General features: G+C 55.7%; 48 protein-coding genes (2 of these 48 cut by a window edge). 21 read left to right on the top strand and 27 right to left on the bottom strand.

The window, feature by feature from the left end:
• On the bottom strand, positions 1-502 hold the 5' portion of the coding sequence (gene nadC / locus V6942_RS14570; protein ID WP_106925440.1) for a carboxylating nicotinate-nucleotide diphosphorylase. It extends 392 nt beyond the left edge of the window; only the first 502 of its 894 coding nucleotides appear in the window; its start codon is at positions 500-502; the stop codon falls past the left edge of the window.
• Positions 503-589: 87 nt separating this feature from the next.
• Between nadC and ampD the strand changes: the two genes are divergently transcribed.
• Positions 590-1,153, top strand: a complete 564-nt coding sequence (gene ampD, locus V6942_RS14565) for a 1,6-anhydro-N-acetylmuramyl-L-alanine amidase AmpD (RefSeq protein WP_106925442.1) — start codon at positions 590-592, stop codon at positions 1,151-1,153.
• Positions 1,150-2,004 carry a beta-lactamase regulator AmpE gene (gene ampE, locus V6942_RS14560; RefSeq protein WP_106925444.1) on the top strand — a complete coding sequence of 285 codons (855 nt, stop codon included), beginning with the start codon at positions 1,150-1,152 and terminating at the stop codon, positions 2,002-2,004. Before ampD ends, ampE begins: the two co-directional genes overlap by 4 nt.
• Before the next feature lie 74 nt (positions 2,005-2,078).
• Here ampE and V6942_RS14555 read toward each other — a convergent pair whose 3' ends face one another.
• From V6942_RS14555 to aroP, 3 genes are all read right to left on the bottom strand, one after another.
• Positions 2,079-3,029, bottom strand: coding sequence for a family 43 glycosylhydrolase (locus tag V6942_RS14555; RefSeq protein ID WP_106925446.1), 951 nt, complete (start codon positions 3,027-3,029; stop codon positions 2,079-2,081).
• Positions 3,029-4,438: an MFS transporter gene (locus V6942_RS14550; protein WP_333501398.1), complete on the bottom strand. Its 1,410-nt coding sequence runs from the start codon at positions 4,436-4,438 to the stop codon at positions 3,029-3,031. The genes V6942_RS14555 and V6942_RS14550 overlap by 1 nt, the downstream gene beginning before the upstream one ends.
• 166 nt (positions 4,439-4,604) lie before the next feature.
• A complete protein-coding gene (aroP, locus tag V6942_RS14545; protein ID WP_106925450.1) occupies positions 4,605-5,975 on the bottom strand; it encodes an aromatic amino acid transporter AroP in 1,371 nt (456 codons plus the stop codon).
• Between the two features lie 537 nt (positions 5,976-6,512).
• Between aroP and pdhR the strand changes: the two genes are divergently transcribed.
• The 4 genes from pdhR (at position 6,513) to lpdA (ending at position 13,634) form a co-directional block, all read left to right on the top strand.
• Entirely contained in the window at positions 6,513-7,277 is a 765-nt protein-coding gene (gene pdhR, locus V6942_RS14540; RefSeq protein WP_106925452.1) for a pyruvate dehydrogenase complex transcriptional repressor PdhR, read from the top strand.
• Positions 7,278-7,432: 155 nt separating this feature from the next.
• Positions 7,433-10,096, top strand: coding sequence for a pyruvate dehydrogenase (acetyl-transferring), homodimeric type (aceE, locus tag V6942_RS14535; RefSeq protein ID WP_106925454.1), 2,664 nt, complete (start codon positions 7,433-7,435; stop codon positions 10,094-10,096).
• Positions 10,097-10,110: 14 nt separating this feature from the next.
• Positions 10,111-12,003: a pyruvate dehydrogenase complex dihydrolipoyllysine-residue acetyltransferase gene (gene aceF / locus V6942_RS14530; RefSeq protein WP_106925456.1), complete on the top strand. Its 1,893-nt coding sequence runs from the start codon at positions 10,111-10,113 to the stop codon at positions 12,001-12,003.
• Positions 12,004-12,209: 206 nt separating this feature from the next.
• The gene (lpdA, locus tag V6942_RS14525) at positions 12,210-13,634 is read left to right on the top strand and encodes a dihydrolipoyl dehydrogenase (protein WP_106925639.1); all 1,425 of its coding nucleotides are present in this window, start codon (positions 12,210-12,212) and stop codon (positions 13,632-13,634) included.
• A 49-nt stretch (positions 13,635-13,683) separates the two neighbouring features.
• Here lpdA and V6942_RS14520 read toward each other — a convergent pair whose 3' ends face one another.
• The gene (locus tag V6942_RS14520) at positions 13,684-14,490 is read right to left on the bottom strand and encodes a DUF2950 family protein (protein WP_106925458.1); all 807 of its coding nucleotides are present in this window, start codon (positions 14,488-14,490) and stop codon (positions 13,684-13,686) included.
• Positions 14,491-14,501: 11 nt separating this feature from the next.
• Positions 14,502-16,004 carry a DUF3300 domain-containing protein gene (locus tag V6942_RS14515; protein ID WP_333501397.1) on the bottom strand — a complete coding sequence of 501 codons (1,503 nt, stop codon included), beginning with the start codon at positions 16,002-16,004 and terminating at the stop codon, positions 14,502-14,504.
• Positions 16,005-16,442: 438 nt separating this feature from the next.
• On the opposite strand from V6942_RS14515, the gene acnB reads away from it, so the two are divergent.
• The 3 genes from acnB (at position 16,443) to yacL (ending at position 20,193) form a co-directional block, all read left to right on the top strand.
• The gene (gene acnB / locus V6942_RS14510) at positions 16,443-19,040 is read left to right on the top strand and encodes a bifunctional aconitate hydratase 2/2-methylisocitrate dehydratase (RefSeq protein ID WP_106925462.1); all 2,598 of its coding nucleotides are present in this window, start codon (positions 16,443-16,445) and stop codon (positions 19,038-19,040) included.
• 184 nt (positions 19,041-19,224) lie between these two features.
• On the top strand, positions 19,225-19,650 hold the full coding sequence (locus tag V6942_RS14505; protein ID WP_333501396.1) for a heme-binding protein: 426 nt from the start codon (positions 19,225-19,227) through the stop codon (positions 19,648-19,650).
• Positions 19,651-19,830: 180 nt separating this feature from the next.
• The gene (gene yacL, locus V6942_RS14500) at positions 19,831-20,193 is read left to right on the top strand and encodes a protein YacL (RefSeq protein ID WP_064547505.1); all 363 of its coding nucleotides are present in this window, start codon (positions 19,831-19,833) and stop codon (positions 20,191-20,193) included.
• Positions 20,194-20,285: 92 nt separating this feature from the next.
• Here yacL and V6942_RS14495 read toward each other — a convergent pair whose 3' ends face one another.
• Positions 20,286-20,633 carry a YacC family pilotin-like protein gene (locus V6942_RS14495; RefSeq protein WP_062772020.1) on the bottom strand — a complete coding sequence of 116 codons (348 nt, stop codon included), beginning with the start codon at positions 20,631-20,633 and terminating at the stop codon, positions 20,286-20,288.
• A gap of 144 nt (positions 20,634-20,777) precedes the next feature.
• On the opposite strand from V6942_RS14495, the gene cueO reads away from it, so the two are divergent.
• On the top strand, positions 20,778-22,346 hold the full coding sequence (gene cueO, locus V6942_RS14490; protein ID WP_106925466.1) for a multicopper oxidase CueO: 1,569 nt from the start codon (positions 20,778-20,780) through the stop codon (positions 22,344-22,346).
• Between the two features lie 127 nt (positions 22,347-22,473).
• Complete coding sequence (locus V6942_RS14485) at positions 22,474-22,998, top strand: hypothetical protein (protein ID WP_106925641.1); 525 nt, start codon at positions 22,474-22,476, stop codon at positions 22,996-22,998.
• Positions 22,999-23,181: 183 nt separating this feature from the next.
• On the opposite strand, the gene V6942_RS14480 is transcribed toward V6942_RS14485, so the two are convergent.
• The gene (locus V6942_RS14480; protein ID WP_182966267.1) at positions 23,182-25,572 is read right to left on the bottom strand and encodes a glucose/quinate/shikimate family membrane-bound PQQ-dependent dehydrogenase; all 2,391 of its coding nucleotides are present in this window, start codon (positions 25,570-25,572) and stop codon (positions 23,182-23,184) included.
• A gap of 203 nt (positions 25,573-25,775) precedes the next feature.
• Between V6942_RS14480 and hpt the strand changes: the two genes are divergently transcribed.
• Positions 25,776-26,312 carry a hypoxanthine phosphoribosyltransferase gene (hpt, locus tag V6942_RS14475; protein ID WP_182928386.1) on the top strand — a complete coding sequence of 179 codons (537 nt, stop codon included), beginning with the start codon at positions 25,776-25,778 and terminating at the stop codon, positions 26,310-26,312.
• A 145-nt stretch (positions 26,313-26,457) separates the two neighbouring features.
• Here the strand turns inward: hpt and can are convergent, their stop codons facing one another.
• Positions 26,458-27,120, bottom strand: a complete 663-nt coding sequence (can, locus tag V6942_RS14470; protein WP_106925477.1) for a carbonate dehydratase — start codon at positions 27,118-27,120, stop codon at positions 26,458-26,460.
• A gap of 227 nt (positions 27,121-27,347) precedes the next feature.
• Between can and V6942_RS14465 the strand changes: the two genes are divergently transcribed.
• The 4 genes from V6942_RS14465 to V6942_RS14450 all read left to right on the top strand — a co-directional run bounded on the left by V6942_RS14465 (position 27,348) and on the right by V6942_RS14450 (position 30,885).
• The gene (locus V6942_RS14465) at positions 27,348-28,274 is read left to right on the top strand and encodes an ABC transporter ATP-binding protein (RefSeq protein ID WP_333501395.1); all 927 of its coding nucleotides are present in this window, start codon (positions 27,348-27,350) and stop codon (positions 28,272-28,274) included.
• Positions 28,271-29,041 carry an ABC transporter permease gene (locus V6942_RS14460; protein WP_106925481.1) on the top strand — a complete coding sequence of 257 codons (771 nt, stop codon included), beginning with the start codon at positions 28,271-28,273 and terminating at the stop codon, positions 29,039-29,041. Before V6942_RS14465 ends, V6942_RS14460 begins: the two co-directional genes overlap by 4 nt.
• A gap of 110 nt (positions 29,042-29,151) precedes the next feature.
• Positions 29,152-29,592: a PTS sugar transporter subunit IIA gene (locus V6942_RS14455; RefSeq protein WP_333501394.1), complete on the top strand. Its 441-nt coding sequence runs from the start codon at positions 29,152-29,154 to the stop codon at positions 29,590-29,592.
• 63 nt (positions 29,593-29,655) lie between these two features.
• Positions 29,656-30,885 (top strand): polysaccharide deacetylase family protein, encoded by a 1,230-nt coding sequence (locus V6942_RS14450; protein ID WP_106925485.1) that lies wholly within the window; start codon positions 29,656-29,658, stop codon positions 30,883-30,885.
• Between the two features lie 35 nt (positions 30,886-30,920).
• Here the strand turns inward: V6942_RS14450 and panD are convergent, their stop codons facing one another.
• Positions 30,921-31,301 (bottom strand): aspartate 1-decarboxylase, encoded by a 381-nt coding sequence (gene panD / locus V6942_RS14445; protein ID WP_035891933.1) that lies wholly within the window; start codon positions 31,299-31,301, stop codon positions 30,921-30,923.
• Between the two features lie 267 nt (positions 31,302-31,568).
• Between panD and V6942_RS14440 the strand changes: the two genes are divergently transcribed.
• Complete coding sequence (locus V6942_RS14440; RefSeq protein ID WP_333501393.1) at positions 31,569-32,486, top strand: Rpn family recombination-promoting nuclease/putative transposase; 918 nt, start codon at positions 31,569-31,571, stop codon at positions 32,484-32,486.
• A 26-nt stretch (positions 32,487-32,512) separates the two neighbouring features.
• Here V6942_RS14440 and panC read toward each other — a convergent pair whose 3' ends face one another.
• The 17 genes from panC to thpR all read right to left on the bottom strand — a co-directional run bounded on the left by panC (position 32,513) and on the right by thpR (position 49,461).
• Complete coding sequence (gene panC, locus V6942_RS14435) at positions 32,513-33,364, bottom strand: pantoate--beta-alanine ligase (RefSeq protein ID WP_106925489.1); 852 nt, start codon at positions 33,362-33,364, stop codon at positions 32,513-32,515.
• Between the two features lie 168 nt (positions 33,365-33,532).
• The gene (gene panB / locus V6942_RS14430; RefSeq protein ID WP_333501409.1) at positions 33,533-34,324 is read right to left on the bottom strand and encodes a 3-methyl-2-oxobutanoate hydroxymethyltransferase; all 792 of its coding nucleotides are present in this window, start codon (positions 34,322-34,324) and stop codon (positions 33,533-33,535) included.
• Between the two features lie 116 nt (positions 34,325-34,440).
• A complete protein-coding gene (locus tag V6942_RS14425; RefSeq protein ID WP_333501392.1) occupies positions 34,441-35,679 on the bottom strand; it encodes a fimbrial protein in 1,239 nt (412 codons plus the stop codon).
• A 219-nt stretch (positions 35,680-35,898) separates the two neighbouring features.
• On the bottom strand, positions 35,899-37,176 hold the full coding sequence (locus tag V6942_RS14420; RefSeq protein ID WP_333501391.1) for a fimbrial protein: 1,278 nt from the start codon (positions 37,174-37,176) through the stop codon (positions 35,899-35,901).
• 34 nt (positions 37,177-37,210) lie between these two features.
• Positions 37,211-37,786, bottom strand: a complete 576-nt coding sequence (locus V6942_RS14415; RefSeq protein ID WP_182929450.1) for a fimbrial-like protein — start codon at positions 37,784-37,786, stop codon at positions 37,211-37,213.
• A gap of 6 nt (positions 37,787-37,792) precedes the next feature.
• Positions 37,793-38,383 (bottom strand): fimbrial protein, encoded by a 591-nt coding sequence (locus tag V6942_RS14410; protein ID WP_333501390.1) that lies wholly within the window; start codon positions 38,381-38,383, stop codon positions 37,793-37,795.
• A 15-nt stretch (positions 38,384-38,398) separates the two neighbouring features.
• A complete protein-coding gene (locus tag V6942_RS14405) occupies positions 38,399-38,971 on the bottom strand; it encodes a fimbrial protein (protein ID WP_182966183.1) in 573 nt (190 codons plus the stop codon).
• Positions 38,972-38,987: 16 nt separating this feature from the next.
• The gene (locus V6942_RS14400; RefSeq protein WP_333501389.1) at positions 38,988-41,588 is read right to left on the bottom strand and encodes an outer membrane usher protein; all 2,601 of its coding nucleotides are present in this window, start codon (positions 41,586-41,588) and stop codon (positions 38,988-38,990) included.
• A gap of 29 nt (positions 41,589-41,617) precedes the next feature.
• Positions 41,618-42,361 (bottom strand): fimbrial chaperone, encoded by a 744-nt coding sequence (locus tag V6942_RS14395; protein ID WP_182929446.1) that lies wholly within the window; start codon positions 42,359-42,361, stop codon positions 41,618-41,620.
• Positions 42,362-42,441: 80 nt separating this feature from the next.
• A complete protein-coding gene (locus V6942_RS14390) occupies positions 42,442-43,029 on the bottom strand; it encodes a fimbrial protein (RefSeq protein WP_182929445.1) in 588 nt (195 codons plus the stop codon).
• Positions 43,030-43,482: 453 nt separating this feature from the next.
• Entirely contained in the window at positions 43,483-44,073 is a 591-nt protein-coding gene (locus tag V6942_RS14385) for a fimbrial protein (protein ID WP_182929444.1), read from the bottom strand.
• Positions 44,074-44,685: 612 nt separating this feature from the next.
• Positions 44,686-45,165, bottom strand: coding sequence for a 2-amino-4-hydroxy-6-hydroxymethyldihydropteridine diphosphokinase (gene folK / locus V6942_RS14380; RefSeq protein WP_182929443.1), 480 nt, complete (start codon positions 45,163-45,165; stop codon positions 44,686-44,688).
• Positions 45,162-46,559, bottom strand: coding sequence for a polynucleotide adenylyltransferase PcnB (pcnB, locus tag V6942_RS14375; RefSeq protein WP_106925643.1), 1,398 nt, complete (start codon positions 46,557-46,559; stop codon positions 45,162-45,164). Before pcnB ends, folK begins: the two co-directional genes overlap by 4 nt.
• A 55-nt stretch (positions 46,560-46,614) precedes the next feature.
• Positions 46,615-47,511 carry a tRNA glutamyl-Q(34) synthetase GluQRS gene (gene gluQRS / locus V6942_RS14370; protein WP_106925513.1) on the bottom strand — a complete coding sequence of 299 codons (897 nt, stop codon included), beginning with the start codon at positions 47,509-47,511 and terminating at the stop codon, positions 46,615-46,617.
• A 68-nt stretch (positions 47,512-47,579) separates the two neighbouring features.
• Positions 47,580-48,035, bottom strand: coding sequence for an RNA polymerase-binding protein DksA (gene dksA / locus V6942_RS14365; protein WP_001155227.1), 456 nt, complete (start codon positions 48,033-48,035; stop codon positions 47,580-47,582).
• Positions 48,036-48,191: 156 nt separating this feature from the next.
• The gene (gene sfsA / locus V6942_RS14360) at positions 48,192-48,917 is read right to left on the bottom strand and encodes a DNA/RNA nuclease SfsA (protein WP_106925515.1); all 726 of its coding nucleotides are present in this window, start codon (positions 48,915-48,917) and stop codon (positions 48,192-48,194) included.
• A gap of 13 nt (positions 48,918-48,930) precedes the next feature.
• Positions 48,931-49,461 (bottom strand): RNA 2',3'-cyclic phosphodiesterase, encoded by a 531-nt coding sequence (gene thpR, locus V6942_RS14355; protein ID WP_182966174.1) that lies wholly within the window; start codon positions 49,459-49,461, stop codon positions 48,931-48,933.
• A 73-nt stretch (positions 49,462-49,534) separates the two neighbouring features.
• Between thpR and hrpB the strand changes: the two genes are divergently transcribed.
• From hrpB to fhuC, 4 genes are all read left to right on the top strand, one after another.
• On the top strand, positions 49,535-51,967 hold the full coding sequence (hrpB, locus tag V6942_RS14350) for an ATP-dependent helicase HrpB (RefSeq protein WP_182966172.1): 2,433 nt from the start codon (positions 49,535-49,537) through the stop codon (positions 51,965-51,967).
• A 168-nt stretch (positions 51,968-52,135) separates the two neighbouring features.
• On the top strand, positions 52,136-54,667 hold the full coding sequence (gene mrcB / locus V6942_RS14345) for a bifunctional glycosyl transferase/transpeptidase (protein ID WP_106925521.1): 2,532 nt from the start codon (positions 52,136-52,138) through the stop codon (positions 54,665-54,667).
• A gap of 241 nt (positions 54,668-54,908) precedes the next feature.
• Positions 54,909-57,113, top strand: coding sequence for a ferrichrome porin FhuA (gene fhuA / locus V6942_RS14340; RefSeq protein ID WP_333501388.1), 2,205 nt, complete (start codon positions 54,909-54,911; stop codon positions 57,111-57,113).
• Between the two features lie 48 nt (positions 57,114-57,161).
• Positions 57,162-57,671, top strand: the 5' portion of a protein-coding gene (gene fhuC, locus V6942_RS14335; protein ID WP_333501387.1) for a Fe3+-hydroxamate ABC transporter ATP-binding protein FhuC. The gene runs 288 nt beyond the window's last position; 510 of the gene's 798 nt are visible here — the first part of the coding sequence; the start codon lies at positions 57,162-57,164; its stop codon lies off the right edge, out of view.

Below are 57,671 nucleotides of genomic sequence, written 5' to 3'. Positions count from 1 at the left end.
GTACGGCATATTTTAATGCAGTGCGCAGGCCTGGCAGCGTTTTGCGCGTGTCCAGCAGCTGCGTATGGGTGCCTTCCAGCAGGTTGACGTATTTACGCACTTCGCTGGCGACGCCGGAGAGCGTTTGAACAAAGTTCAGCGCGGTGCGTTCGCCGGTTAACAGCACGCGCGACGGGCCGTTAATTTCGAACAGCGGCTGATTGGCGACCACGGTGTCGCCGTCGGCCACGTGCCAGGTGAGCGTGACGTCATCACCGGCCAATTGGATGAAGACCTCTTCTACCCAGCGCTTGCCGCAGAATACGCCGTCTTCACGGGTAATGACTACGGCGTGCGAGTGGCTGTTTTCCGGCAGGAGTTGTGCGGTAATATCGTTATGCGCGTCAACTTCACCTCCCAGATCTTCGCGCAGCGCGTGGGCCACGGCGTTGGGAATATCGAGGTTGATACGTTCTAACAGCGCGTCACGTCGGTGGTCTGGGTTGTAGCGGCGAGGCGGCATGATAAAGCTCCAAATTGGTAACGATGCGAAAGATTGAAACATGCTACTCTGAACCGAGTAGCATAACCATACGTAAGGAGATCCTGAATGCAGTTAGATAAGGGCTGGCTGGTGGGCGTTCGGCACGTGCCTTCTCCCCATCACGACAGTCGTCCAGAGGATGAGGTCCCCTCGCTGCTGGTTGTGCATAATATTAGCTTACCGCCGGGCCAATTTGGCGGCCCCTGGATAGACGCCCTGTTTACCGGTACGCTCGATCCTGATGCCGATCCGTTCTTTGCGGAAATTGCCCATCTGCGGGTTTCAGCCCACTGTCTTATTCGTCGCGACGGCGAGATTGTTCAGTACGTTGCCTTTGATAAGCGCGCCTGGCACGCTGGCGTTTCGAGCTATCGTGGTCGCGAGCGCTGTAATGATTTCTCTATCGGTATTGAGCTGGAAGGCACCGATACGTTGGCCTATACCGACGCGCAGTATCTGCAGCTGGCGGCTTTGACCCAGCTGTTAATCACCGAGTATCCTGCCATTGCCGACAACATGACCGGCCACTGTGATATCGCGCCCGTGCGCAAAACCGATCCCGGCCCGGCTTTTGATTGGGATCGTTTTCGCGCGCAGGTCACCCCTTCGTCGAATAAGGAGATGACATGACGTTGTTTACCACGCTTCTGGTGTTGTTTGCGGAGCGCTTGTTTAAGCTCGGCGAGCACTGGCAGCTTGACCACAGACTGGAGGCCCTGTTCCGCCGGGTGAAACATTACTCACTGGCCGCAACGCTGGCGATGACCGTCGTGGCGATGGCGTTGGTGGCGCTGATTCAGCGTGCGCTGGAAGGGCTGCTGTTTAACGTACCGACGCTGATTTTCTGGATTTTGCTGGGGCTGCTGTGCATCGGCGCGGGGCGCGTTCGTCTGCACTATCACGCCTATCTGAAGGCGGCGTCGCGCGATGATACCCACGCGCGTGATGCGATGGCCTGCGAGCTGACGATGATTCACGGCGTGCCTCCTGGCTGTAACGAGCGGGAGTTCCTGCGGGAATTACAGAATGCGCTGCTATGGATTAACTACCGTTTCTACCTCGCGCCGCTGTTCTGGTTTGTGGTGGGCGGCAGTTGGGGGCCGGTGGCGTTAATGGGCTATGCGTTCCTGCGCTCATGGCAGTCCTGGCTGGCGCGCTATCAAACGCCGCACCAGCGTTTACAGTCGGGCATCGATGCCATACTTCACGTGGTGGACTGGGTGCCAGTGCGCCTGGTTGGCGTCGTGTATGCGCTGATTGGTCACGGAGAGAAAGCGCTGCCAGCGTGGTTTGCCTCGTTGGGCGACCGCCATTCATCGCAGTATCAGGTGTTAACCACCCTGGCACAGTATTCGCTGGCGCGCGAGCCGCACGTGGATAAAGTGGCAACGCCGAAAGCGGCGGTTTCGATGGCCAAGAAAACGTCGTACGCGGTCGTCGTGGTAATGGCGCTGCTGACCATTTATGGGACGTTAGTGTAGCGTTGTGCCGGATGGCGCTTATCCGGCCTGCATTACGGTAGGCCCGGTAAGCGTAGCGCCACCGGGCAAGAGGTTTACTGCGAATCTGCCGGCGGGATGCCGAAATCAGGCATCCCGTCGTCCTTCCAGCGCACCGTCTTCAGGCGGGTATGTCGATTCGGGTCATACAGCGGGTCGCCCTCAATCTCCGTGTAGTTTCTTGCGTGATACACCAACACATCTTCCCCTTCAGGCGTCTGTGTAAAGCTGTTGTGCCCCGGCCCATACTGGCGATTTTCGTCGCTGGTGGTAAACACCGGCGTGGGCGATTTATGCCAGTTTGCCGCATGGGTCATATCAGCATCTTTATCAATCCACAGCAGTCCCATGCAGTAGTTTTCATCGGTCGCGCTGGCGGAGTAGCTGATAAACAGACGGTCGCCGTGAGTGACGACGGCAGGCCCTTCGTTCACCAGAAAACCGCGGCATTCCCAGTCGAACGCCGGTTGGCTGAGCATCACCGGTTCACCTTTTAGCGTCCACGGGTTTTCCAGCTCGGCAAGATACAGGTTCGAATTACCGGCAATGTCCGGCGATTTTTGCGCCCACAGATACCACTGTTTGCCCTGATGCTCAAAGGTGGTGGCGTCGAGGCAAAAGGTATCGAACGGCGTTTTGACCTGACCTTTCTCCACCCATTTGCCGTTCAGCGGATCGGCGTCGCTGCACTCCAGCGCGAACATGCGATGCTGGAACATCCCCTGGCTATCGAGCGCCTGGGTGTGGGCGGCGGCGAAGTAGATATACCAACGACCGTTAATGTGGTGCAGCTCCGGAGCCCAGATAAGCTGGCTCATCGGGCCGGTTTCGGGTTTGCGCCAGACCACCACCGGCTGGGCGGTACGCAGGCCATCGAGGTCAGCGGCGCGGCGGATTTCCAGCCGATCATATTCCGGCACGGAGGCGATAAAATAGTACTCTCCCTGGTGGCGCAGAATAAACGGGTCTGCGCGCTGCTCAATAAAGGGGTTGGGCCAGTTCTTCATCAGGCTTTCCTTACGTGTTCAGTCGTTTTCAGTTCTTGCTGGTACTCATTCAGCTCGCGATAGTTAGCGCGGCGCTTTTCCAGGTCTTCCTGGATTTGTTTCATCAACTGGCGGTCAACCTTGAGCAGACGCACCACTCCGGCGGTAATCAGGTAGCCGATGCCGGGAATGACGGTGAACAGCAGCATAATACCGTTAATCGTGGTGTCGCTTTGCGCTTTCGCGCCCGCGTCGTAGCCGTACCAGGAGAGCAGGAAACCGACCATTGCGCCCGCGACCGCCAGGCCAACCTTCAGGAAGAACAGGTTGCCGGAGAAGCTGATGCCGGTGATGCGTTTGCCGGTTTTCCATTCACCGTAGTCGTCTACGTCGGCCATCAGCGACCAGTGCAGCGGCGAGGGAATCTGGTGCAGGACGTTGAGCAGGAAATAGAGCACCGCGATCAGTACGGTGGCATGCGGGTCGAAGAAGTAAAAGGCGATGGAGAACACGGCCAGGACAATGTTGGTCCAGAAGAAGACCTGCAGTTTACACCAGCGGTCGGTTAGCACTTTTGCCAGCATGCTGCCAAACATCATGCCGACGACGCCAAGGCTGATAAACAGCGTTGCAAAGTGGGTGCTTTCTCCCATAACCCAGGTGACGTAGTACATGGTGGCGGCCATACGGATAAAGCCGGGGCAGACGTTACACAGCGTCAGCAGCAGAATGCGCACCCACTGGTCGTTTTTCAACACGTCTTTTAAATCTTGTTTCAGTTCATCGTTAGTCTGCACAGCCGGGCGTACGCGTTCGCGTACGGTGGAGAAGCAGAACAGAAACATGCACATCCCGATAAAGGCCAGCACGGTCATCGCCAGCTGATAGCCTTTGGCTTTGTCACCGCCGCCGAACCAGTCAACCATTGGCAGCAGCGTCAGCGACAGCAGCAGCGTGGCGATGCCAACCAGCACGAAGCGATAGGACTGGCAGGCAACGCGCTCCTGCGGGTCGTTCGTGATAACGCTGCCCAGCGAGCAGTAGGGAATGTTGATGGCGGTATAGGTGATCGACAGCAGGAAATAGGTAACAAACGCATAGATAACTTTGCTGCTGTAGCTCCATTCCGGCGTGGTGAACATCAGCACGCTGAAGAGGGCGTAGGGGAAGGCAATCCACAGCAACCATGGACGAAAACGGCCATACTTGCTGCGGGTACGGTCGGCCAGTGCGCCCATAATCGGGTCGGTCACGGCGTCGATAACGCGAACAGAGAGCAGCAGTACGCCAACCAACGCCGGCGCAAGGCCGAAAATATCGGTATAAAAATAGTTAACGAACAGCATGATAGCGCCGAAGATGATGTTGCATCCTGCATCGCCCATGCCATAGCCAATCTTCTCTTTCACTGACAGTTTACTTGAGTTCATCGCCAGACCTCTCCCGAATAATATGGAGGAGATTATTGGCAGCTAAACGGCGAAATGCGTAGCAGGATAACGTTAATCATATGGATAAAATTGCTGCGAAAAGGAAACTGTGAGGCAGGTAACATAGAGGTAAACGCCCCCTCAGGAGGTGAGGGGGCGGGGAGTATTACAGCGCTTTAACGGTTTTGGCGCCTTTCTGCTTAAACAGGTAGCCAATGCCGAGGATCAGAATCCATACCGGAATCAGCCACACGGAAATGGCCATACCCGGGGTCATCACCATAATCACCAGCACTGCGGCCATGAAGACCAGGCAGATCCAGTTGCCCAGCGGGTAGAACAGCGCCGGGAAGCGCGTGGTCACGCCCTGTTGCTGTTTTGCCTTGCGGAACTTCATGTGTGCCAGGCTAATCATCGCCCAGTTGATCACCAGCGCCGAGACCACCAGCGCCATCAGCAGTCCGAATGCGGACTCTGGGGCCAGGTAGTTGATCAGCACGCACAGCGCGGTGACGACGGCGGAAACCAGAATGGTGTTCACCGGTACGCCGCGTTTATCCACGCTCAGCAGCGCTTTCGGGGCGTTACCCTGCTGCGCCAGGCCGAAAAGCATACGGCTGTTGCAGTATACGCAGCTGTTGTACACGGAGAGTGCAGCGGTCAGCACCACGATGTTCAGGGCATTTGCCACCAGCGAGTCACCCAGCTCATGGAAGATAAGCACGAACGGGCTGACATCTGCGGTGACGCGGGTCCACGGCATCAGCGAGAGCAGTACCGCCAGCGAGCCCACATAGAAAATCAGAATACGGTAGATAACCTGATTGGTGGCTTTCGGGATGCTCTGTTCCGGGTTATCCGCTTCTGCTGCGGTGATACCCACCAGCTCAAGGCCACCGAAGGAGAACATGATGATCGCCATCATCATCACCAGCCCCATCCAGCCGTGCGGCAGGAAGCCGCCCTGTTCCCACAGGTTGCGAACGGTCGCCTGCGGGCCTGCGGTGCCGCTGAACAGCAGCCATGCGCCGAACAGGATCATCGCGATAACGGCCACCACTTTGATAATGGCAAACCAGAACTCCATCTCACCAAACACTTTCACGTTGGTCAGGTTGATGGCGTTGATAGCAATGAAGAAGACGGCCGCCGATGCCCAGGTTGGGATCTCTGGCCACCAGAACTGGATGTATTTACCGACGGCGGTCAGTTCCGCCATGGCAACCAGAACGTACAGCACCCAGTAGTTCCAGCCTGATGCGAAGCCGGCGAAGTTGCCCCAGTACTTATAGGCAAAGTGGCTGAAGGAGCCTGCTACCGGCTCTTCCACCACCATTTCGCCAAGCTGGCGCATGATCATAAAGGCAATAAAACCGGCGATAGCGTAGCCGAGAATAATACCGGGACCGGCAGATTGAATAACGGAGGCGCTGCCAAGAAACAGGCCAGTGCCGATAGCGCCGCCCAGAGCGATCAGCTGTATATGGCGGTTCTTAAGGCCGCGCTTAAGCTGTGCGCCTTGCTGTTGACCTTCCATTGTGAAACCTCGTGTGTGGTTATTATTGTGACGCTGTTGTGCGTATGTACTTAAGAAATTCCGTTTTCTGTATTGTTTTATTTACGAAATGCTTTTCTTAAAAAGAGGTAAGGCTCTTTCGTCATGAGCAGAATAGTGGTAAGTGCGGCGGAATGCACCTGCTTTGTGAAGGGATGATGACGAATTGGATAAAAAGACAACAGCAGTCACGAGGCGCCAAAAAATGAAAAATTCGCAATTACTGAATTTATATTCATTTTATTGAATTTAAATTCAGTAATTGATTAATTGAAACGGTTCAGTTTGCTTAATTTTGTTTGGTTTTAGTTAATTATACTTCTTTATAGGTAAAGTTGTTTTTTGTGCAAAGTTACATTTCTGAAACATCATTTCTGTAATGTTGTTAAAAAGTGCCGGGTTTACTGATTTCAATCAAAACCTGTATGGACATAAGGTGAATACTTTGTTACTTTAGCGCTACGAACTTGAAATTGGTAAGACCAATTGACTCCGGGCTAATGGCAGAGACAGGGAACAATGGCCTACAGCAAAATCCGCCAACCAAAACTATCCGATGTGATTGAGCAGCAGTTGGAGTTTTTGATCCTCGAGGGGACCTTACGCCCCGGCGAAAAACTTCCACCTGAACGCGAGCTGGCAAAACAGTTCGACGTTTCCCGCCCTTCGCTGCGTGAGGCGATTCAACGCCTCGAAGCCAAAGGGTTACTGCTTCGTCGTCAGGGCGGCGGGACTTTTGTTCAGAGCAGCCTATGGCAGAGCTTCAGCGATCCGCTGGTTGAGCTACTGTCCGACCACCCTGAATCCCAATTTGATCTGCTAGAGACCCGTCACGCGCTGGAAGGTATCGCGGCTTATTACGCGGCACTGCGCAGCACTGATGAAGATCGCGTACGCATTCGCGAGCTGCATCAGGCCATTGAGCGGGCTCAGCAGTCGGGCGACCTTGACGCTGAATCAGACGCCGTCGTCCAGTATCAAATTGCGGTCACCGAAGCTGCCCACAACGTGGTGCTGCTTCACCTGCTACGGTGTATGGAGCCGATGCTGGCGCAAAATGTTCGCCAGAACTTTGAACTGCTGTACGCCCGCCGGGAGATGCTCCCGCTGGTCAGCAATCATCGTACAGGCATTTTCGAAGCGATTATGGCCGGCGAGCCCGAACAGGCGCGCGAAGCGTCACACCGCCACCTGGCCTTCATCGAAGAGATTTTGCTGGATCGCAGCCGTGAACAGAGCCGCCGTGAGCGCTCGTTACGCCGCCTCCAGCAGCGAAAGGAATAAGCTTTTTTCTGGCAGTCGTTTGACCAGAAAATGTAGAAATGCGCCTTTAGCGCGCGGCAACTAAACGCAGAACCTGTCTTATTGCGTTTTCCCACGAAAGCGCAATGGGACAGGTTCCAGACAAATCAACGTACTAGATAGATAAGGAATAACCCATGTCAGAACGTTTACACAATGACGTGGATCCGATCGAAACTCGCGACTGGCTACAGGCGATCGAATCGGTCATCCGTGAAGAAGGTGTTGAGCGCGCTCAGTATCTGATCGACCAACTGCTCTCTGAAGCCCGCAAAGGCGGCGTTCAGGTTGCGGCGGGTGCAGGAGCTAGCGGTTACGTCAACACTATTGCCGTTGAAGATGAACCGGAATACCCGGGCAATCTGGAGCTGGAACGTCGTATTCGTTCTGCTATCCGTTGGAACGCCATCATGACCGTGCTGCGTGCGTCTAAAAAAGACCTCGAGCTGGGCGGCCACATGGCTTCCTTCCAGTCTTCTGCGACCTTCTACGAAGTCTGCTTCAACCACTTCTTCCGTGCGCGCAACGAGCAGGATGGCGGCGACCTGGTGTACTTCCAGGGCCACATCTCTCCGGGCGTCTACGCACGTGCTTTCCTGGAAGGTCGTCTGACCGAAGAGCAGATGGACAACTTCCGTCAGGAAGTACACGGTAAAGGTCTGTCTTCTTATCCGCACCCGAAACTGATGCCAACCTTCTGGCAGTTCCCGACCGTTTCTATGGGTCTGGGTCCTATCGGTGCTATCTACCAGGCGAAATTCCTGAAATATCTGGAACACCGTGGCCTGAAAGACACTTCCAAACAAACCGTTTATGCCTTCCTGGGCGACGGCGAGATGGATGAGCCGGAATCCAAAGGTGCGATCACCATCGCGACCCGTGAAAAACTGGACAACCTGGTCTTCGTTATCAACTGTAACCTGCAGCGCCTTGACGGCCCGGTTACCGGTAATGGCAAGATCATTAACGAACTGGAAGGCATCTTCGCGGGCGCTGGCTGGAACGTTATCAAGGTTATCTGGGGCGGTCGTTGGGATGAGCTGCTGCGTAAAGATACCAGCGGTAAACTGATCCAGCTGATGAACGAAACCGTTGACGGCGACTACCAGACCTTCAAATCCAAAGACGGCGCTTACGTACGTGAGCACTTCTTCGGTAAATATCCGGAAACCGCAGCGCTGGTTGCCGACTGGACTGACGAGCAGATCTGGGCCCTGAACCGCGGTGGTCACGATCCGAAGAAAGTCTTCGCTGCACTGAAAAAAGCGCAGGAAACCAAAGGCAAAGCAACCGTAATCCTCGCCCATACCATCAAAGGTTACGGCATGGGTGACACCGCTGAAGGTAAAAACATCGCTCACCAGGTTAAGAAAATGAACATGGACGGCGTGCGCTACATCCGCGACCGTTTCAACGTTCCTGTGACCGACGAGCAGGTTGAAAAACTGTCTTACATTACCTTCCCGGAAGGTTCTGAAGAACACACCTATCTGCACGCTCAGCGTCAGAAACTGCACGGCTACCTGCCGAGCCGTCAGCCGAACTTCGATGAGAAGTTAGAGCTGCCGACGCTGGAAGATTTCGGCCCGCTGCTGGAAGAGCAGAACAAAGAGATCTCCACCACTATCGCGTTCGTCCGTGCGCTGAACGTGATGCTGAAGAACAAGTCCATCAAAGACCGCCTCGTGCCGATCATCGCCGATGAAGCGCGTACCTTTGGTATGGAAGGCCTGTTCCGTCAGATTGGTATCTACAGCCCGAACGGCCAGCAGTACACCCCGCAGGACCGTGAGCAGGTTGCCTACTACAAAGAAGACGAGAAAGGCCAGATTCTGCAGGAAGGTATCAACGAACTGGGTGCTGGCGCATCCTGGCTGGCGGCTGCGACCTCTTACAGCACCAACAACCTGCCGATGATTCCGTTCTACATCTACTACTCCATGTTCGGGTTCCAGCGTATCGGTGACCTGTGCTGGCAGGCAGGCGACCAGCAGGCTCGCGGCTTCCTGGTAGGCGGTACTTCCGGTCGTACGACGCTGAACGGTGAAGGTCTGCAGCACGAAGATGGTCACAGCCATATTCAGTCTCTGACTATCCCGAACTGTATCTCTTACGATCCATCTTACGCGTACGAAGTGGCGGTCATCATGCACGATGGTCTGGAGCGCATGTACGGTGAGAAACAAGAGAACGTTTACTACTACATCACCACGCTGAACGAAAACTACCACATGCCGGCAATGCCAGCAGGTGCCGAGGAAGGTATCCGTAAAGGTATCTACAAACTCGAAACCCTCGAAGGTAGCAAAGGTAAAGTTCAGCTGCTGGGCTCCGGTTCTATCCTGCGTCACGTACGTGAAGCAGCGCAGATCCTGGCGAAAGACTATGGCGTCGGCTCCGACGTGTACAGCGTGACCTCCTTCACTGAACTGGCACGTGATGGTCAGGATTGTGAACGCTGGAACATGCTGCACCCGCTGGAAACGCCGCGCGTTCCGTACATCGCTCAGGTAATGAACGACGCGCCGGCTGTTGCCTCTACTGACTATATGAAACTGTTTGCTGAGCAGGTTCGTACTTATGTACCGGCTGACGATTACCGCGTACTGGGTACCGACGGCTTCGGTCGCTCTGACAGCCGTGAAAACCTGCGTCACCACTTCGAAGTTGATGCTTCCTACGTGGTTGTAGCGGCACTGGGCGAACTGGCTAAACGTGGCGAAATCGATAAGAAAGTGGTTGCTGACGCAATCACCAAATTCAACATCGATGCAGAAAAAGTTAACCCGCGTCTGGCGTAAGAGGTAAAAGAACAATGGCTATCGAAATCAATGTACCGGACATCGGGGCTGATGAAGTTGAAATCACCGAGATCCTGGTCAAAGTAGGCGACAAAGTTGAAGCTGAACAGTCGCTGATCACCGTAGAAGGCGACAAAGCCTCTATGGAAGTTCCGTCTCCTCAGGCTGGTATCGTTAAAGAGATCAAAGTCTCTGTTGGCGACAAAACTGAGACCGGCAAACTGATCATGATTTTCGATTCCGCCGACGGTGCAGCAGCTGCTGCACCTGCCAAGGCAGAAGAGAAGAAAGAAGCGGCTCCGGCAGCAGCACCTGCTGCTGCAGCGGCAAAAGACGTTCACGTGCCTGATATCGGCGGCGACGAAGTTGAAGTGACCGAGATCATGGTCAAAGTCGGCGATACCGTAGCGGCTGAACAGTCTCTGATCACCGTTGAAGGTGACAAAGCGTCCATGGAAGTCCCGGCACCGTTCGCGGGCGTAGTGAAAGAGATCAAAATCAACACCGGCGACAAAGTGTCCACCGGCTCCCTGATTATGGTCTTCGAAGTGGCGGGCGCAGCGCCTGCTGCTGCACCGGCTCAGGCTGCCGCTCCGGCAGCAGCAGCGGCTCCGGCGGCTTCTGGCTCGAAAGACGTTAACGTACCGGACATCGGCGGTGACGAAGTTGAAGTGACCGAAGTGATGGTGAAAGTAGGCGATAAAATTGCCGCTGAGCAGTCACTGATCACCGTAGAAGGCGACAAAGCCTCTATGGAAGTTCCGGCACCGTTCGCAGGTACCGTGAAAGAAATCAAAATCAGCACCGGCGACAAAGTCAAAACCGGTTCTCTGATTATGGTCTTCGAAGTGGAAGGCGCAGCACCTGCTGCTCCAGCTGCCGCGGCGGCTCCAGCTCCTGCTGCTGCACCGGCTCAGGCTGCTAAACCTGCTGCCGCACCGGCTGCGAAGGCTGAAGGTAAAACCGAGTTCGCTGAGAACGACGCTTACGTTCACGCCACTCCGCTGATTCGTCGCCTGGCGCGCGAATTCGGTGTGAACCTGGCGAAAGTGAAAGGTTCTGGCCGTAAAGGTCGTATCCTGCGTGAAGACGTTCAGGCTTACGTGAAAGACGCTATCAAGCGTGCTGAAGCGGCTCCGGCTGCAGCCGCTGGCGGCGGTATCCCGGGCATGCTGCCTTGGCCGAAAGTGGACTTCAGCAAGTTTGGTGAAATCGAAGAAGTGGAACTGGGCCGTATCCAGAAAATCTCGGGTGCTAACCTGAGCCGTAACTGGGTGATGATCCCGCACGTTACTCACTTCGATAAGACCGATATCACCGATCTGGAAGCGTTCCGTAAACAGCAGAACGCCGAAGCTGAAAAACGTAAACTGGACGTGAAATTCACCCCAGTGGTCTTCATCATGAAAGCCGTTGCCGCCGCTCTGGAACAGATGCCGCGCTTCAACAGCTCTCTGTCTGAAGATGGTCAGCGCCTGACCCTGAAGAAATACATCAACATCGGTGTGGCGGTTGATACGCCAAATGGTCTGGTTGTTCCGGTCTTCAAAGACGTGAACAAGAAGAGCATTACCGAGCTGTCTCGTGAACTGACCGTGATCTCCAAGAAAGCGCGTGATGGCAAGCTGACCGCTGGCGAAATGCAGGGCGGTTGCTTCACCATCTCCAGCATCGGTGGCCTGGGTACGACCCACTTCGCGCCGATTGTTAACGCGCCGGAAGTGGCGATCCTCGGTGTCTCCAAGTCCTCTATGGAGCCAGTGTGGAACGGTAAAGAGTTTATGCCGCGTCTGATGATGCCAATTTCTCTTTCCTTCGACCACCGCGTAATCGACGGTGCGGATGGTGCGCGCTTTATCACCATCATCAACAACATGCTGTCTGACATTCGCCGTCTGGTGATGTAATAAAAAAGCCGGCCTGACGGCCGGCTTTTTTCTGGTAACCTCGGAGTGGTTAGGGGTTATCAGCAACAAAGGACAAAATCGTTTGCCGTTTGTTGTTTAAAAATTGTTAACAATTTTGTAAAATACACGCGGATAGAACGTCCCGGTGGATGATGGGCGTAATAACTATAACGTCAGACCGCCGGATACAAATGATAGAGGTCATGATGAGTACTGAAATTAAAACTCAGGTCGTGGTACTTGGGGCAGGTCCTGCGGGCTACTCTGCTGCATTCCGTTGCGCTGATTTAGGTCTGGAAACCGTAATTGTAGAACGTTACAGCACCCTCGGTGGTGTTTGTCTGAACGTTGGCTGTATCCCTTCTAAAGCACTGCTGCACGTTGCAAAAGTTATCGAAGAAGCCAAATCGCTGGCTGAACACGGTATCGTCTTCGGCGAGCCGAAAACCGATATCGACAAAATTCGTACCTGGAAAGAGAAAGTTATCACTCAGCTGACCGGTGGTCTGGCGGGTATGGCCAAAGGCCGTAAAGTGAAAGTGGTAAACGGTCTGGGTAAATTCACCGGGGCAAACACCCTGGAAGTGGAAGGCGAGAACGGTAAAACCGTCATCAACTTCGACAACGCTATCATCGCGGCGGGTTCCCGTCCGATTGAACTGCCATTCATTCCACATGAAGACCCACGCGTTTGGGACTCCACAGACGCACTGGAACTGAAAGAAGTGCCAAAACGCCTGCTGGTTATGGGCGGTGGCATCATCGGTCTGGAAATGGGTACCGTGTACCATGCGCTGGGTTCAGAGATTGACGTGGTTGAAATGTTCGACCAGGTTATCCCGGCTGCCGACAAAGACATCGTTAAAGTCTTCACCAAACGTATCAGCAAGAAATTCAACCTGATGCTGGAAACCAAAGTGACCGCCGTTGAAGCAAAAGAAGACGGTATCTACGTTTCCATGGAAGGCAAAAAAGCACCTTCAGAAGCACAGCGTTATGACGCCGTGCTGGTGGCTATCGGTCGCGTACCAAACGGTAAAAACCTCGACGCGGGCAAAGCTGGCGTAGAAGTTGACGAGCGTGGCTTCATCCACGTCGACAAACAGCTGCGTACCAACGTACCGCATATCTTTGCTATCGGCGATATCGTCGGTCAGCCGATGCTGGCGCACAAAGGTGTTCACGAAGGTCACGTTGCTGCTGAAGTTATCGCCGGCCAGAAACACTACTTCGATCCGAAAGTGATTCCATCCATTGCGTATACCGATCCAGAAGTTGCTTGGGTAGGTCTGACGGAGAAAGAAGCGAAAGAGAAAGGCATCAGCTATGAAACCGCCACCTTCCCGTGGGCTGCTTCTGGCCGTGCTATCGCTTCCGACTGCGCAGACGGTATGACCAAACTGATTTTCGACAAAGAATCTCACCGTGTTATCGGTGGTGCGATTGTCGGTACCAACGGCGGCGAGCTGCTGGGCGAAATCGGTCTGGCGATCGAAATGGGTTGTGACGCTGAAGATATCGCGCTGACCATCCACGCTCACCCGACTCTGCACGAGTCTGTTGGCCTGGCAGCAGAAATCTTTGAAGGTAGCATCACCGACCTGCCAAACCCGAAAGCGAAGAAGAAGTAATTTTCTCCGGGTGACCGGAATGAGACAAGCGGCCCAAGGGCCGCTTTTTTTATTCTGCTACCGCCTGCCAGCCGACGCTGGAGTCCGGCGAGAACTGGGTAATGGCCTGCGCTTTTTGCGCTGTCTCCGCGCCTAAGTTGGCTTCATAAACTCGGTCGGTCTTATCGACCATAAAGCTCATGACGCCCGTTTGTCCCCACTCAACCGGCCAGGCCAGCAGGGCGACTTCGCCCTTATCACCGTCGGCGATAATGCGGTAATGGTAGCCGTGATAGCCTTCACCCGGCATCGCGGGGCTGAAGTTTGGCCCCAGCGGACTCGGGTTCTCTCCCGGCTTGATGGGCCAGTAGAGGCCATCTTTTTTCCCATCGCTGCTGATAATTTTCTGCGCCCAGGCGTGGTTCAGCTGATAGTAATCTTCCTGGGCATCGACATAGGCGTGCATCGCTGCAATGGCCGAAAGCTCGTTGCGGCCAATGGCGCGGGTCAGGATCTCATCCTCACCGGCGGCGATGTTAAACGCCCAGCCGGTGTCGCCTTTTTCCATGGGGATGGGCAGCCGCCAGCCGTCGTTGCCGACGTCCAGCCAGGCGGTGCTGTTTTGCATGACAATCCGGTGGCCGAGCTGCCAGTCGCGCAGAAAGCGGGCGACGGCGTCCTGGTCTATGCCGTCGGGCGGTAAAAACTGCTGCCAGTTATCGCCAAAAAGGCGATTCAGGGCGCTGTCGTCTTTGCTGGAGACCGCTTCAACCAGCGCGCTGGCGGCTTGATCCGGGTTGGAAAACGTCTGCTGTGCCCATGCCATCAGCGGCGACATCGCCAGCGCCAGCAGCGCTATCTGTATCTGCTTTTTCATCTTGTTATCCTTTAGCGTCGACGGAACTCATGGTGCTCAGCAAGGCCACTGCTATGCTGCTCGCCGCCGAGGCCGGAAGCGCGACGGCTCTCCAGCCCGCGTAACTGCTGCGATTGCCAGGAAGGGGCCCGACTCTCATTGCCGCTGAATGCGTTGCTGTGCGTGGCATCACGACGCGCTTGCAGCGTTTGCCGCTGCGTATCGCTCAGTTGCGGATGCGATGACGGGATGCGCTGCGCGTTCCCGCGCGGTGGCGAATTCCGCGTTGCAGTGTGGCTGGCCGGGGTGTCATAGCCACGGAAATTACTGCGCTGTACGGTATGGTTAAGCTGCTGCGATGCGGCGCGACGTTGGGCATCTCGAGCGCCGGTGGCGTCCGGTACGTTGCTGCTGCTATGAGTACGCTGATTGAGCTGCTGTATCGCCGCCTGACGCTGCGTATCGCGATCGGGTGCCGCGTGCTGGGTGGCGCTGAGGCCGCCGGCAACGTTGGTCTGATGGAACTGATTGGCTACCGTATTATTCGGATAAGGTGTATTACCGCGGTAGGCCGGATTATGCTGCCAGTTGCGGGTTTCACCGCTCAGGTTGTTTCCCGTTATTTTATTGAAATTATTTACATTAATATTAATGTTATCGCCATTATGTTGGTAGCCGCCGTGATCGTAATGATCGTCATCGCGGTGGCGATCGTCATCATCCCAGTCAATATTGCTGAAAATCGCGTAGGTGGTTGCCACGCCAAGGCTGTAACCAAAACCGCGCACAAAGCTGTCGGCAAACTGCTCCCCCGGGGGCGGTGGCAGATACACCGGTGGGGCGGCGGTATAAGGCCAACTGCTGCCGTAAACCACCGTCGGGTTATAGTTTGGCACGTACACGACCTGCGGATTGGCTGGCTCAATCTTAATCACCGTTGGCGCGCTGCTGGCGGCGTGCGTCGTTCCCGAGGCTGAAGGGGTTGGACGTTTACTGGCGGTCACCGTTTGCTGCGGCGTCGACTTCAGCGAACCGGTTTGCTGTGCCATCTGGCGGAGCTGTTGCACCGCATCTATCACATCCTGCGGTTGCGCCAGGAAAGCGTTACCGAGGTTGGTGACCCACTGGGGATCTTCACCCATCATGCCCGTCAGCTGCGGGAAGGCGACCAGCGACTTGACGCTCACGTCCCAGGGTTGCCCGGAAACGGCTTTTACCGCAGCATCGCCCTGCTGGCCGGGATGATCTTTTGACCATTGTACCGCCTGGGACACGCTGTCAGGGTAGGTGGCGGCCATCAGCACCTGTGAGAGCAGCGGGTCAGGGTAGAGCGCGATGGGCGCTACCCACTGGGTGATTTGCGCGGCGGTGTAGGTGGGTGCCGTAGTGGCCGGCGATGCCGTAGCAACGACCGGTGCAGGTGTGGCTTCCGGCGCGGCGGGCTCGCGGCTTTTGACATACAGCGTACCGGCGGCCGCCAGCAGCCCGGCGCTGCACACCAGCGCAATATAGTGGGGCTTAAAAGGCAAGTTCATGGTGAGTCTCCAGGGAACGACGCAGTCCGGGTGAGGGAGCGAATATGCCGCGAGTATAATGAGACTGCTGTTTGTTTTTTGATTAAAGTAGGGATTTCTGCCAATGCGGGGAAATTGTGACAGGAGCTTACACCTGTGCACATTTATGGCCTGAAGTGGTTGTCACGTATAAGTAATATTTTAATAACAAAATATCTAACACGGCTGCTAACAGATGGTTTTTTCCCATTCAAATGCGTGATTTTCTGCTCTCTTATATCAACATTAACGATTCAGCAAATATTTAATGTTGCTTTTTTGTAAACGGATTAACAGTCCCCGGAAATCCTGCTATGCTGGCCCTCGCGGTACCGGGCTTTTACCCTACAAACTGCTGTCTCACAGGAGCGTGAAGAGATCGCCGACCGCATATGACAATGAGAGCGAGGAGATACCGTCGTGCTAAAAGAATACCGTGAGCACGTAGCTGAGCGTGCAGCCATTGGGATTGTTGCCAAACCCTTAGATGCAACCCAAATGGCCGGGCTGGTTGAGCTGCTGAAGAACCCGCCTGCTGGCGAAGAAGAATTCCTGTTAGACCTGTTAATTAATCGCGTGCCGCCGGGCGTTGACGAAGCCGCCTACGTAAAAGCGGGTTTCCTCGCCGCCGTTGCGAAAGGCGAAGCCACTTCCCCGCTGGTTACCCCAGAAAAAGCCATCGAACTGCTCGGCACCATGCAGGGCGGCTACAACATTCACCCGCTGATTGATGCGCTTGACGATGCTAAGCTGGCCCCGATTGCCGCTAAAGCGCTGTCGCACACGCTGCTGATGTTCGACAACTTCTATGACGTTGAAGAAAAAGCCAAAGCGGGCAACGTCTATGCTAAACAGGTTATTCAGTCCTGGGCCGATGCCGAGTGGTTCCTGAACCGCCCAGCGCTGGCTGAAAAAATCACCGTGACCGTCTTTAAAGTGACGGGTGAAACCAACACCGATGATCTGTCTCCGGCACCTGACGCATGGTCTCGTCCGGATATCCCACTGCACGCGCTGGCGATGCTGAAAAACGCCCGCGAAGGCATTAACCCGGATCAGCCGGGCGCAGTGGGGCCGATCAAACAGATCGAAGAGTTGCAGAAGAAGGGTTTCCCGCTGGCGTATGTGGGTGACGTTGTCGGTACCGGTTCTTCACGTAAATCCGCCACCAACTCCGTGCTGTGGTTCATGGGCGACGACATTCCGCACGTGCCGAACAAGCGCGGCGGCGGCCTGTGCCTCGGTGGCAAAATTGCACCTATCTTCTTCAACACCATGGAAGATGCGGGCGCGCTGCCAATTGAAGTCGACGTTTCCAACCTGAACATGGGCGATGTCATTGACGTTTACCCGTTTAAAGGCGAAGTGCGTAACCACGAAACCGGCGAACTGCTGGCAAGCTTTGAGCTGAAAACTGACGTGCTGATCGATGAAGTACGTGCCGGTGGCCGTATCCCGCTGATCATCGGCCGTGGCCTGACCACCAAAGCGCGCGAAGCGCTGGGTCTGCCGCACAGCGACGTCTTCCGTCAGGCGAAAGACGTGGCAGAAAGCAGCCGTGGTTTCTCTCTGGCACAGAAAATGGTTGGTCGCGCCTGTGGCGTGAAAGGTATTCGTCCGGGCGCGTACTGCGAACCGAAGATGACCTCCGTAGGTTCTCAGGATACCACCGGCCCAATGACTCGCGACGAACTGAAAGACCTGGCGTGCCTGGGCTTCTCTTCTGACCTGGTGATGCAGTCCTTCTGTCACACTGCCGCCTATCCTAAGCCGGTTGACGTGACCACGCACCACACGCTGCCTGACTTCATCATGAACCGTGGCGGTGTCTCGCTGCGTCCGGGCGACGGCGTTATCCACTCCTGGCTGAACCGTATGCTGCTGCCAGATACCGTGGGTACCGGCGGTGACTCCCATACCCGTTTCCCAATCGGTATCTCCTTCCCGGCGGGCTCTGGCCTGGTCGCGTTTGCTGCGGCCACCGGCGTCATGCCGCTGGATATGCCGGAATCCGTGCTGGTACGCTTCAAAGGCAAAATGCAGCCGGGTATCACACTGCGTGACCTGGTTCATGCGATCCCGCTGTATGCGATTCGCCAGGGCCTGCTGACCGTTGAGAAGAAAGGTAAGAAAAACATCTTCTCTGGCCGCATCCTGGAAATCGAAGGTCTGCCGGATCTGAAAGTGGAGCAGGCGTTCGAGCTGACCGATGCTTCCGCAGAGCGTTCCGCTGCGGGCTGTACCATCAAGCTGAACAAAGAGCCAATCGTTGAGTACCTGACCTCCAACATCGTGCTGCTGAAGTGGATGATCGCGGAAGGCTACGGCGACCGTCGTACGCTGGAACGTCGTGTACAGGGCATGGAAAAATGGCTGGCGAACCCTGAACTGCTGGAAGCTGACGCGGATGCAGAATACGCAGCGGTGATCGACATCGATCTGGCTGACATTAAAGAGCCGATCCTGTGCGCGCCAAACGATCCGGACGACGCGCGTCTGCTGTCTGACGTGCAGGGCGAGAAGATTGACGAAGTGTTCATCGGCTCCTGCATGACCAACATCGGCCACTTCCGTGCTGCCGGTAAGCTGCTGGATAACCACAAAGGCCAGCTGCCGACCCGCCTGTGGGTGGCTCCGCCAACCCGTATGGACGCAGCTCAGCTGACCGAAGAAGGTTACTACAGCGTGTTTGGTAAGAGCGGTGCGCGTATCGAGATCCCTGGCTGCTCCCTGTGTATGGGTAACCAGGCGCGCGTGGCGGACAACTCAACCGTGGTGTCGACCTCTACCCGTAACTTCCCGAACCGTTTAGGGACCGGGGCGAACGTCTACCTGGCTTCTGCGGAGCTGGCGGCGGTCGCGGCGCTGATCGGCAAACTGCCGACGCCGGAAGAGTACCAGACCTATGTCGCGCAGGTAGATAAGACGGCGGTGGATACCTACCGTTATCTGAACTTCGACCAGCTGTCTCAGTACACCGAGAAAGCCGATGGCGTGATTTTCCAGACCGCGGTATAACCGCGCTAGCGTAATATTAAGGCGAGGGCTTCGGCACTCGCCTTTTTTTATCCGCGCGTGTATCGCCATACCGCCCTGAATATCGCTGACTGCTTTTTACGCTCCCCTCAACATTTCTTGACCGTGCGGCAGGCCAATTTCCTTCATAATTTCAATTCGCTTCTTGTCCGAAGGAGAGTTTGCCATGTCCGATATTACCCTTTCTCAACTGGTCAGGCCGCGCCCGCAGCTGACGCTATTTGCCGCGCGTCAGATGGTTAAACACGCTCTCGTCACGGCTGTAAAGCAGCAGCAGTCGGTCAGCGTGGCGGTGGTGGATATTCACGGCGGGCTGATCGCCTTCGCGCGCGATGATAACGCATCGGGCGTGACCATTAATGCCACTATCGAACAAGCCCGCGCGGCGGTACAGCTCGGCTCGCCTTCCCGCGTGTTGGCATCAGGCTGCCATCGCGATCGGCCTCATTTCCCGCCGACGCCGGACGTCTCGTCGCTTCAGGGCGGCGTCGCGGTGGTGATTGACGGGCAGAGCGTGGGGGCGGTTGGCGTCAGCGGCGCCCGCGATGGCGATACCGAGCTGGCTACCTCGGCGGCGATGCTCTTTTCCTGAAGCGCGCAACGGCGGTGAAATAATGCCCGAACGCTGATGATAATGCGCTCAAGCAGACGGTGAGCGCATTTTTATTTGCATCACCTCTAGCTCGCGTGCTTTTTTTCTGGCCCGCTGCTGCGATAATTACAGATAGGTACAATGCAGCGGTGACGCATTGCCTTTGTAGAGGAACAGATCATGGATTACGAATTTCTGCGCGACGTTACCGGAGGGGTAAAAGTACGTATGTCGATGGGCCACGAGGTGGTCGGTCACTGGTTCAATGAAGAGGTGAAAGATAACCTCTCGCTACTGGATGAAGTCGAACAGGCTGCACGCACCGTAAAAGGCAGTGAACGTTCCTGGCAGCGCGCCGGGCATGAATATACGTTATGGATGGACGGCGAAGAAGTGATGGTTCGCGCGAACCAGCTGGAGTTTTCCGGCGACGAAATGGAAGAGGGGATGAGCTACTACGACGAAGAGAGCCTCTCGCTTTGCGGCGTAGAAGATTTCCTGCAGGTTGTTGCGGCGTACCGCGAGTTTGTACAACAGCGTTAATTCGCGTTTACGGCGTGCCGGGTGGCGCTGCGCTTACCCGGCACACTGCCAAACATAGGCCCGATAAGCGTAGCGCCATCGGGCTCTGAGCCTTACTTCACGTAGGCCAGCAGGCTCAGCGAATCACGCGCCAGCGCTTTGCATTTTTTGGCCGTTGGGATGCCGATACCGCTGAGATCGCGGTAGCTGTCTTCGCCCAGCGCCTTCATATTGAAGGTGTCATAATTGCTGAGATCCCACTGGTTCTGCTGGGCAAAGAACACCAGCGCGCGACGAATTTGCGTGTTAGGCAGGTTTTGGTAGCCACAGTCATTTTTCAGGAACACAAATACCGCCGTTAAATCGGCCATATCTTCCGCTTCAGACTCGCTTAAAGCATAACTCGAGCTGGACATCGCCAGCAGCGATCCAAGCAGCACCGTTCGGAAAAACGTCTTCATTTCTTCTACCTTACATCGTCGATATTCAACGTTAACATACTTATCCATGCGACGGGGAGCATTATTGATAGCTTTCCGCTTGACCTTCCCGTAGGGGGAAGGCTTAAGCTCAAATAATCAGCAAAAGTCGAAAAGGATGTACCGATGCATCGTCGTGATTTTCTCAAATTCAGCGCCGCCGTCGGCGTTGTCAGCGCCCTGCCGCTGTGGAGCCGAGCGGTGTTTGCCGCCGAACGCCCAACGCTTGCGATCCCTCCGCTGTTAACCGCCGACGCCAATAACCAGATCCTGCTGACCGTGCAGGCGGGGAAGACGCAGTTTGCCGGAAAAGCGGCGACCACCTGGGGCTATAACGGCAACCTGCTAGGGCCGGCCCTTCGCCTGCAACAGTGGAAACCGGTGACGGTAAACGTGCAGAACAACTTGCCCGAGGAGACCACCGTGCACTGGCATGGGCTGGAGGTGCCGGGCGACGTCGACGGCGGTCCTCAGGGGATTATTCCACCCGGCGGTAGCCGCACGGTGAGCTTTACGCCCACCCAGCGCGCGGCGACCTGCTGGTTCCACCCGCACCAGCATGGAAAAACCGGGCATCAGGTGGCGATGGGGCTGGCCGGGCTGGTGCTGATTGACGATGAAGATAGCCAGAAGCTGATGCTGCCAAAGCAGTGGGGCATTGATGATGTGCCGGTGATTATGCAGGACAAAAAATTTACTGCGGCCGGTGAGATAGACTATCAGCTCGACGTGATGAGCGCTGCGGTTGGCTGGTTTGGCGATACGCTGCTGACCAACGGCGCGCCTTTCCCACAGCATGCGCCGCCGCGCGGCTGGCTGCGTTTGCGTTTGCTGAACGGTTGTAACGCCCGCTCGTTGACGCTGGCCGCCAGCGATAAACGCCCGCTATACGTGGTGGCCAGCGACGGCGGCCTGCTGGCCGAGCCGGTTAAGGTCAGCGAACTGCCGCTGTTGATGGGTGAGCGCTTTGAGGTGCTGGTCGACGTGCGCGACGGTAAACCGTTCGACCTGCTGACGTTACCGGTGACCCAGATGGGCATGGCGGTTGCGCCGTTCGATAAGGCAATGCCGGTGCTGCATATTCAGCCCATTGGTATTCCCGGCTCCGGTACGCTGCCGGATACGCTGGCTACGATGCCAGCGCTGCCGTCGCTGGAGGGTCTCACCGAGCGTAAGCTTCAGCTCTCCATGGACCCGATGCTCGATATGATGGGGATGCAGGCGCTGATGCAGAAGTACGGCAATCAGGCGATGAGTGGGATGGATCACGGCAGTATGATGGATCATGGCGGGATGAAGATGGACCACGGCAATATGGGCCACATGCAGCACGGTGGCGGCAAGTTCGATTTCCACAATGCCAATAAGATCAATGGTAAAGCCTTCGATATGAACCAGCCGATGTTTGCGGCGGAAAAGGGGAAATTTGAGCGCTGGGTGATTTCCGGCGAGGGCGACATGATGCTGCATCCGTTCCATATTCACGGTACCCAGTTCCGTATTCTGCGAGAAAACGGCCAGTCACCGGCGGCGCACCGAACGGGCTGGAAAGATACGGTACGAGTAGAAGGCGGCGTCAGCGAAGTGCTGGTGAAATTCGACCACGAGGCGACAAAAGAGCAGGCGTATATGGCGCACTGCCACCTGCTGGAGCATGAAGACACGGGGATGATGCTCGGGTTTACCACCGCATAATCTCTGTTAAACGTTATGGATTCGGACCGGGCGCTTTTCTGAAAAAGCGTCCGTTATTCATCTCGTTGCGTGGCAGAAGAATATACTTGAGGCGCAATTTTGCGTGGACTTCAAGTATGAGGTAAAAATGGATTTTTTTCGTAAAGTAACCGTCGCCTGCCTGGCGTTATTCGTGACGTTTTCCGCCACTGCGGGGATGATGCTTGAGCGTAAAGCGGTACCCGAGTTAAAACTGAGCATTGAAATTCCTACCAGCATGTCGCCAATGTCAGAAGAGATGGCGAAGGTAAAATACCCGTCGGAAAACCGTCCGCAGGTTATTTATGGTGATGAAAAAGGCAAAGCGTCTTTGGGGATCACAGCCGGGCGTAATCCGTTACCGGCGGATAAAATCGATGAATTCAAAGATGTGATGCTCAAGATGATGGAAACGCTGAAGCCGAAAGCAGAAGCGGTAACGGTTGATGGGCACAAGGCCTGGATCCTGACTTTTAGCGTTCAGGCGCCGGACAGTGAAATTCTCAACCTGATGCTGATTACGTCTCAGGATGGTAAGGCGGTACAGGTCGCATTTAACATGACCCAGGATTTGGTCGAGCAGTATCAAAGCGCGGCCAAAGCGTCGCTGCTGTCGCTGAAATTCGATAAATAACGCGCTTACCAATTGAAAAGCCACCATACCGTTGGGCATGGTGGCTTTTTTTTGGGGCAAGAAATGCAGGATGGCGCTAGCGCTTATCCGGGCTACAAAGCGATGGCATGCGGTATATCACGTCGCCACGTTGTAAGCCGGATGAGGCGGAAGCCACCATCCGGCACATCGACTCACTTCGCGTTACTTCACGTCATCCGGCAGCGCATAGGCCACGATATAGTCGCCCATTTTCGTACCAAACGAACCGTGACCGCCTGCGGAGATCACCACGTACTGTTTGCCATCCACTTCATAGGTCATTGGCGTTGCCTGACCGCCTGCTGGCAAACGTCCCTGCCACAGTTTTTCACCGTTGCTCATGTTATAAGCGCGCAGATAGTTATCGGCGGTCGCTGCGATAAACAGCACGTTACCCGCGGTGGAGATCGGGCCGCCCAGCATCGGCATACCCATATTGAACGGCAGCGGAACCGGCAGCGGGAACGGCAGGCTATCCTGCGGCGTACCTAAACGTTTTTTCCACACCACTTCGTTGGTTTTCAGATCCAGCGCTGAGATATAACCCCAGGCAGGTTGTTTACACGGCAGGCCAAACGGCGACAGGAACGCGTTCAGGGTCACGCCAAACGGCACGCCGTACTGCGGCTGAATACCGGACTCAGTACCGCTGGATTTCGCATCTTTCGGCGGTTCCATCGGGTTACCCGGGCCGCGTGGAATCAGCTTCGAGACAAACGGCAGCGCCATTGGGTTGGCGATGGCCACCTGGCGATTCGGGTCGACGGAGATACCGCCCCATTCGAACATCCCCAGGTTACCCGGGAACACCAGCGTACCCTGCTCAGACGGCGGGGTGAAGATGCCTTCATAGCGCAGCTGATGGAACATCACGCGGCACACCAGCTGGTCGAACATGGTGGCGCCCCACATGTCCGCGCCGGTCAGATCTTTCTTCGGACGGAAGCTCAGATCGGAGAACGGTTGGGTTTTGCTGACGTAGTCGCCTTTGGCTGCGCCCTGAGGAACCGGTTTTTCCGGTGCTGGCACAACCAACTCGCCGTTACGGCGATCCAGTACGAAGATGTTACCGGTTTTCGCCGGCGCATAGATAACCGGCACCGTTTTACCGTCTACGGTAATATCCGCCAGCGTCGGCTGGGACGGCATATCCATATCCCACAGATCGTGGTGAACGGTCTGGTAGCTCCAGGCAAGCTTACCGGTGGTGGCATTGAGCGCCACAATCGAGCTCGCATAGCGTTCCTGCTCTGGCGTACGGTTGCCGCCCCAGATGTCAGGCGTGGTCACGCCCATCGGCAGATACACCAGATCCAGCTTCGCGTCGTAGGCCGCCGGGGCCCAGGAGTTCGGCGAGTTAAAGGTGTAGTGCTGTCCTGGCTGCGGCAGCGCGTTCGGATCTTTCGCACCCGGGTCAAAGGCCCACAGCAGCTCGCCGCTGTTGACGTCAAAACCACGAATGACGCCAGACGGCTCACGGGTAGAGAAGTTATCGGTTACCGCACCGGCAATCACAATCACTTTATCGGTGATAATCGGCGGTGAAGTCGGTTCGTACATCCCCGGCGTAGTGACCGGCATGTCGGTTTGCAGGTTCAGAATGCCTTTGTTGGCAAAGGATTCGCACAGCTTACCGGTGTCGGCGTTGAGGGCAAAAATACGCCCGTCGTTAACCGGAAGAATGATACGACGCGGGCAGTCGGATACCACGTCAGGCGAGGCGTTCGCCGCCGTCGCTTCGTGATAAGACACGCCGCGGCAGGTCACGTGCTGGAAGCTTGGGTCGGTGCCCAGCTGCGGGTCGAAGTGCCACTTCTCTTTACCGGTGGCCGCATCCAGTGCGAACAGGCGCTGGTGGGCAGTACACAGGTACAGCATGTTGCCGATTTTGATCGGCGTCACCTCGTTAGTAATTTCACCCGGATCGTTCGGCTGCTTCAGATCGCCGGTGCGGAACACCCAGGCTTCTTTCAGATTATGCACGTTGTCGGCGTTAATCTGCTTGAGCGGCGAGAAGCGCTGGCCTTCCTGATTACGGCCATAAGCTGGCCAGTCCTGGTCGGCGACCTGAGAGATAGGTTCAGCAGGCGTGGCGTCGGCGTTCAGGGTGCCGTTCACTTCCTGCGGATCGTTAAACCCGGCCCAGGTCAGAATACCGGCGCTGATCAGCAGCGCCACCACCAGCGCGCCCACCGCGCCGCTGGACGGCACGGGCAGGCGACGCCAGACGAATGGCAGAATCAGCCATACGCCGAAGATCACCAGCACGTCGCTGCGTGGCGTGAGCGCCCAGAAGTCAAAGCCGACTTCCCATACGCCCCAGATCAGCGTTGCCAGCAGCAGCGCGGCGTACAGCCATAGCGCTGAGCGTTTGCCGCGCCACAGCAATACGGTGACGGCCAGCATGACCAGCCCAGCGATGGGGTAGTACCAGGAGCCGCCAATCGCGACCAGCCAGACGCCGCCTATCAGAAGATACAGGCTACAAAATGCCGCGAAGAGGGCGGTGAGCCTCGCGAGCAGCCGGGGTTGTTGATAGTTTGTTTCAGCCATAGAAAGGTGTCCGTTTGTTTGTTAATTATTGCTTTCATTTGATTATAGGATTTAACAAGTGTGATCGAAATCACAAAATGAGCTTTATTATCCAATTAACCGCCTGAATCGTTTTGCTGGTATACTTTCCCGCTTGCTGATCAACCTCGCGGCTCTGGTTAACAGGTTGAGTGATTTACATTTAAAATCATGTGGTTAGTTAAATGAAACATACTGTTGAAGTGATGATCCCGGAAGCGGAGATCAAAGCGCGTATCGCCGAACTGGGTCGTCAGATTAACGAACGCTATAAAGATAGCGGCAGCGAAATGGTACTGGTGGGTTTGCTGCGCGGTTCATTCATGTTCATGGCCGATCTCTGCCGTGAAGTGCAGGTACCGCACGAAGTCGATTTCATGACGGCATCCAGCTATGGCAGCGGTATGTCTACCACCCGCGACGTGAAGATCCTCAAAGACCTGGATGAAGACATCCGTGGGAAAGACGTGCTGATCGTCGAAGACATTATCGATTCAGGCAATACGCTGTCGAAAGTGCGCGAGATTCTGAGCCTGCGTGAGCCGAAGTCGCTGGCTATCTGCACGCTGCTGGACAAACCGTCCCGCCGTGAAGTGGACGTGCCGGTTGAGTTTGTGGGCTTCGCCATTCCTGACGAATTCGTGGTGGGCTACGGTATCGACTACGCCCAGCGCTATCGTCATCTGCCGTATGTTGGCAAAGTGGTGATGTTAGACGAGTAATCTGCGGGAGCGCCTGATGGCGCTTCGCTTATCAGGCCTACAACCTGCGACGTAGGCCGGGTAAGGCGCAGCCGCCACCCGGCAATACCAACGGCGCAGGTCGGTAGGCCGGGTAAGGCACTGCCGTCACCCGCCCATCCCTGCACTACTTATGATTGATGTGCTTTAACTTGAGGTTGGAAATCCCGTGGCGGTAACGCTGCTCCAGGGTTTCACGGCTGACTGCCGTAACGTCGAGATCGCGCAGCAGGCCGTCATGAATACCATAGGCCCAGCCGTGAATCATCACCTTCTGGCCGCGTTTCCACGCCGATTGCATAATTGTCGAATGGCCCAGGTTGTACACCTGCTCCATCACATTTAGCTCGCATAATGTGTCCATGCGACGCTCCGGCGGCATCTCGCCAAGCAATGAGCTATGTTTGAACCAGATATCGCGAATGTGCAGCAGCCAGTTATCGATTAAGCCCAGCTCCGGGTTTTCAACCGCCGCCTGTACGCCGCCGCAGCCATAGTGGCCGCAGATAATAATGTGTTCAACTTCCAGCACATCAACGGCATACTGCACCACAGAAAGGCAGTTAAGGTCGGTGTGAATAACAAGGTTGGCTACGTTACGGTGAACAAACAATTCGCCAGGCTCAAGCCCGGTTAAACGTTCAGCAGGGACGCGGCTGTCGGAACACCCTATCCATAAAAAGCGGGGTTTTTGCGCTTGCGATAGCGTCGCAAAAAATCCGGGATCCTCTTCTCTCAGCATTTTTGACCATAGTGCGTTGTTGCTGATGAGTGTATCTATGTCTTTCATGGAGGCTTGTAACCAATTGAAGTGCGTTGGGCTAATATAGGGCAACTCCTGATTTATTAAAACTAAATACTCGTCGTACTTCGATTTACAGCGGCGTTGGCTTTCCTCGCTCACCCCAGTCACGTACTGGTGTACGTTCCTGAGGATTCGCTGCGTCGCCGCCTTGCTGTAACTAGAATGACTTAGAGTAAATATCAAGTATCAGAATGTAAGGTAAGCGACAATCTATGACCATTGCACTGGAATTAGAGCAACTGACAAAGACCTATCCGGGCGGCGTTCAGGCGCTGCGTGGGATCGATCTGAAAGTTGAGGCCGGCGATTTTTACGCGCTTCTGGGGCCGAACGGCGCGGGTAAATCCACCACCATCGGCATCATCAGCTCGTTGGTGAATAAAACCTCCGGGCGGGTGAGCGTATTTGGCTACGACCTGCAAAAGGACGTGGTTAACGCTAAGCGCCAGCTCGGGCTGGTGCCGCAGGAGTTCAACTTCAACCCGTTTGAAACCGTGCAGCAAATTGTGGTGAACCAGGCGGGTTACTACGGTGTTGAACACAAAGAAGCGGTGCTCCGCAGCGAAAAATACCTCAAGCAGCTCGATCTGTGGGAAAAACGCAACGAACGTGCGCGGATGCTCTCCGGCGGTATGAAGCGCCGCCTGATGATTGCCCGCGCGCTGATGCATGAGCCCAAGCTGCTGATTCTCGATGAGCCGACCGCTGGTGTGGATATCGAACTGCGTCGTTCGATGTGGGGCTTCCTGAAAGATCTTAACGACAAAGGCACCACCATTATCCTCACCACCCACTATCTGGAAGAGGCAGAAATGCTGTGCCGTAATATCGGCATCATCCAGCGCGGTGAGCTGGTGGAGAACACCTCGATGAAGGCGCTGCTGTCTAAGCTGAAATCGGAAACCTTTATTCTTGACCTGGCGCCAAAAAGCCCGCTGCCGCAGCTTGAGGGCTACCGGTATAACCTGGTCGATACCTCAACGCTGGAAGTGGAAGTGCTGCGCGAGCAGGGGATTAACAGCGTCTTCAGCCAACTGAGTGCCCAGGGCATCCAGGTGCTGAGTATGCGTAACAAAGCGAACCGTCTGGAAGAACTGTTTGTTTCGCTGGTTCATGAAAAACAAGGAGATCGCGCATGATGCAGCTTTACTGGATCGCGCTGAAAAGCATCTGGGCGAAAGAGATCCATCGCTTTATGCGTATCTGGGTACAGACGCTGGTGCCGCCGGTCATCACCATGACGCTGTACTTTATTATCTTTGGTAATCTGATTGGTTCACGTATTGGCGAGATGCACGGCTTTAGCTATATGCAGTTTATCGTGCCGGGGCTGATCATGATGGCGGTTATCACCAACGCCTATGCCAACGTGGCCTCGTCATTCTTCAGCGCCAAGTTTCAGCGTAACATTGAAGAGCTGCTGGTTGCGCCGGTGCCAACGCACGTGATTATCGCGGGCTTTGTCGGCGGCGGCGTAGCGCGCGGTCTGTGCGTGGGGATTCTGGTCACCGCCGTGTCGCTGTTCTTCGTCCCGTTCCAGGTGCATTCGTGGGTATTTGTTGCCCTGACGCTGGTGCTGACGGCGATTCTGTTCTCGCTGGCGGGCCTGCTGAACGCCGTGTTTGCGAAAACCTTCGATGACATCAGCCTGATCCCGACCTTTGTGCTGACGCCGCTGACCTACCTCGGTGGGGTGTTCTATTCGCTGACGCTGCTGCCGCCGTTCTGGCAGGGGCTGTCGCACCTGAACCCCATCGTCTATATGATCAGCGGGTTCCGCTACGGTTTCCTCGGCATTAACGATGTGCCGCTGGTCACTACCTTCGGCGTGCTGGTGGTGTTTATCCTCGCCTTCTACCTGCTGTGCTGGTATCTCATCCAGCGCGGGCGCGGTCTGCGCAGCTGATTTGTTTGATTTCCCGGCAGGTGATACCTGCCGGGACGCGTTCTTTGACAGTCATCACCCCCCTTTATCTATCACTCCGCTAAACTACTTGCCTGCTAAGGAGGCAAGCTATGTTAGGTTGGGTGATATCCTGCCACGACGATCGCGCACAGGAACTGCTGGATCGTCTGGAAAAAAAATTCGGGCCGCTGCCGCAGTGCCGGGCGGTAAACTACTGGCGTGGGCTCAGCGCCAATATGCTAAGCCGCATGATGTGCGATGCGCTGCATCAAACCGACTCCGGCGACGGCGTCATTTTTCTGACCGATAACGCCGGCGCGGCGCCTTATCGCGTGGCCTCGCTGATGAGTCATAAGCACAGCGGCTGCGAGGTGATTGCCGGTGTTCACTACTCATCGATTGAGTCGATGATTCCCCTGCGGGAATCCCTCAGCAGCGGCGACTTTCGCGATCGCATCGTTGCCCAAGGGTCGCCCGGCGTCACCAGCCTGTGGCATCAGCAGCAAAAAAATCCGCCCTTTGTGCTGCTCCACGATTTGTATAAGCCGTAAACATTGGTATTGATGTCGCTTTTGTTACAATAATGAAGTCGGTTCCCGCTTCGGTTATTGCTCATGGCTATACGTGCTGTTGTTTTTGTTCTGCTGTTCCTCGCCGGCGGCGTTAGCGCCGCATTACCCGTGCGCTATATGCAAACCACCGAGGATGCGGCGATCTGGGCGCGCATCGGTAATAAAACCATGACCGTTGGCAACCTGCGCGCCGGGCAAATTATTGCCGTTGAACCCGACGTCGAAGATTACGACACCTTCAGCTTTGGCTTCGGCAAGGGGTTTATCGATAAAGGCCATCTTGAACCGGTGCAGGGTCGTCAGCGGGTAGAGGATGGCTTAGGCGATCTGAATAAGCCGCTCAGCAACCAGAATCTGATCACCTGGAAAGATACGCCGGTGTACAACGCGCCGGACGCGGGCAGCGCGCCGTTTGGGACGCTGGCGGATAACCTGCGCTACCCGATTCTTAACAAGCTAAAAGACCGGCTGAATCAGACCTGGTATCAGATTCGTATCGGCGGGCGGTTGGCTTACATCAGCGCGCTGGACGCTCAGCCGGATAACGGCATTCCGGTGATCACTTACCACCATATCCTGCGTGACGAAGAAAACACCCGCTTCCGCCATACCTCTACCACCACGTCGGTGCGGGCATTCAGTAACCAGATGACCTGGCTGCGCGATATGGGCTACACCACGCTGACGCTCTATCAACTGGAAGATTATCTCCACAACCGCGCTAATCTGCCGGCGCGCGCGGTGGCGATTACTTTTGATGACGGTCTGAAGTCGGTCAGCCGCTATGCCTACCCGGTGCTCAAGCAGTACGGCTTTAAGGCGACGGCGTTTATTATCTCGTCGCGCATCAAGCGTCACCCGCAGAAGTGGGCGCCGAAATCGCTGCAGTTTATGAGCGTGTCCGAGCTGGAAGAAATTAAAGATGTCTTTGATTTTCAGTCACACACCCACTTCCTGCATCGCGTGGATGGCTATCGACGTCCGATTCTGCTGAGCCGAAGCTATCACAATATTCTTTTTGATTTCGAGCGTTCCCGACGGGCGCTCGCGCAGTTTAATCCGCACGTACTGTATCTTTCCTACCCGTTCGGCGGCTATAACGCCACGGCGGTGAAAGCCGCAAGCGACGCCGGTTTTCATTTGGCAGTGACGACGGTGAAAGGCAAGGTGAAACCGGGTGACAACCCAATGCTGCTCAAAAGACTGTATATATTGCGCACGGATTCGCTGGAGACGATGTCGCGGCTTATCAGCAATCAGCCGCAGGGATAAGCTGGCGCTCCGCGGGCGCGGAACGCCAGAGAGGATCAGGCAACCTGAACCGGAATCGCTTTGGCGGTACGTTTCATTTCGTTGTCGCCTTCAAAGTAGGCGACGTTCGGACGCCAGGTGCGTGCTTCTTCGTCAGACATGGTGACAAAGCTAGCGATAATCACAATATCGCCCACGTCGGCGTTATGCGCTGCCGCGCCGTTAACAGAGATGATTTTAGAGCCGCGCTCCGCCGCAATGGCGTAGGTGGAAAAACGTTTACCGTTGTTCACGTTCCAGATATCAATGGCTTCGTTTTCCAGGATACCGGCAGCGTCAAGGAAGTCCTGGTCGATGGCGCAGGAGCCTTCGTAGTGCAGGTCGGCATGCGTCACTTTCACGCGGTGGAGTTTGCCCTGCAGCATAGTGCGAATCATAGCGTCTACCTTTAATTCTTAGCGGAAACAAAGCAGTTCACGACTGCCTTGAGGAATTTCGCAGGCAGTATTGCCCGATTTTTGTTGAGTGTCTACACATCTGGTGTTGTTTCTTCATACAGTTTGCGTAATGCCTGGCAGAAAGTTTTACAACCGTTGTAACGCGTTGTTTTTTTCCTCTGCCCGCCTCGTAAAAGCCTAAATACGGCGCTGACCCCGAGTATTGGCGTGCGGATACTGGCCTTCAGGATGACTGGACAGGTCAGGATGATGGAACCTTCTACCAACGCACCGCACGATGCGGTATTCAAACAATTTTTGATGCACCCGGAAACGGCGCGTGATTTTCTGGATATTCACCTGCCCGCAGAGCTACGTGAGATTTGCGACCTGAGCACGCTTCAGCTCGAGTCGGGAACCTTTATCGAAGACGATCTGAGAGCACAATACAGCGATGTTCTGTATTCGCTGCAAATGCAGGGGAACGACGGCTACCTTCATGTTCTCATTGAACACCAAAGTTCTCCGGATAAAAAAATGGCCTTTCGTATGATCCGTTACGCGATTGCCGCTATGCATCGCCACCTTGAAGCCGGGAACGAGCAGCTTCCTCTGGTGATCCCCATTTTGTTTTATCAGGGGAAAGTGAGTCCTTACCCGTTTTCCCTGTGCTGGCTGGATATGTTTGCCTCATCGACGCTGGCCGGAAGGCTATACAGTCAGCCTTTCCCGCTGGTCGACATCACCGTTATTCCCGATGATGACATCATGCAACACCGGCGAGTCGCGATACTTGAGCTGTTGCAAAAGCACATTCGGCAGCGAGATTTAATGGGGTTACTGGAGCCGCTGGTAACGCTTTTGCACGCGGAGTACACTACCGATAGCCAGCTAGTCACGCTGCTAAACTATATGTTGCAAAGCGGTACGACACATAAACCAACCGTATTTTTCAGGGAGCTGACGAACAGGATGCCTAAGGAGAAAACGATGCAGACGCTCGCACAATGGCTTGAAGAACAGGGGATGCAAAAGGACGTGGCGCAGGGCACGCGCGAAGGCCAATCAGAAGAACGCCGTATTATTGCCCGCCGTATGCTGAAAAAGGGGATGGCGCACGAGGATGTCGCGCAGATGACCACGCTATCGCTTCTTGAGGTTGAGCAGCTAATTGACTGGCGCTAACCCGGGTCAGCGCCAGTGCAGGCCGCTTAGCTTAGCTCAACGATTTTGTTATCGATAAGCCGCGCCTGGCCCAGCCACGCGGCCATCAGGATCACCGCGCGTTTGCTGCTGTCGGTCAGGTCGAGCAGGGTGTCGGCGTCGCGGATCTGGATATCATCGGCGCGGAAGCCTTTTTCGTTCAGCTCCTGCTCGGCGATAGCAATCATCTCGCCCTGGTCACGTTCACCGGCTTTCAGCTTCTCGGCTACGCGGCTCAATACCTTGTACAGACCCGGCGCAATTTTCCGCTGCTCCGCGGTCAGGTAACCGTTGCGTGAGCTCAGCGCCAGACCATCTTTGGCGCGGATGATCGGCACGCCGACGATCTCAATGTCGTAGCCGAGATCGGCCACCATTTTGCGAATCAGCGCCAGCTGCTGGAAGTCTTTCTCACCAAAGCAGGCGAGATCCGGCTGGATCAGGTTGAACAGTTTGCTGACGATGGTCGACACGCCGCGGAAATGGCCCGGGCGGCTGGCGCCTTCCAGCATGGTGGAGAGACCGGGGACATCAACAAAGGTCTGGCCTTCCAGGCCCTGCGGGTAAATTTCTTTTTCTGACGGAGCAAACACGAAGTCGACTTTGCGCTTATTCAGCTTTTCGCAGTCATCCTGCAGGGTGCGTGGATAGCGGGCTAAATCTTCCGGGCGGTCGAACTGCATTGGGTTAACGAAAATACTCACCACCACCACATCGGCACGGGCTTTGGCCTCGTCAACCAGCGTCATATGACCGTCGTGCAGGTTGCCCATGGTCGGGACCAACGCGACGCGTTTGCCTTCCTGACGCAGACGGCGAATGTGCTGACGTAGCAGCGGCAGGGTTTCAATAATTAACACAACAAGACTCCTTAAGTTCTGAGGGTCTGTAGTTTGTAGGCCTGATAAGCGTAGCGCTATCAGGCGTTTTGCCGGATGGCGACGCAAAGCGTCTTATCCGGCCTACATTCTACAACCGCACGCGTAGCGCCCGCCGTCATCCGGCGTAATGGCGTGCAGGCAGATAAATTAATGGAAACTGTGTTCTTCACCCGGATAAACACCGGACTCCACTTCGGCAATATACTGCCGTACTGCGGCACGCATGTCGCCCGCTTCGGTAAGGAAATTTTTGGCAAACTTTGGAATGTGGCCGCCGGTAATACCAAAGGCGTCGTGCATCACCAGGATCTGCCCGTCGGTGACGTTACCTGCGCCAATCCCGATAACCGGAATTGACAGCGCCTCCGTCACACGTTTTGCCAGCGCAACCGGCACGCACTCCAGCACCAGCAGCTGTATGCCCGCGGTTTCCAGCGCCAGCGCGTCATCCAGCAGTACCTGCCCGGCGTCGCCGCGGCCCTGAACTTTGTAGCCGCCGAACACGTTTACCGACTGCGGGGTTAACCCCAGATGCCCGCAGACCGGCACCGCGCGCTCGGCCAGCATTTTGACGGTATCGGCAAGCCATGCGCCGCCTTCAATTTTGATCATATTGGCGCCGGCACGCATGACCGTAGCGGCATTTTCGAAGGTTTGCTCCGGCGTGGCGTAAGCCATAAACGGCAGGTCAGACAGCAGCAGGCAGTTCGGCGCGCCGCGACGGACGGCGCGGGTGTGGTAGGCGATATCTTCAACGGTCACAGGCAGGGTGGAATCATGACCCTGAACGGTCATCCCCAGGGAGTCGCCAACCAGCATCACGTTAATGCCTTCGTCAGCGAACAGTTTGGCAAAACTGTAGTCGTAGGCGGTGATGGTGGCGAAGCGTTTCTTTTCCTGTTTGCATTTCTGCAGCAAGGCGATGGTGGTTGGTTTCATCATAACCCCTGTTGGTCATAAATTGTATGAATGCAATGCGCGCATTGTAGGGGAAGAGAGGACGGAACGTTAGCCCTTTGTGGGCATATCCATCCTGATGGCGCTTTCGGGCATCATCAGGGATAGTCGAGCGTAAAAATACCGTTGGCTTTAAAGTTACCTGAGCCAATTTTCTGATTGCCGTCGCGTTTGAGCGTGGCCAGAAAGTTGAGCGTCAGCGACTGGTTTTTCCCGTTTTCGCTGGTGCCGTAGATATTGTCGTCGCCTGACGTATCGCGCTGCTCGCTATAGACTGAGGTGGTGTCGTTAGGCAGCAGTACCATCTGCGGGCTATAGCCGTTGGCGACGCCGCTGATCTCCACGCCGACGCCGGTGGCCTGGTTCATGGTCAGGATGTTGCCGAGCATCGTGCGGTTGCTGGCGGGCGTAGTGGTGGTCAGCGTGACGTTAATATTGCGCAGGCCGCGGCAGCCGGCGAGATTAATGGCAAACGGCACCGCGGCGGCGCCGCGAATAATCTGGTTTGGGCTGTAGCTGCCCAGGTTAACGGTGGTGCCGTTGACGCTGCTGCCGCTGGCAACCGGCTGCGTGGTGCAGGTCGGCTCGCTGGCGCTGACGGCGCTGACATCAATTGTGACGTTTTGATAATAACTTTTGATACCGCTGCCGGGGTTTTCGTTCCAGATGCGCACGTGATAGTCGCCATTTTTCAGCAGGCTAATCTTCGAACTGACCGGCGTATAGGTTTGGTCGGTATAGAAGGTGATGGCCGCGTAGAACCCAAGCCCGCCCAGGCTGTTGTATTGCATACCGCCGCTGCTGGTGTCGGAACAGATGTGGCCGTTATCTTTTACCGTAATCACGTTGTGCATGATCCCGTCCACGACGGGCAGCGTTGAGGCGGTCACGCTGAGGGCATAAGCGCTGAACGATCGCAACGTGAGCGAGAAGTAGAGACCGGTAATATTGGTTTTGAATAACGCCGCGCCGCCGTAGCTGCCGGCGGGCACCAGCCCGGACTCGACGGATAAGCGGTTGCTGGTGGCCGCGCCCGTCGAGGTACAGTACAGGCGGTCTTTGCCGCTGGACGAGCCGTGGGAGCCGTTCCAGTTGATGGTGACGTTGGCGGGGGCCAGCGTGTCGCTGCGGCTGAAGTAGACGGTTCGCCCGCTGGGGTAAGAGAGCGCGTTCGTACCGTCGCCAACCGGCCCGCCGTCCGAAGCGTAGGCGGTGCCGCCCAGCACGAACGTTTGCGTTGCGGCCTGCGCGCTGGCAGAGCACAGCAGCATTATGAGTGCCGCGCGTAAAGCGGCCATCAGGCGGTGGTAAAACGGTACGCCAGGGCTCCTTCCCATCGTTATATCCTTGCTTGTTCACGATAACGCTATTATCCGTAATAGCTTTCTCTTCCCTCAGTAGTGGGCTTGAGATTTTTCTTATAATGACACAACAAGGTCCGCGGCGTTCGAGCACTTTGTCGCTAAATATGTCACCTGTGTATTTTTGTAATGCAGGTGAGCGGGGAGATACTGCATTGAACATGTCCCCCGGCGGCAGGCCGCCGGGGGAGGTCATCAGGGGTAATCAAGGGTAAAGATAGCGTTGGCCTTAAAGTTACCAGCGCCGATTTTCTGATTGCTGTCGCGCTTAAGCGTGGCGAGGAAGTTCAGAGTATGGGTTTGCACCTTGCCGTTTTCACTGCTGCCGTAGATATTGTCATCACTGGAGGTGTCGCGCTGGTCGTTATACACCGAGCTACTCTCGTTCGGAATGATCAGCGTTTCCGTGCTGTAGCTATTGGCCGCGCCGCGAATTTCCAGCCCCACGCCGGTGGCGTGGTTAAGGGTGAGAATATTGCCGAGCAGGGTAGCATCGGTTGCCATGGTGGTGGACGCGAGCGTGACGTTAATATTGCGCAGCCCCTTACAGCCCGCCAGCTTGATGGAGAACGGCACGGCGGTTGCGCCGTTAATAATGTCGTTTGGACTGTAGCTGCCTAAATTAACGGTGGTGCCGCTGACGCTGCTGCCGCTGGCGACCGGTTGGGTGGTACAGGTAGGTTCAGCAACCGTCACCGAGCTGATATCGAAGGTCACATTATCGTAATAACTTTTAATGCCTGCGCCGGGGTTTTCGTTCCAGATACGGATGTGATAATCACCAGTTTTTAATGGTGTAATTGTGGAGCTGCCAGGGGTATAAGTTTGATCGGTATAAAATGTAAAAGCTGCATAAAAACCTAGCCCTGCTAATGTTTTATAATTGATCTCGCCAGTCGTATTTGTGTCCTGACAAAGCTGGCTGCTGTTGGTATCTTCAAGTGGAAGCACCTGATGCATTATGCCGTTCTGGATCGTAATGCTAGGGACACTCGAATGCACCATGCTATTGGAGCTAAACGAACGGATCGCTAATGAAAAATATAAACCGGTAATATTGGTCTTAAATATATCGACCCCGCCATAATTTCCCGCTGATATTAGCCCTGATTCTATAGATAAGGGATTGCCTGTTCCAACAGATGCTTGGGTACACCAGAGGCTATTCGTCTTACTTGATGATGAGCCATGGTTACCGTTCCAGTTGATGACAACATTAGCCGGGGTAAGCGTTGATGTTCGGCTAAAGTAAACCGTGCGGCCACTGGGATAAGTGAATGTACTGCTACCATCGGCTGAGGGGCCTGACTGATCTGTAGTTAGGGCGTAGTTTCCCAAAACAAACGTTTGAGTGGCATTAGCGTTAACAGAAGTAAAGAGGGTTGCCGCCATGAGCGTTATTAATGCTTTGCGAATCATTATTTTCCACTTTTTGTTAATATTATAATGATATTGCTGAGACGATTTTTCCACAGTCGTTACTCCTTTTAATGGCCAATAACGCCTTTTATTCATAATAAACCGACACCAGCACGCTGGACTTTACCGGGCCGCTGACGATGGACTGGCCGGACTGTATTTTCTGCATCCGGGCGTAAAACGAATAGCGGCTGTCGGCGTAGCTGGCGGCGGTAATGTCGTAGCGGCTGCGCGGCGTCCCGTCGGTGTTCATCACGTTGTAAACGTTATTGGCGTCGTTAACCGAGAAAATCACCACTCCCACGTTTTTTGCGCCGTCGGCTTCGTCGTTGGCGAAAATTTGCGTTGAGCCCACGGCGAAGCTGCCGGACAGCGGCGAAAAATGGACGGTGAGCGTTGAGGGCGTTTTACCGCTAACCGGCATACAGTCTTTGACGTGTACGTAGAAGGTGCTGCCGCCTTTATAGAGATCTTCAGCGGTGATGCCGCTGGCAAAATAGTCGATGCCCCAGGTGCCGAGGCTGACCAGCCCGTTATTGTCGACCGAGACCTGACAGGTGGTGTTGACGATGTTGGCTTTGATTTCGACGTCGGTATCGGCCTGGCTCAGCGGGGACAGAAGCAAGAGGCCAACCGCCGCTGCGCCGCACAATAGTTTGCTCATCGCACGTTACTCATAGGTAATGGTAAACAGGCCCTGGGTCGAAAACGAGCCGGTGTGTAAATCAGCAATCATGCTGCCCGAGGCCAGCACGATGCGGGCGCTGAGCGGCCAGACGACGGTGGTGGTATCGCTGGCTTCGGCGAGATCGATTAACTGCTGCGCCGGGCTGGCGCAGCGCAGCTGCTTGCTGCCGCTGGCTTCAGGCATGGCGCCCGTCCAGATTTCCGCTGACACGCCAGCGGCGTCATCGCTGCCGCTCAGCGCGTTGCGAAAACCATTACCGCCGCCGGAGGCACCGTCGCAGCCGGTTTTGGCCGTTAGCGTGACGGTTGCCTGCTTTTTGGCCAGCCCAATGCAGTCGCTGAACACCAGCGAAAAGGGGCGCGATTTGCTCTTATTGACGATCTGTGGAATATAGACGTCGCCCATATCTACAGTCGTATTCGCCGTGCCGCTGTCGTCGTGCAGGGTAGCCAGGCAGGTTGAGGGCGTAATGGTGGTGGAAACCGTTAACTCCAGCGAGTTAGAGCCCGCAAGGCCTGGCGCCGCGTTCAGAAGCAGCGCCAGCGCGGTACACGGCGGTAACAGATATCGCATCAATGCAGCCCTCGGTTATTCATAGGTAAACGTAAAGAGCGCCTTGGCCTGAAAGTCGCCTGGCGTTGGGGTCAGCGAGGTGCTGGCGCGGCGGAAAAAAGCGTTTAGCTCCATACCGTTGGCGATCTGGCTGGCGCTCCAGTCGATTTTTTCCGTGCCGTCGACCTTAAAGCGGCTGCCCTCATCGCTGCCGTTGGGCTTAAAGCCCAGCCCAACGTTTTCGGCGTTGCCGCTGGTGAGCGTGTTTTTCAGCATAAAAAGGGTATTTGACAGCGTGATGCCTTTCACGGTCATCGTTAGCGAGGTGATCTCGTTGTTGCACTCCTTAGGTAGCAATTTAAAGCTGGCCTCGGTGCTGGCGGTGATGTTTAAAAGCTCAGCGATCCCGAAGTTTGGAATGGTGAGATCGTATTGCGTTCCGCTGCCGCTGACCGAGGCATTATTGAGGCTGACGACGCTCATGACGCAGGTGGTCTCTTCAATCACCGCGGTGAAATCCAGGCTTAACCCCTGGGTCGTGGCGAAGCCCGGCGGCGCCAGCAGCGCGGCGGCGAGCGTCAGCGAGCGGATTACGCGGTAAGTTCTCATCCTTGATCCTCGCAATTTATTGCATTTGGCAGGGCACGGCGCCCAGGACGATGGTTTTACCCATCTGCTTGTCGTTGCCCGACGCCACCTGGTAGCGCGCGCGGCAGCGCTGCGTTTGATTCTGCTTACTCCAGCGCACTTCAAGTTCGCCGCTTTCGCCGATGCCGCGTACGAAGGCCTGGCTACCCTGGCCTACCGTGCCCAGCAGGTTGTTGCTGAGATCGTACACTTCGGCGGTGAACGGCACCGGCTGGCGGTCGCTGCGCACCAGGTTGAGAATGGCGGATTTCCCCTGGTCGGTTTCGAATTTGCTGACCACCACCGCGCCGCGTCTGGGGATCACGGTGGCGCTGGTGCTCTTCATTTCAACGTCGTTATCCAGCTCGTTGACATCAAGCGAGACGATATTTTCCCGGTACGGGGTTAATGAACTGCCAATACCGTAACCAAAGCGGTCAACGGTGCTGTTGCCGTAGTCGATACGTGCGCCCTGCGCGCCAGGGGCGTCGATCACCACCAGCGTATCGCTGTCGCCAAAGCTCTGATTACTGAAGGTTAAGCCGCCGCTGTGCAGCACAAAGCCGCCGTCGGTATTTAATGAATACTGACGCGAACTGTCGTTGCTGGCCGACGCCGAGGCGGCGACATTGCCGTAACTGGAGTCGTAGCTGACGTAGGAACTGACGGTGGAGAGGTCTTTGCCCTCTTTTTCCATGTTATATGCGGTGCTAACGCTATAGCTCCAGCGGTTGTCGGCGCTGTAGCCGCTGGCGCTGGTATTAAACTGGTTGCTGCCGTCGAAATCGCTGCTGACGCTGCTGTTCAGCGTACGGAAGCCGCCGCTGTCGCGGTCTGTGCCCAGCAGTTTATCCAGCGGAATGGTCACGCTGAGGTAGACTGAATCGTCGCGATTGTCGTCTTCGTCGTAGGTACGCTGCAGGTTGATGCTATAGCTTGCCCAGCCGATGCTGTTGCTGTAGCCGGCGGAGAAGCTGCTGCGCGAATCATTGGTCACCCAGTAGTCGGCCCAGCTGCCGGTGAGGTACAGCGAACCGTAGTTGATATCCTCATCCTTCAGGCTCTGGTTGAGGCTGATGGTGAACTGGTTTTTCATTCGCGAGTAGTCGTTCATGCCGCGAGCGTTGTCGCCGCTGCTGTGTTCGGCATCGTCAATAATGCTCAGCGCGTCGCTCAGCCCCAGATAATCTTTGGTGGAATAGCGATAGGCGGCAATGTTCAGCGATGTGTCCGTCGGGGCGAAGAACTTGTTCCAGGAAATACGGTAGCTTTGGCCACGGTAGGTTTTGTCATCGGGGATCTCCGCCTGCGATTGCGTCACGTCAAAGGAGATGGCGCCGACGAGGGTGTTCATCCCAACGCCCAGCAGCCCGGCAAAATAGCCGTTGTCGGTGGCCTGAATGCCGCTAAAGCCGGTGAAGGTGCTGTTGAGGCCGTAGTAGAAGGTGCCCTGCGCGAGGCCCGGCTCGTCATGCAGGCTGTCGTCGTTGACCTGGCCGATGCTGATATCCCAGCTGCCGACGCCGGGGTGCATCATTTGTACCAGCGACGAGAAGGCCTGGCTAAAGCTGTGCTTCGAGCCGTCGGCTTCGGTAATGGTGACCTCAAGGTCCGCGCCGTAGCCGGACGGCGAAAGGTCGTCGATCGAAAACGGCCCCGGCGGCACCGTGGTTTCGTAGATTTTGTAGCCGTTCTGCGTGATGGTCACTTTAGCGTTGCTTTTGGCGACGCCGCGAATCGTTGGCGCATAGCTGGCGAGCTGCGGCGGCAGCATCTGCGATTCGCTGTACAGGCGTACGCCGCGCAGGCTGACGGTATCAAAGCTTTCGCCGCTGGTGCTGGCTTCACCGATCACCAGTTGAGAACGCAGCGCGGCAATATCCCGCTGAACGTAGCGGTTCTGGTATTCAATATCGCTGCTGCCGTCTTTTTGCCACGAGTAGTTACCCTGTGCGCGAAAGTGCCATGCGCCAAGGTTGATGCCGCCGTTAAAGCCTGCGTATACGCTGTCTTCATCACCGTAGTCGTTCTGGCTTTTCCAGGCGCTGACGTCGTAAGACAGCATCGCGGCCGGCACGCCGTCATCCCATAGCGATGGATCGACATAGTTCGCGAAGCCTTTTTGCACCCATATTTGCGGTACGCCCACGTCCAGCCGCTGGTCGCCGCCGTCGAAGTTGAGCGTAGACTGAGGGATCGCCAGCGCGAGGTTAAGGCAGCTGTCCGCGCTGTCTTCCCGGGCTAACAGCAGCGCATTGTCGGGCAGGTCATCGGGCATGCGGATATGCAGCAGGCTTAATATTTTTGGCGTTATACAGGCCTGTGTTTTACCTTTTGCGGTTTCAATAAATTCGACTTTTAGCGTGGTCACCAGATCGTTATTGACGTAGCCGCTCACTTCGTAGACGCCGGGGGAGATCGCGTTACCGTTGGAATAACGGCTGAGATCGACCTGGCTGGCGCCTGGCCCCATTAAAAACGAGCTGTCAAACTCTAGCGTTTCATTTTCGGCCCGCGCAGAGAGACTGCCGGACAGGAGGGTAAAGGCAATAAAACGAGTCAGGAGTTTGATCCTGAATTGTGTTGACCGCTGTTTCATTGGCGCATCCGAAGTATTAAATAAAAGCGTTAAATATCCACCTTGCCATTAATGGCGCCGCCAAAATCGCTGATTGCGACATAGCTAATGCTGGTTTTGGCTGGCGTACCGGTTAACCCCGAAATAGTGAAATCAGATTCGCCTTTGGGGGCGACCATTGAGGCCGAAACGGTATATTTTCGCCCGCCGACCATGGCCTCCACTTTATTAAAGGAGACGAAATAACCGGTGGGGTTGGTGACATGAACGACCGGCTTTCCGGCTTTTTGCTGCATCCGCCACTGTAATTTCTGCGGGGCTTCGGCGGCGGTGCCGTCCAGACCTTCGGGGCGATAAAACAGCTTGATGCGCGTGCGGAACGCCAGCTGGAGAATATTTTTCTCTTTAACGTCCTCGTCTTTCATTTTGGGCGGCACTTCCAGCACGTTAAACCAATAGATGCTTTCGCGATCGTTGGGCAACGAGCGGCTGCCGGTGTAGGTAAACTTGACGGTTTGCCCGCGGCCCGGCTCGATACGGGAAACCGGCGGCGTGGCGTTAAAGGGAACGTTGATTGTGCTCGGGTCGGCATTCTGGTTACCGTCGTCCAGCCAGCTTTGTACCAACGCGGGGCGGGAACCTTTATTTTCCAGACGGATAGAAATGTCTTTCTGCGCTTCTTTATAAATAACGCGCGTGCCGGACAGAACGATATCCGCCATCGCTGAAGGTATGACTGAACAGGCAGCAACGGCAGAAAGAGTGAAATAAAGAGAACGACGCATCCTGGTCATTATGATTCCTCCATGGAGATGATTCAGGGGGAATATTGCGCGTTTAAGCGCACGCTACTCCCCCTCTTAGGTATTAACGATTAGTTATAGGTCAAGGTATACGCGGTGTTGGACTTCACGTAGCCCGCCTTGACTGGCACCGCACCGGACTGCTTGACGTAAGAAACGACGAAGTTGTATTTCGCCACGCCGTCGGCGCCGAAGGTGGTATCATGGATATCGGCAGCATCGTTGATTTTGACCTGTTTGTAGGTCAGCGCCGCGCCGGTACCGTCGACCACGTGGATTGCCAGATTCACGCCGCTTGCCGGGCTGCTGATGGAGTCATCGTTATTCAGCGTACCGCTGCTGTTGCTGAAGAAGGTGGACGCCATGCTCAGGTGAGCGTTGGTGTTGGTATTCGATGAGCCGCAGTCTACGGTGATGTAGAACGACTCTGGCTGTACGCCAGCGGCGCCAAGCTGGACGCCCAGATCGGCCTGAATAGCACCCACTTGCGCGGTATTCAGCTGAACCTGACCGTCCTGGCTGCCGCCGTTAACGTGTGGAACGCAGGTGTTATCGCTGACCAGACCGGCGAAATCAACCTGGCCGCCGTCAATGGCAGCAAATGCCGAGGTGGAGGCCGCAGACAGAACGAGAGACAGTGCAATTAACTTTAATTTCATTTAGAAATATCCTTGTTAAAAAAATAAATATTACGTCAAGCCGGCGCAATTATAGAGAATACCCGTGCTGTATAAAAATAACTCACATGGATATTTCCTTCGCTTCTTATTTATTTTGTTAATATATTATGTTTGTGTTAGGCCTAATTATGTTGTTTAAGTGTGATGCTTGTTTAATGTAAGGCTGCTTTTTATGTGAATAATGTATTTTGTACAGTATCTGTATTGTTTTATTTGTGAGGTGAGTTTTTTTACTCACTATTATCTGATTTAAGCATGTTTTATTTTTATTGAATTAGATAATCACATTTCATTTTTTACTATTATAAAAAATGAAATGTGGCTGAAGTTGAACTTAAAAGTTTGAGCGTTCGTCATCCCTTCGTTCATCAATCGCCGTACTTTAAAAAGGAGCTACTTCACTGCGTAAAATAGCCCCTTGAAAGGTCTTAATTAATCGTAAACCAGAGTATATGCGGTATTGGACTTCACGTAGCCCGCCTTGATCTGCACTGCGGTTGACTGCTTAACGTAAGAAACCACGAAGTTAAATTTCGCCACGCCGTCAGCACCAAATTTTTGTTTGTGGACGTCGCTGGTGTTGTTGATTTTAACCTGCTTGTAAGCCAGTGCTGCGCCGGAGCTGTCAACCTCATGAATCGCCAGGTTCACGCCAGCCGCTGGGCTGGAGATGGAATCATCGTTATTCAGCGTACCGTTGCTGTTGCTGAAGAACGTAGAGGCCATGCTCAGGTTGGCATTTGCGTTGGTGTTGCCAGAACCGCAGTCGACGGTGATGTAGAATGATTCCGGCTGTACGCCGGCAGCGCCAAGCTGGACGCCACCATCGGCCTGGATATCTGCCACTTTGGCGGTGTTCAACTGAACCTGGCCATCCTGGCTGCCGCCGTTAACGCGTGGGATGCAGGTATTGTCGCTGACCAGACCGGCAAAATCGATCTGGCCGCCGTCGAGGGCGAATGCAGAAGAGGACAGCAGTGCGGCAGAGACAGCGACCGACAGTGCAATGATGTTTTTCTTCACAACGAATATCCTTATATAGAGTGGTAATAGGTGAATTAAAGCTGTAACAAAATGTTATATTAATTCACGGCTATTAAACCTGATATCGTGCTGGGTTGTAAAATTCACTATATAAATATAAAAATTTTATCCATTGTAATTAAATATGTTATTTTGTTCTTTTATCCCTCAAATAAAGAGATTTTGTCTATGATATTCTCGTTGTCGATCATTTGTTTTGAAAAATACGGGGTAATGTGATGATTTGAGACGATAATTTACGTCGCATATGAATGTTTTGCTGAATAAAATAAAAAAGTGATATAGAAAATTGTTCGGGAAAAGTGAGTTTATTAAAAGGTTTTTCTATGATTTATTTTTGACATTGATGGATATGATGCGTTTAGAATTATTGCATAATGAATTTAAAAAATATTACGCGAAAAGATGACGAATAATGTTTATTATGTAAATTAAACATTAATTGTATTATTTAATATCACACTAAATGTCTTTTTTGTGATGTCCTATTATTACCCTGTGCCTGGTGGCCACGCCAGAAACGCAGCGCGCGCTTTCGCCTTTTCTACCTGTATGTCTGAATCATTGCAGAGAGAATAATCGGTATGCGGTCTACCAGCGGTCGGGGCAGGGCGGGAGCTGGCGTAGGCATTCTGCCAGCGAGCGTCCGTCGTCGGGGAAATGCAGCTCAGGGGCAATTTCAAACAGCGGCCACAGCATAAAACCCCGGTTTTTCATGTCGTAATGGGGGACGGTCAGGCGCTCGGTACGGATGACCTCATCACCGAACAGCATAATATCGAGATCCAGCGTGCGCGGCCCCCAGCGCTCGGCTTTGCGCACGCGCCCCTGCTGCAGCTCAATACGTTGAGTATGATCCAGCAGTGCTTCGGCGGCGAGAGTGGTTTCCAGCGCTACGGTGGCGTTCAGATAATCAGGCTGATCCTGCGGGCCTAATGGCGGTGTGCGGTAATACGAGGAGACCGCCACGATACGGCTGTCGGGGATGTTGCCGATCGCTTGCACGGCAGCATTAACCTGCTCCAGCGGAGAGGCTAAATTACTGCCGAGCGCAATATAAGCGAGGGTCATGAAGAGCCTTCACGACGCGGCGCGCGTTTACGCGGGCGGCGATGGCGACGGCGAGCGTCAGGCTCATCGCCCAGATCGTTGAGCATCTCTTTCTGTGCCGGCGGCGCAACCACCTGAAACTCGCTCCACCACTGGGACAGACGCTGTAATTCGCCGTTGTGTTCAGCTTCGGCACGCAGCGCCAGCAGATCGTAGGCCGCGCGGAATTTCGGGTGCTCCATGAGCTTCCACGCGCGCTTGCCCTGACGGCGCGACATGCGCAGCTGCAGCTGCCAGATATCCCGCACCAGGGTGGTAATACGTTTTGGAATGGCCAGCGAACGGCAGGCTTCGTCCAGCACTTCATTCATGGCCAGCGCAAAGGCGTCGTAGTAGGCCAGCCCGCTCTCCTGGGCAATTTTCTGTGCCATTTCGAGCAGCGGATACCAGAACATCGCGGCGAACAAGAACGCCGGGTTAACGCGCATATCGTTGTGAATACGGTTATCGGTGTTCTTCAGCACCTGCGCGATGATGCGCTCCATCGGGCTATCGCCGTCTTCGGTGAAGTAGCGGGTGATGGTCGGGAACAGCGGCTGGAACAGGTTGTATTCGCACAGCAGCTTGTAGGTGTCGTAACCATAGCCCGCCTGTAACAGCTTCAGCGCTTCTTCAAACAGGCGCGCCGGCGGCACGTCGTTCATCAGGGTGGCCAGACGCGGAATCGGCTCGGCGGTTTCCGGGCTGATGCGCATACTCAGCTTCGCGGCAAAGCGTACGGCGCGCAGCATACGCACCGGGTCTTCGCGGTAGCGGGTTTCCGGATCGCCGATCAGGCGAATCACGCCGTCGCTGAGATCCTGCATGCCGCCAACGTAATCGCGTACGGTAAAGTCGGCAACGCTGTAATAAAGGCTGTTGATGGTAAAGTCGCGGCGCTGGGCGTCTTCTTCGATGGAACCGAAGATATTGTCGCGCAGCAGCATACCGTTTTGACCGCGCTGCGAGGTGGCGCGATCGGACTGACCATCTTCATGATGCCCGCGGAAAGTCGCGACTTCGATGATTTCCGGGCCGAACATGACGTGGGCCAGGCGGAAGCGACGGCCAACCAGGCGGCAGTTGCGGAACAGTTTACGTACCTGCTCGGGCGTGGCGCTGGTGGTGACGTCAAAATCTTTGGGTTTTTTGCCTAACAGCAGGTCGCGGACGCCGCCGCCGACGAGGTAAGCCTCGTAGCCTGCTTTATTCAGACGATAAAGAACCTTGAGGGCGTTCTCGCTGATATCTTTGCGGGAAATAGCGTGCTGCTCGCGCGGAATGACAGTCATAGCAGGTTTCACGATGGCGTTTTCAGCCTCGCTCTCCTCACGGCTTAGCACCTTGCGGCAAAAATTAGCGACTCGGGTAAAAATGGTGCACCTCGGTAATATCAGAATCCAGGACAAAAAAATAGCGGCTAATCATAGCTCAGCATGACGCGTTTGAGAATGGCGGATTGATCTTCGCCGTCTCAGGTACTGACGTTAGCGACCACTGAGCGACCGCATTTTGCAATAAATCGGCCGTGCTAAAATCCTGCCACTGGTCAGTTACCGGCTGGCCTAAAAAACGCAGCGCCGCAATGAGTATCGGGCGCGGGTCGCCGGTAGGTAAAGCAGGTGCATGATTTTGCTTCGAAAGTTTAGCACCTTCTTCATTCAATGCCAGCGGCAGGTGAATGTAGTCCGGTACGGGCCAGCCAAACTGCTGGTACAGGGAAATCTGCCTGACGGTCGGTGCGATAAGGTCTGCGCCGCGCACAATCTCGGTGACGCCCTGGAAATGGTCATCCACCACCACCGCGAGATTATAGGCAAATAACCCATCACGGCGATGAATAATAAAATCTTCCCGCGCCAGACGTTCATCGGCGGTCAGGCGACCGCGCAGTAAATCGGTAAATGCCATCACCGGATGGGACTGACGCAGGCGCAGCGCAGCGTTTTGCGGGCCGTTGTGTCGGTCACGGCAGTAGCCGTCATAGGTGCCGCCAATCTGCTGAATTCGCGCGCGCGTGCAGGTGCAGTAGTAGCACAGGTTCTGGTTTTTCAGCCACGCCAGCGCTTCTCGGTAGGCGTCGTGGCGCTGCGATTGCCACAGCACGTCGCCGTCCCAGTGCAGGCCGTAATGTTCCAGTTGATGCAAAATGGTGGTTGCAGCACCGGGAACTTCACGAGGGGGATCGATATCTTCGATGCGCACTCGCCAGATGCCCTGCTGAGCGCGAGCCTGGAGGTAGCTGCCTAACGCGGCAATTAACGAGCCGAAATGCAGCTCACCGGAAGGAGAGGGGGCAAATCGCCCGATGTAAGATTGTGATGACATGTTGATAGCAATAAAAACAACAAGGCGGGAAATGACTCCCGCCTTGAAGATAGAGTGTGAGCTTTCTGTTAGCCTGCCATCTGCTTTTCGCGGATTTCTGCCAGCGTTTTGCAGTCAATGCACAGGTCTGCCGTTGGACGCGCTTCCAGACGACGAATGCCAATTTCCACACCGCAAGATTCGCAGTAGCCGAAATCTTCGTCTTCCACTTTCTTCAACGTCTTCTCGATCTTTTTGATCAGCTTGCGTTCACGGTCGCGGTTACGCAGCTCGAGGCTGAACTCTTCTTCCTGCGCGGCACGGTCAACCGGATCCGGGAAGTTTGCAGCTTCGTCCTGCATGTGTGTAACGGTGCGATCGACTTCATCCCTAAGTTGATTACGCCATGCTTCAAGAATACGCCTGAAGTGCGCCAGCTGGGCTTCGTTCATATACTCTTCGCCTGGCTTCTCTTGGTATGGCTCCACCCCAGCGATGGCGAGAATACTCAGGGACGATGTTTTACGGTTTTGCCCTTCTTGCATGTTGCTTCTCCTTAACACGCACTATCGATCCCCGTGTTCGGGGGAAAAATCAGGCCGCTATAAATAGCAGATGCTTTTCCGGATGGCAATTATCTAAACGTAACACTTGACAATGCTGTGAGGAAAAGCGTATTTGCGCCGCAGCCCGAACACTTTCTACTCAACTTCTTCACCCCGCGATAACGAGACGGGTAACGGCGATATCAGAGTCATATTATCGGCAGAAAGTTCCGCCTTATAAGCTAAAACTTCCACCCCCTGTTTCTGTGCTTCTTGTAACAACTCTGCGTATTTAGCATCAATATGGTGCGCTGGAGAGAAATATTCAATGGCTGAGTGCAATATTGCAAACAGCAAAACGGCGCGTTCACCGCCCGCCACAACGCTCATCAGCTCGCGTAGATGCTTTTGTCCGCGCACGGTGACGGCGTCAGGAAAATAGCCGAATTCATTTTCTGCAAGTGTGACTGACTTCACTTCAATATAGCAGGTAGGACGATCATCTGCCTGTAACATGATGTCTATTCGACTGCCTTCCTCACCATATTTCACTTCGCTTTTCAGCGTGTTGTAACCGGTAAGTTCAGGAATACGTCCGGATAAAATAGCGTCTTTTGCTAAGCTATTTGCCCGTAACGTATTTACACAAATAAAATCCCCTTTTTGTGTCTGGGTTAATTCCCAGCTGTGGGGATATTTGCGCTTAGTATTTTCTGACGTGGAATACCAAACGGTATCGCCGGGCGTCGCGCAGCCGGTCATTGCGCCGGTATTGGCGCAATGAAGCGTAAAGGTTTCGCCTGCTGGGGTAACGACGTCAGCGAGAAAACGTTTATAGCGTTTGATCAGCGTGGCGGACTTAAGCGGGGGGATAAACTGCATCAGGTTTCCTTAATTATTCGCTGAGCGTCCAGCGCTGCAAAGGCGTGTAGCGGGTGCGGTGACCGACGACGCGTGATTCGTAGAGCACAAACTCGGTGACCGGAATCTCCCAGTGAAAGCCGGGGGGCGGAATGGGGACCGCCTGCGCGGCGTGGCGCAGCAGCGTCAGGTGCGGGTGGAACGGCTGCGGGCTCTGATAGCAGCCGCTGCGTGCGGCCTGGGCGCGCAGCATATTCGCCAGCTGCAGCAGCCCGCGCGGCGGCTGACGCGTACCGAGCCACACCACTCGCGAGCGCAGCCACTGCCCGGCATCGTCCAGGTGCAGCGTAAAACCCGGCTGACGAATGCGTCCGGCCATGGCGGTCAGCGCCCGCTGTTTTTCCGCGCTGACCTCGCCGAGAAACGCCAGCGTCATATGCATATTGGCGGCGACGACCGGCACGCCCGCATCGGCGGGGAAACGCTCGGCGCGCCATTGCACCAGCTGTTTCTGGATCTTCGGCGGGATAGCAATGGCGAAAAACAGTCTTTTTGACTCAGACATGGTGGGTACTCGGTTATGAATTGTGGCGATGCTACAATGTACGCCGTTTAATGTTAACCCTCTGGAGCTATTCGTGTCCTTGTTGCCGGTCGCCAGCGTCCTTCCTGAACTCCTTCATGCCTTACGCCATGCCCCGCAGGTGCTGTTAAATGCGCCAACGGGCGCGGGTAAATCGACCTGGCTGCCGCTGCAAATTTTGCACGATGGCGGTATCGACGGGCGCATTCTGCTGCTGGAGCCGCGTCGCCTGGCGGCGCGCAACGTTGCGCAGCGGCTGGCTGAACTGTTGAATGAAAAACCAGGCGAAACGGTCGGCTATCGGATGCGTGCGGAAACCTGCGTCGGGCCGAATACCCGGCTCGAAGTGGTGACCGAAGGGATCCTGACGCGCATGATCCAGCACGATCCCGAACTGTCCGGCGTGGGGCTGGTGATCCTTGATGAATTCCACGAGCGCAGTCTGCAGGCGGATTTGGCGCTGGCGCTGCTGCTCGACGTTCAGCAGGGGCTGCGTGACGATCTCAAACTGCTGATTATGTCGGCAACGCTGGACAACGAGCGGCTTCAACGCCTGCTGGCAGAGGCACCGACGATTGTGTCTGAAGGCCGGGCCTACCCGGTCGAGCGCCGTTACCAGTCGCTGCCCGCACAGCTGCGTTTTGACGAGGCCGTGGCGATAGCGACTGCCGAGCTGCTGCGCAACGAGAGCGGTTCGCTGCTGCTGTTTTTGCCCGGCGTCGGTGAAATTCAACGGGTGCAGGAGCACCTGACTGAGCGGGTGGCTGATGATGTACTGCTGTGTCCTTTATACGGTGCGCTGCCGCTAAATGCGCAGCGGCAGGCGATTTTGCCCGCCCCACCGGGAAAACGAAAAGTGGTGCTGGCGACCAATATCGCCGAAACCAGCTTGACGATAGAAGGCATTCGTCTGGTGGTGGACAGCGCTCAGGAACGCGTGGCGCGCTTTGATGCGCGTACGGGGCTAACGCGACTGGTGACGCAGCGCGTCAGCCAGGCGTCAATGACCCAGCGTGCAGGCCGCGCGGGGCGTTTGGCGCCCGGGGTCTGCGTGCATCTGCTGGCGAAAGAACAGGCTGAACGCGCCAGCGCGCAGAGCGACGCGGAAATCTTGCAAAGCGATCTTTCCGCACTGTTGCTGGATGTGTTGCAGTGGGGCTGCGCCGATCCGTCGCAGCTTCGCTGGCTGGATATGCCACCGGCGGCAAACCTGGCGGCGGCGCGCCGTCTGCTAACGCAGCTGCAGGCGCTGGACGGTGAACGCCTGACGGCAAAAGGGCAGAAGATGGCGGCGCTCGGCAACGATCCGCGACTGGCGGCCATGCTGGTGGCCGCAGAGAGTGATGATGAGGTGGCGACGGCAGCCCGGCTGGCGGCGATTCTCGAAGAACCGCCGCGCGGTGCCAGCAGCGACCTGCTACTGGCGTTTTCCCGCCCGCAGGGGAACTGGCAGCAGCGCAGCCAGCAGCTGTGCAAGCGCCTGAACCGCCGCGCCGGGCAGGCCGACGTTGATGCCGTTGCGCCGCTGCTGGCGCAGGGCTTTCCCGATCGTATCGCGCGTCGACGCGGGCTGGAGGGGCGCTACCAGCTGGCAAACGGTATGGGGGCGATGCTCAACGCCGACGACGCGTTAGGCCGTCACGAGTGGCTGATTGCGCCGCTGCTGCTACAGGGGAATGCCTCGCCGGACGCGCGTATTTTGCAAGCCTGCGCGGTGGAGATTGACGGGCTGGTCAGCCGCTGTCCGGTGCTGTTACACCAATCTGACACCATTGAATGGGATGATGCGCAGGGGACGCTAAAAGCGCTGCGCCGCAGCCAGATAGGCCAGTTGACGCTCAGCGTGCGGCCACTGGCGAAGCCGTCCGAAAACGAATTACACCAGGCGATGCTCACCGGTATTCGTGAGAAGGGGTTAAGCGTGCTGAACTGGACGAACGAAGCGGAACAGCTACGCTTGCGGTTACGGTGCGCGGCGCGCTGGCTGCCGGAGGATGACTGGCCTGCGGTGGATGATGCCTCGTTGCTGGCCGCGCTGGAAAGCTGGCTGCTGCCGCATATGAGCGGCGTGCATTCGCTACGCAGCCTGAAATCGCTCGATCTGCGCCAGGCGCTGCTCGATTGGTTGCCCTGGTCATTACGACAACGTCTGGATAGTCAGCTGCCAACTCATTACACTGTGCCGACGGGAAGTCGTATTGCGATTCGCTACGACGAAGATAACCCACCGGCGCTGGCCGTGCGGATGCAGGAGATGTTTGGTGAAGCCCGTACGCCCACTATCGCGGAAGGCCGCGTGGCGCTGGTGCTTGAGCTGCTGTCACCGGCGCAGCGGCCGCTGCAAATCACGCGCGATTTAAGCGCGTTCTGGCAGGGGGCATACCGCGAGGTGCAAAAAGAGATGAAAGGGCGTTATCCGAAGCACGTCTGGCCGGATGACCCGGCGAATACCGCACCAACGCGGCGGACGAAGAAGTATTCCGCCTGATGGCGCTACGCTTATCAGGCCTACCGAGGCACATGCTTTCGTAGGCCGGATAAGGCAACGCCGCCATCCGGCAAAACTGCGGTTGAAAATTGAGAGATATCTTCTTCTGTCTTGTGACGGAAGAACAGAAAATCAGGCCTTTATGCCTGAATGTTGCGGAGAGAAAGCATGGCGGGGAATGACCGCGAGCCGATTGGACGTAAAGGCAAGCCAGCGCGTCCGGCAAAGCAAAAGGTAGACCGTCGACAGCTCAGAGATGATGAGTATGACGACGATTATGATGATGGCTACGATGAAGAAAAGCCGCGCTCGCGTAAAGGCGGCAAGGGGAAAAAACCGCGCGGTAAACACCGCTGGTTCTGGTTCCTGGTTAAGCTCGGTATCGTCTTCGCGGTACTGATTGCCATTTACGGCGTCTATCTGGATCAAAAAATCCGTAGCCGTATTGACGGTAAAGTCTGGCAGCTGCCGGCGGCGGTGTATGGCCGCATGGTTAGCCTCGAGCCGGATATGGCCATCAGCAAGAATGAGATGATTCAGCTGCTGACGGCGACCCAGTATCGTCAGGTGTCGGCGATGACGCGCCCCGGTGAGTTCACCGTACAGGCGAACAGCATCGAGATGATCCGCCGTCCGTTCGACTTCCCGGACAGCAAAGAAGGGCAGGTGCGTGCGCGTCTGACCTTCGACGGCGCGCGTCTGGACAGCATCGAAAACATGGATAATAACCGCCAGTTTGGTTATTTCCGTCTCGATCCGCGGCTGATTACCATGATGTCCTCGCCGAACGGCGAGCAGCGTCTGTTTGTCCCACGTAGTGGCTTCCCGGATCTGTTGATCGATACGCTGATTGCTACTGAGGACCGCCACTTCTACGAGCACGACGGTATCAGCTTCTATTCTATGGGGCGCGCGGTGCTGGCGAATCTGACCGCCGGGCGTACGGTACAGGGGGCCAGTACGCTGACTCAGCAGTTGGTGAAAAACCTGTTCCTGTCCAGCGAACGTTCCTATTGGCGTAAGGCGAACGAAGCCTACATGGCGCTGATTATGGACGCGCGTTACAGCAAGGACCGTATTCTTGAGCTGTATATGAATGAGGTGTACCTCGGTCAGAGCGGCGACAATGAAATACGCGGTTTTCCGCTGGCGAGCCTTTACTACTTCGGCCGACCGGTGGAAGAGCTGAGTCTCGATCAGCAGGCGCTGCTGGTCGGCATGGTGAAAGGGGCGTCGATTTACAACCCATGGCGTAACCCGAAAGTGGCGCTGGAGCGTCGAAACCTGGTCCTGCGTCTGTTGCAGCAGCAGAACGTGATTGACCAGGAGCTGTACGATATGCTGAGCGCCCGTCCGCTGGGCGTGCAGCCGCGCGGCGGGGTGATTTCACCGCAGCCGGCCTTTATGCAGATGGTGCGTCAGGAACTGCAGGCTAAGCTGGGCGATAAGGTAAAAGATCTCTCTGGCGTGAAGATCTTCACCACCTTCGACTCCGTAGCCCAGGATGCGGCCGAAAAAGCGGCAACGGAAGGCATCCCGGTGCTGAAGAAACAGCGTAAGCTCAGCGATCTGGAAACGGCGATGGTCGTCGTTGACCGCTTCAGCGGTGAAGTGCGCGCGATGGTTGGCGGGGCTGAGCCGCAGTTTGCCGGCTATAACCGTGCGATGCAGGCGCGTCGTTCGATCGGCTCTCTGGCGAAACCGGCGACCTACCTGACCGCGCTGAGCCAGCCGAATCAGTATCGTCTGAATACCTGGATTGCCGATGCGCCGATCGCGCTGCGCCAGCCGAACGGCCAGGTGTGGTCGCCGCAGAACGATGATCGCCGCTACAGCGGTCAGGTGATGCTGGTGGATGCGCTGACCCGTTCAATGAACGTGCCTACCGTTAACCTCGGTATGGCGCTGGGCCTGCCGGCGGTCACCGACACGTGGCTGAAGCTGGGCGCGCCGAAAGATCAGCTGAACGCCGTGCCGGCGATGCTGCTGGGCGCTCTGAACCTGACGCCGATTGAAGTGGCGCAGGCGTTCCAGACCATTGCCAGCGGCGGCAACCGCGCGCCGCTGTCGGCGCTGCGTTCCGTGATTGCGGAAGATGGCACCGTGCTGTATCAGAGCTTCCCGCAGGCCGAACGTGCCGTACCGGCGCAGGCCGCGTACCTGACGCTGTGGACCATGCAGCAGGTTGTGCAGCGCGGCACCGGTCGTCAACTGGGGGCAAAATACCCGAACCTGCATCTGGCAGGGAAAACCGGTACCACTAACAACAACGTTGATACCTGGTTTGCCGGTATCGATGGCCGTGAAGTGGTGATTACCTGGGTAGGGCGCGACAACAACCAGCCGACCAAGCTGTACGGTGCCAGCGGCGCGATGTCTATCTATCAACGCTATCTGGCCAGCCAGTCGCCGATCGCGCTGGAGCTGACGCCGCCGGAAGACGTGGTCAATATGGGCGTTGACGACGGCGGTAACTTTATCTGCGGCGGTGGCGGTACGCGTATGCTGCCGGTGTGGACGACCGATCCCGATGCGCTCTGCCAGCAGAGCCAGCAGCAGATTGAGCAGCAGCAGTCGGCGAACCCGTTTGACTCTTCGACTTCTCAGCCGCAGCAGCAGCAACAGCCTGCTCAGCAGCAGGAGAAGAAAGACAGCGACGGCGTGGCGGGATGGATTAAGGATATGTTCGGCGGTAACTAATACTGTAAATCACGTCATCGCCGATTGAGGCCCAAAGAAGCCCCTGTTAATAACCGGGGCTTCTTTATTTCCAGTTTTTTTCTTTTTTTTAACCTCATTATTTCATCTGTTTATTTCTTAACCCCTTAATTCTGGTAGGGACTTATATCACTTGCTATGGGTCCGCTGCCTGTCCTATCATGTCTTGGTTATAATAATAATTCTCGTTTACGTTATCATTCACTTCATCAGAGATATACCAATGGCGCGTCTTAAAACTGCTCAGCCAAACCTCTCGCTGCGTAAACTCGCGGTCGTAGTAGCCACAGCGGTTAGCGGCATGTCTGTATACGCACAGGCAGCAGAACAACCGAAAGAAGAAACCATCACCGTTACCGCCGCACCGGCTGCGCAAGAAAGCGCCTGGGGCCCGGCACCGACCATCGCGGCAAAACGTTCCGCGACGGCGACGAAAACGGATACGCCAATTGAGAAAACGCCGCAGTCAGTGTCGGTGATTACCCGTCAGGAGCTGGATATGCGCCAGCCGACGACCGTCAAAGATGCGATGGCCTACACGCCGAGCGTTTTCTCTACTCGCGGTAGCTCTTCTACCTATGACGTGGTTTCGATTCGCGGCTTTACCGCGCCGACCACCGTTAACACCAACCAGTATCTGGATGGTATGAAACTGCAGGGCAATAACTACTCTGAAGTTTCCATGGACCCGTATTTCCTGGAACGCGTTGAAGTGATGCGCGGGCCAACTTCCGTGCTGTATGGCAACAGCAACCCGGGCGGCATCGTCAGCATGGTCAGCAAGCGTCCGACCACCGAGCCGCTGCATGAAATTCAGTTCAAAATGGGTACCGATAATCTCTGGCAGACCGGTTTCGACTTCAGCGACGCGATCGATGATGCGGGCGTGTGGTCCTATCGTCTGACCGGCTTAGGCCGCAGCCAGAATACCCAGCAGGATATGGCCAAATCTAATCGCTACGCGATTGCGCCGTCCTTCAGCTGGCGCCCGGATGACAAAACTGATTTCACCTTCCTGAGCAATTTCCAGAGTGACCCGAACGCGGGCTACTATGGCTGGCTGCCGCGCGAAGGCACGGTTGTGCCGTACATTGATGCCAACGGTAACGCGCACAAGCTGCCGACCGACTTCAACGAAGGTGAGAAAAACAACAAGATGCAGCGCCGTCAGCAGATGGTGGGCTACAACTTCTCTCACGAATTCAACGATACCTTCACCGTGCGCCAGAACCTGCGCTATGACCAGGTCAAAACGCTGTACCGTTCTGTCTACGGTTATGGCTACAGCGCGCCGGGCAAAATCAACCGTCAGTACGTACGTTCTGATGAAGATATGAATGCCTTCACCGTCGATACTCAGCTGCAGTCCAGCTTTGCCACCGGCGAGGTTGATCATGTGCTGCTGACCGGCGTTGACTACTCGCGTATGCGTAATGACGTTGACGCGCAGTATGGTTCCGCCAGCTCGCTGGATATGAACAATCCGCAGTATGGTAATGCGAACGTCGCGGTTAACTTCCCCTATGCGGTGCTTAACCGTATGGAGCAGACCGGCCTGTATGCGCAGGATCAGATGGAATGGGATAAATGGGTGCTGACGCTGGGCGGCCGCTATGACTATGCGACCACCTCAACGCTGACGCGTTCTTCCAATTCTCTGGCGCAGAATCACGACCAGCAGTTCACCTGGCGTGGCGGCATTAACTACCTGTTCGATAACGGTATCTCTCCGTACTTCAGCTACAGCGAATCTTTCGAACCGACCTCTGGCTCCACCAAAGAAGGTAAACCGTTCGATCCGTCGCGCGGTAAGCAGTATGAAGCGGGCGTGAAATACGTACCGAAAGATATGCCGGTAGTTCTGACCGCCGCGGTGTACCAGCTGACGAAGAACAAAAACCTGACCTCCGATCCGAACGATTCTACCGGCCTGTACAGCGTGCAGACGGGTGAAATTCGCTCCCGCGGTATCGAGCTGGAAGCGAAAGCGGCGGTTAACGAGAACATCAACGTAACGGCTGCCTACAGCTACAATGATGCGGAATACACTGAAGACACAATCTTCAAGGGCAAGCGCCCAGCGGAAGTACCGCGTAATCAGGCGTCTCTGTGGACCGACTACACCTTCTACGATACGGCCCTGAGCGGTCTGACCTTCGGCGCAGGCGTGCGTTACACCGGTTCTACCGTGAGCTACTACAAAAACGACGCGGCGAAGAAAAACGAAGCGTTTAGCGTAGCCGGTTACGCGGTGGCTGATGCGATGGTGAAATACGACCTTGGCCGCTTCGGCCTACCGGGATCGTCCGTCGCGGTTAACGTGAATAACCTGTTCGATCGTGACTACGTTTCCAGCTGCTATAGCGAATATGCATGCTACTGGGGCGCAGAACGTCAGGTTGTTGCAACCGCAACGTTCCGTTTCTAACCACCTCCAGGGCGCGGGCTTTCCGCGCCCTTTAACATGTTGACGGTTATGCAGGACAACACAATTCATTCTGATACGACCTTTTCTCTCGAACAGGTCGTTTTTCGCGTTCCGGGCCGTACGCTGCTTCATCCTCTCTCGTTAACCTTCCCTGCGGGCAAAGTCACCGGCCTTATCGGCCATAACGGTTCCGGCAAATCGACCCTGCTGAAAATGCTCGGCCGTCACCAGCCGCCGTCGGAAGGGGAGATCCTGCTCGACGGTCAGCCGCTGGCAAGATGGAACAGCAAAGCGTTTGCCCGCAAGGTGGCCTATCTGCCTCAGCAACTGCCGCCCGCCGAAGGGATGACGGTACGTGAACTGGTGGCGATTGGTCGCTATCCGTGGCACGGCGCGCTGGGACGTTTTGGCGTGGCTGACAGAGAGAAAGTGGAAGAAGCAATTTCGCTGGTTGGCCTAAAACCGCTGGCGCATCGACTGGTGGACAGCCTCTCCGGCGGCGAACGTCAGCGTGCGTGGATAGCCATGCTGGTGGCGCAGGACAGTCGCTGTCTGTTG

Origin of the sequence: Kluyvera genomosp. 2, from assembly GCF_036759865.1 — a bacterium.
In the GTDB taxonomy this organism is placed as follows: Bacteria; Pseudomonadota; Gammaproteobacteria; order Enterobacterales; family Enterobacteriaceae; genus Kluyvera; species Kluyvera ascorbata_B.
This window is presented reverse-complemented; position numbering and strand designations above follow the sequence as displayed.

Bases quoted from the DNA above. Each gene is read 5' to 3' on its own strand.
- V6942_RS14505 (WP_333501396.1), top strand. From the start codon at position 19,225: ATGTCCGATATTACCCTTTCTCAACTGGTCAGGCCGCGCCCGCAGCTG.
- aceF (WP_106925456.1), top strand. From the start codon at position 10,111: ATGGCTATCGAAATCAATGTACCGGACATCGGGGCTGATGAAGTTGAA.
- V6942_RS14485 (WP_106925641.1), top strand. From the start codon at position 22,474: ATGGATTTTTTTCGTAAAGTAACCGTCGCCTGCCTGGCGTTATTCGTG.
- V6942_RS14455 (WP_333501394.1), top strand. From the start codon at position 29,152: ATGTTAGGTTGGGTGATATCCTGCCACGACGATCGCGCACAGGAACTG.
- folK (WP_182929443.1), bottom strand. From the start codon at position 45,165: ATGACCCTCGCTTATATTGCGCTCGGCAGTAATTTAGCCTCTCCGCTG.
- V6942_RS14515 (WP_333501397.1), bottom strand. From the start codon at position 16,004: ATGAACTTGCCTTTTAAGCCCCACTATATTGCGCTGGTGTGCAGCGCC.
- V6942_RS14390 (WP_182929445.1), bottom strand. From the start codon at position 43,029: ATGAAATTAAAGTTAATTGCACTGTCTCTCGTTCTGTCTGCGGCCTCC.
- panB (WP_333501409.1), bottom strand. From the start codon at position 34,324: ATGAAACCAACCACCATCGCCTTGCTGCAGAAATGCAAACAGGAAAAG.
- hpt (WP_182928386.1), top strand. From the start codon at position 25,776: ATGAAACATACTGTTGAAGTGATGATCCCGGAAGCGGAGATCAAAGCG.
- V6942_RS14550 (WP_333501398.1), bottom strand. From the start codon at position 4,438: ATGAACTCAAGTAAACTGTCAGTGAAAGAGAAGATTGGCTATGGCATG.
- fhuA (WP_333501388.1), top strand. From the start codon at position 54,909: ATGGCGCGTCTTAAAACTGCTCAGCCAAACCTCTCGCTGCGTAAACTC.
- V6942_RS14400 (WP_333501389.1), bottom strand. From the start codon at position 41,588: ATGAAACAGCGGTCAACACAATTCAGGATCAAACTCCTGACTCGTTTT.
- V6942_RS14495 (WP_062772020.1), bottom strand. From the start codon at position 20,633: ATGAAGACGTTTTTCCGAACGGTGCTGCTTGGATCGCTGCTGGCGATG.
- aceE (WP_106925454.1), top strand. From the start codon at position 7,433: ATGTCAGAACGTTTACACAATGACGTGGATCCGATCGAAACTCGCGAC.
- sfsA (WP_106925515.1), bottom strand. From the start codon at position 48,917: ATGCAGTTTATCCCCCCGCTTAAGTCCGCCACGCTGATCAAACGCTAT.
- pdhR (WP_106925452.1), top strand. From the start codon at position 6,513: ATGGCCTACAGCAAAATCCGCCAACCAAAACTATCCGATGTGATTGAG.
- lpdA (WP_106925639.1), top strand. From the start codon at position 12,210: ATGAGTACTGAAATTAAAACTCAGGTCGTGGTACTTGGGGCAGGTCCT.
- V6942_RS14425 (WP_333501392.1), bottom strand. From the start codon at position 35,679: ATGGGAAGGAGCCCTGGCGTACCGTTTTACCACCGCCTGATGGCCGCT.
- gluQRS (WP_106925513.1), bottom strand. From the start codon at position 47,511: ATGTCATCACAATCTTACATCGGGCGATTTGCCCCCTCTCCTTCCGGT.
- ampE (WP_106925444.1), top strand. From the start codon at position 1,150: ATGACGTTGTTTACCACGCTTCTGGTGTTGTTTGCGGAGCGCTTGTTT.
- ampD (WP_106925442.1), top strand. From the start codon at position 590: ATGCAGTTAGATAAGGGCTGGCTGGTGGGCGTTCGGCACGTGCCTTCT.
- can (WP_106925477.1), bottom strand. From the start codon at position 27,120: ATGAAAGACATAGATACACTCATCAGCAACAACGCACTATGGTCAAAA.
- yacL (WP_064547505.1), top strand. From the start codon at position 19,831: ATGGATTACGAATTTCTGCGCGACGTTACCGGAGGGGTAAAAGTACGT.
- V6942_RS14440 (WP_333501393.1), top strand. From the start codon at position 31,569: ATGATGGAACCTTCTACCAACGCACCGCACGATGCGGTATTCAAACAA.
- V6942_RS14555 (WP_106925446.1), bottom strand. From the start codon at position 3,029: ATGAAGAACTGGCCCAACCCCTTTATTGAGCAGCGCGCAGACCCGTTT.
- V6942_RS14460 (WP_106925481.1), top strand. From the start codon at position 28,271: ATGATGCAGCTTTACTGGATCGCGCTGAAAAGCATCTGGGCGAAAGAG.
- aroP (WP_106925450.1), bottom strand. From the start codon at position 5,975: ATGGAAGGTCAACAGCAAGGCGCACAGCTTAAGCGCGGCCTTAAGAAC.
- V6942_RS14465 (WP_333501395.1), top strand. From the start codon at position 27,348: ATGACCATTGCACTGGAATTAGAGCAACTGACAAAGACCTATCCGGGC.
- V6942_RS14405 (WP_182966183.1), bottom strand. From the start codon at position 38,971: ATGAGAACTTACCGCGTAATCCGCTCGCTGACGCTCGCCGCCGCGCTG.
- V6942_RS14410 (WP_333501390.1), bottom strand. From the start codon at position 38,383: ATGCGATATCTGTTACCGCCGTGTACCGCGCTGGCGCTGCTTCTGAAC.
- dksA (WP_001155227.1), bottom strand. From the start codon at position 48,035: ATGCAAGAAGGGCAAAACCGTAAAACATCGTCCCTGAGTATTCTCGCC.
- V6942_RS14480 (WP_182966267.1), bottom strand. From the start codon at position 25,572: ATGGCTGAAACAAACTATCAACAACCCCGGCTGCTCGCGAGGCTCACC.
- panD (WP_035891933.1), bottom strand. From the start codon at position 31,301: ATGATTCGCACTATGCTGCAGGGCAAACTCCACCGCGTGAAAGTGACG.
- cueO (WP_106925466.1), top strand. From the start codon at position 20,778: ATGCATCGTCGTGATTTTCTCAAATTCAGCGCCGCCGTCGGCGTTGTC.
- V6942_RS14395 (WP_182929446.1), bottom strand. From the start codon at position 42,361: ATGACCAGGATGCGTCGTTCTCTTTATTTCACTCTTTCTGCCGTTGCT.
- V6942_RS14450 (WP_106925485.1), top strand. From the start codon at position 29,656: ATGGCTATACGTGCTGTTGTTTTTGTTCTGCTGTTCCTCGCCGGCGGC.
- V6942_RS14415 (WP_182929450.1), bottom strand. From the start codon at position 37,786: ATGAGCAAACTATTGTGCGGCGCAGCGGCGGTTGGCCTCTTGCTTCTG.
- thpR (WP_182966174.1), bottom strand. From the start codon at position 49,461: ATGTCTGAGTCAAAAAGACTGTTTTTCGCCATTGCTATCCCGCCGAAG.
- V6942_RS14520 (WP_106925458.1), bottom strand. From the start codon at position 14,490: ATGAAAAAGCAGATACAGATAGCGCTGCTGGCGCTGGCGATGTCGCCG.
- mrcB (WP_106925521.1), top strand. From the start codon at position 52,136: ATGGCGGGGAATGACCGCGAGCCGATTGGACGTAAAGGCAAGCCAGCG.